The 56,049-nt window shown below is 65.3% G+C and carries 57 protein-coding genes and 1 pseudogene (1 of these 58 only partly in view); 34 read left to right on the top strand and 24 right to left on the bottom strand.

Features of this window, described 5'->3' with window-relative positions; genetic code table 11:
• Positions 1 to 520, bottom strand: the 5' portion of a protein-coding gene (locus VE759_RS00955) for an alpha/beta hydrolase family protein (protein ID WP_324927369.1). 449 nt of this gene lie to the left of the window's left edge; only the first 520 of its 969 coding nucleotides appear in the window; the start codon lies at positions 518 to 520; its stop codon lies off the left edge, out of view.
• 195 nt (positions 521 to 715) lie between these two features.
• Here VE759_RS00955 and VE759_RS00950 point away from each other — a divergent pair, with 195 nt between their 5' ends.
• Positions 716 to 2,173 (top strand): MFS transporter, encoded by a 1,458-nt coding sequence (locus VE759_RS00950; RefSeq protein ID WP_324927367.1) that lies wholly within the window; start codon positions 716 to 718, stop codon positions 2,171 to 2,173.
• Positions 2,163 to 2,582: a MarR family winged helix-turn-helix transcriptional regulator gene (locus tag VE759_RS00945; RefSeq protein ID WP_324927365.1), complete on the top strand. Its 420-nt coding sequence runs from the start codon at positions 2,163 to 2,165 to the stop codon at positions 2,580 to 2,582. The genes VE759_RS00950 and VE759_RS00945 overlap by 11 nt, the downstream gene beginning before the upstream one ends.
• Before the next feature lie 10 nt (positions 2,583 to 2,592).
• On the opposite strand, the gene VE759_RS00940 is transcribed toward VE759_RS00945, so the two are convergent.
• The 4 genes from VE759_RS00940 to prrA are packed head-to-tail and all read right to left on the bottom strand — an operon-like array spanning position 2,593 to position 6,511.
• A complete protein-coding gene (locus VE759_RS00940) occupies positions 2,593 to 4,137 on the bottom strand; it encodes an NAD(P)/FAD-dependent oxidoreductase (RefSeq protein WP_324927409.1) in 1,545 nt (514 codons plus the stop codon).
• A complete protein-coding gene (locus VE759_RS00935; RefSeq protein WP_324927363.1) occupies positions 4,134 to 4,385 on the bottom strand; it encodes a DUF2630 family protein in 252 nt (83 codons plus the stop codon). Before VE759_RS00935 ends, VE759_RS00940 begins: the two co-directional genes overlap by 4 nt.
• 54 nt (positions 4,386 to 4,439) lie before the next feature.
• Positions 4,440 to 5,801, bottom strand: a complete 1,362-nt coding sequence (locus VE759_RS00930) for a HAMP domain-containing sensor histidine kinase (RefSeq protein WP_324927361.1) — start codon at positions 5,799 to 5,801, stop codon at positions 4,440 to 4,442.
• The gene (gene prrA / locus VE759_RS00925) at positions 5,801 to 6,511 is read right to left on the bottom strand and encodes a two-component system response regulator PrrA (protein ID WP_324927407.1); all 711 of its coding nucleotides are present in this window, start codon (positions 6,509 to 6,511) and stop codon (positions 5,801 to 5,803) included. The genes VE759_RS00930 and prrA overlap by 1 nt, the downstream gene beginning before the upstream one ends.
• A 148-nt stretch (positions 6,512 to 6,659) precedes the next feature.
• Here prrA and VE759_RS00920 point away from each other — a divergent pair, with 148 nt between their 5' ends.
• From VE759_RS00920 to VE759_RS00900, 5 genes are all read left to right on the top strand, one after another.
• Complete coding sequence (locus VE759_RS00920) at positions 6,660 to 7,649, top strand: phospholipase D-like domain-containing protein (protein ID WP_324927359.1); 990 nt, start codon at positions 6,660 to 6,662, stop codon at positions 7,647 to 7,649.
• Positions 7,642 to 8,205 (top strand): chromate transporter, encoded by a 564-nt coding sequence (locus tag VE759_RS00915; protein ID WP_324927357.1) that lies wholly within the window; start codon positions 7,642 to 7,644, stop codon positions 8,203 to 8,205. Before VE759_RS00920 ends, VE759_RS00915 begins: the two co-directional genes overlap by 8 nt.
• On the top strand, positions 8,202 to 8,747 hold the full coding sequence (locus VE759_RS00910) for a chromate transporter (protein ID WP_324927355.1): 546 nt from the start codon (positions 8,202 to 8,204) through the stop codon (positions 8,745 to 8,747). The genes VE759_RS00915 and VE759_RS00910 overlap by 4 nt, the downstream gene beginning before the upstream one ends.
• Before the next feature lie 209 nt (positions 8,748 to 8,956).
• Entirely contained in the window at positions 8,957 to 10,891 is a 1,935-nt protein-coding gene (locus VE759_RS00905) for an ABC transporter ATP-binding protein (protein ID WP_324927354.1), read from the top strand.
• On the top strand, positions 10,888 to 12,777 hold the full coding sequence (locus VE759_RS00900; protein ID WP_324927352.1) for an ABC transporter ATP-binding protein: 1,890 nt from the start codon (positions 10,888 to 10,890) through the stop codon (positions 12,775 to 12,777). The genes VE759_RS00905 and VE759_RS00900 overlap by 4 nt, the downstream gene beginning before the upstream one ends.
• A 23-nt stretch (positions 12,778 to 12,800) precedes the next feature.
• Here VE759_RS00900 and VE759_RS00895 read toward each other — a convergent pair whose 3' ends face one another.
• Positions 12,801 to 12,938 carry a hypothetical protein gene (locus VE759_RS00895; RefSeq protein ID WP_324927350.1) on the bottom strand — a complete coding sequence of 46 codons (138 nt, stop codon included), beginning with the start codon at positions 12,936 to 12,938 and terminating at the stop codon, positions 12,801 to 12,803.
• 74 nt (positions 12,939 to 13,012) lie between these two features.
• Here VE759_RS00895 and VE759_RS00890 point away from each other — a divergent pair, with 74 nt between their 5' ends.
• Positions 13,013 to 13,264, top strand: a complete 252-nt coding sequence (locus tag VE759_RS00890; protein WP_324927348.1) for a hypothetical protein — start codon at positions 13,013 to 13,015, stop codon at positions 13,262 to 13,264.
• Here VE759_RS00890 and VE759_RS00885 read toward each other — a convergent pair.
• Together VE759_RS00885 and VE759_RS00880 are read right to left on the bottom strand one after the other, a co-directional pair.
• The gene (locus VE759_RS00885) at positions 13,261 to 13,953 is read right to left on the bottom strand and encodes a hypothetical protein (RefSeq protein ID WP_414687804.1); all 693 of its coding nucleotides are present in this window, start codon (positions 13,951 to 13,953) and stop codon (positions 13,261 to 13,263) included. The genes VE759_RS00890 and VE759_RS00885 overlap by 4 nt on opposite strands.
• Positions 13,954 to 13,979: 26 nt before the next feature.
• The gene (locus VE759_RS00880) at positions 13,980 to 15,455 is read right to left on the bottom strand and encodes a carboxyl transferase domain-containing protein (protein ID WP_324927346.1); all 1,476 of its coding nucleotides are present in this window, start codon (positions 15,453 to 15,455) and stop codon (positions 13,980 to 13,982) included.
• A 116-nt stretch (positions 15,456 to 15,571) separates the two neighbouring features.
• Between VE759_RS00880 and VE759_RS00875 the strand changes: the two genes are divergently transcribed.
• The 5 genes from VE759_RS00875 to VE759_RS00855 all read left to right on the top strand — a co-directional run bounded on the left by VE759_RS00875 (position 15,572) and on the right by VE759_RS00855 (position 19,780).
• Positions 15,572 to 16,303: an enoyl-CoA hydratase gene (locus VE759_RS00875; protein WP_324927344.1), complete on the top strand. Its 732-nt coding sequence runs from the start codon at positions 15,572 to 15,574 to the stop codon at positions 16,301 to 16,303.
• Positions 16,304 to 17,422 (top strand): MBL fold metallo-hydrolase, encoded by a 1,119-nt coding sequence (locus VE759_RS00870; RefSeq protein WP_324927343.1) that lies wholly within the window; start codon positions 16,304 to 16,306, stop codon positions 17,420 to 17,422. It abuts the gene before it with no gap.
• 18 nt (positions 17,423 to 17,440) lie between these two features.
• Positions 17,441 to 18,997 (top strand): serine hydrolase, encoded by a 1,557-nt coding sequence (locus tag VE759_RS00865; protein WP_414687803.1) that lies wholly within the window; start codon positions 17,441 to 17,443, stop codon positions 18,995 to 18,997.
• A 159-nt stretch (positions 18,998 to 19,156) separates the two neighbouring features.
• Positions 19,157 to 19,336 (top strand): antitoxin, encoded by a 180-nt coding sequence (locus VE759_RS00860; protein ID WP_324927340.1) that lies wholly within the window; start codon positions 19,157 to 19,159, stop codon positions 19,334 to 19,336.
• 3 nt (positions 19,337 to 19,339) lie between these two features.
• Complete coding sequence (locus VE759_RS00855; RefSeq protein WP_324927338.1) at positions 19,340 to 19,780, top strand: type II toxin-antitoxin system Rv0910 family toxin; 441 nt, start codon at positions 19,340 to 19,342, stop codon at positions 19,778 to 19,780.
• A gap of 28 nt (positions 19,781 to 19,808) precedes the next feature.
• Here VE759_RS00855 and VE759_RS00850 read toward each other — a convergent pair whose 3' ends face one another.
• Together VE759_RS00850 and VE759_RS00845 are read right to left on the bottom strand one after the other, a co-directional pair.
• Entirely contained in the window at positions 19,809 to 20,420 is a 612-nt protein-coding gene (locus VE759_RS00850) for a TetR/AcrR family transcriptional regulator (RefSeq protein WP_324927337.1), read from the bottom strand.
• 21 nt (positions 20,421 to 20,441) lie between these two features.
• Positions 20,442 to 20,597, bottom strand: coding sequence for a hypothetical protein (locus VE759_RS00845; protein ID WP_324927335.1), 156 nt, complete (start codon positions 20,595 to 20,597; stop codon positions 20,442 to 20,444).
• Positions 20,598 to 20,856: 259 nt separating this feature from the next.
• Here VE759_RS00845 and VE759_RS00840 point away from each other — a divergent pair, with 259 nt between their 5' ends.
• The 6 genes and pseudogenes from VE759_RS00840 to hadC all read left to right on the top strand — a co-directional run bounded on the left by VE759_RS00840 (position 20,857) and on the right by hadC (position 25,350).
• Positions 20,857 to 22,293 carry an aldehyde dehydrogenase family protein gene (locus VE759_RS00840; RefSeq protein WP_324927333.1) on the top strand — a complete coding sequence of 479 codons (1,437 nt, stop codon included), beginning with the start codon at positions 20,857 to 20,859 and terminating at the stop codon, positions 22,291 to 22,293.
• Between the two features lie 45 nt (positions 22,294 to 22,338).
• A complete protein-coding gene (locus VE759_RS00835) occupies positions 22,339 to 23,235 on the top strand; it encodes an amidohydrolase family protein (RefSeq protein WP_324927331.1) in 897 nt (298 codons plus the stop codon).
• A gap of 203 nt (positions 23,236 to 23,438) precedes the next feature.
• Complete coding sequence (locus VE759_RS00830) at positions 23,439 to 23,657, top strand: hypothetical protein (RefSeq protein WP_324927330.1); 219 nt, start codon at positions 23,439 to 23,441, stop codon at positions 23,655 to 23,657.
• Positions 23,658 to 23,795: 138 nt separating this feature from the next.
• Positions 23,796 to 24,479: a GAP family protein gene (locus VE759_RS00825; RefSeq protein ID WP_324927328.1), complete on the top strand. Its 684-nt coding sequence runs from the start codon at positions 23,796 to 23,798 to the stop codon at positions 24,477 to 24,479.
• A gap of 255 nt (positions 24,480 to 24,734) precedes the next feature.
• Positions 24,735 to 24,830 (top strand): annotated as a pseudogene (locus VE759_RS00820) (3-hydroxyacyl-ACP dehydratase); the annotation flags it as partial.
• Positions 24,831 to 24,843: 13 nt separating this feature from the next.
• The gene (gene hadC, locus VE759_RS00815) at positions 24,844 to 25,350 is read left to right on the top strand and encodes a (3R)-hydroxyacyl-ACP dehydratase subunit HadC (RefSeq protein ID WP_324927326.1); all 507 of its coding nucleotides are present in this window, start codon (positions 24,844 to 24,846) and stop codon (positions 25,348 to 25,350) included.
• A gap of 80 nt (positions 25,351 to 25,430) precedes the next feature.
• Here the strand turns inward: hadC and VE759_RS00810 are convergent, their stop codons facing one another.
• Positions 25,431 to 27,299: a fatty acyl-AMP ligase gene (locus tag VE759_RS00810; protein WP_324927324.1), complete on the bottom strand. Its 1,869-nt coding sequence runs from the start codon at positions 27,297 to 27,299 to the stop codon at positions 25,431 to 25,433.
• 279 nt (positions 27,300 to 27,578) lie between these two features.
• Here VE759_RS00810 and VE759_RS00805 point away from each other — a divergent pair, with 279 nt between their 5' ends.
• Positions 27,579 to 28,439, top strand: a complete 861-nt coding sequence (locus VE759_RS00805; protein WP_324927322.1) for a cyclopropane mycolic acid synthase family methyltransferase — start codon at positions 27,579 to 27,581, stop codon at positions 28,437 to 28,439.
• A gap of 194 nt (positions 28,440 to 28,633) precedes the next feature.
• The gene (locus VE759_RS00800) at positions 28,634 to 29,497 is read left to right on the top strand and encodes a cyclopropane mycolic acid synthase family methyltransferase (RefSeq protein ID WP_324927320.1); all 864 of its coding nucleotides are present in this window, start codon (positions 28,634 to 28,636) and stop codon (positions 29,495 to 29,497) included.
• A 170-nt stretch (positions 29,498 to 29,667) separates the two neighbouring features.
• Here the strand turns inward: VE759_RS00800 and VE759_RS00795 are convergent, their stop codons facing one another.
• The 3 genes from VE759_RS00795 to VE759_RS00785 all read right to left on the bottom strand — a co-directional run bounded on the left by VE759_RS00795 (position 29,668) and on the right by VE759_RS00785 (position 32,968).
• Positions 29,668 to 30,552, bottom strand: a complete 885-nt coding sequence (locus VE759_RS00795; protein WP_324927318.1) for a cyclopropane mycolic acid synthase family methyltransferase — start codon at positions 30,550 to 30,552, stop codon at positions 29,668 to 29,670.
• A gap of 124 nt (positions 30,553 to 30,676) precedes the next feature.
• Complete coding sequence (gene kasB / locus VE759_RS00790) at positions 30,677 to 31,930, bottom strand: 3-oxoacyl-ACP synthase KasB (protein WP_324927315.1); 1,254 nt, start codon at positions 31,928 to 31,930, stop codon at positions 30,677 to 30,679.
• 222 nt (positions 31,931 to 32,152) lie between these two features.
• Positions 32,153 to 32,968 (bottom strand): LLM class F420-dependent oxidoreductase, encoded by an 816-nt coding sequence (locus VE759_RS00785; protein WP_324927312.1) that lies wholly within the window; start codon positions 32,966 to 32,968, stop codon positions 32,153 to 32,155.
• Between the two features lie 173 nt (positions 32,969 to 33,141).
• Between VE759_RS00785 and VE759_RS00780 the strand changes: the two genes are divergently transcribed.
• Positions 33,142 to 33,918, top strand: coding sequence for a VOC family protein (locus VE759_RS00780; RefSeq protein ID WP_324927309.1), 777 nt, complete (start codon positions 33,142 to 33,144; stop codon positions 33,916 to 33,918).
• Here the strand turns inward: VE759_RS00780 and VE759_RS00775 are convergent.
• The 4 genes from VE759_RS00775 to VE759_RS00760 are packed head-to-tail and all read right to left on the bottom strand — an operon-like array spanning position 33,893 to position 38,828.
• Positions 33,893 to 35,617, bottom strand: coding sequence for an NAD-binding protein (locus tag VE759_RS00775; RefSeq protein WP_324927306.1), 1,725 nt, complete (start codon positions 35,615 to 35,617; stop codon positions 33,893 to 33,895). The genes VE759_RS00780 and VE759_RS00775 overlap by 26 nt on opposite strands.
• A 14-nt stretch (positions 35,618 to 35,631) precedes the next feature.
• Positions 35,632 to 35,949, bottom strand: a complete 318-nt coding sequence (locus VE759_RS00770) for a Rieske (2Fe-2S) protein (protein WP_324927304.1) — start codon at positions 35,947 to 35,949, stop codon at positions 35,632 to 35,634.
• A 28-nt stretch (positions 35,950 to 35,977) separates the two neighbouring features.
• Positions 35,978 to 38,476, bottom strand: a complete 2,499-nt coding sequence (nirB, locus tag VE759_RS00765) for a nitrite reductase large subunit NirB (protein WP_324927301.1) — start codon at positions 38,474 to 38,476, stop codon at positions 35,978 to 35,980.
• A 4-nt stretch (positions 38,477 to 38,480) separates the two neighbouring features.
• The gene (locus VE759_RS00760) at positions 38,481 to 38,828 is read right to left on the bottom strand and encodes a molybdopterin oxidoreductase (RefSeq protein ID WP_324927299.1); all 348 of its coding nucleotides are present in this window, start codon (positions 38,826 to 38,828) and stop codon (positions 38,481 to 38,483) included.
• Positions 38,829 to 38,936: 108 nt separating this feature from the next.
• Between VE759_RS00760 and VE759_RS00755 the strand changes: the two genes are divergently transcribed.
• Positions 38,937 to 39,662 carry a 3-keto-5-aminohexanoate cleavage protein gene (locus tag VE759_RS00755; RefSeq protein ID WP_324927296.1) on the top strand — a complete coding sequence of 242 codons (726 nt, stop codon included), beginning with the start codon at positions 38,937 to 38,939 and terminating at the stop codon, positions 39,660 to 39,662.
• A 56-nt stretch (positions 39,663 to 39,718) separates the two neighbouring features.
• Here the strand turns inward: VE759_RS00755 and VE759_RS00750 are convergent, their stop codons facing one another.
• Complete coding sequence (locus VE759_RS00750) at positions 39,719 to 40,159, bottom strand: cupin domain-containing protein (RefSeq protein ID WP_324927293.1); 441 nt, start codon at positions 40,157 to 40,159, stop codon at positions 39,719 to 39,721.
• Positions 40,160 to 40,259: 100 nt separating this feature from the next.
• Here VE759_RS00750 and VE759_RS00745 point away from each other — a divergent pair, with 100 nt between their 5' ends.
• Both VE759_RS00745 and VE759_RS00740 read left to right on the top strand, forming a co-directional pair.
• Positions 40,260 to 40,703, top strand: coding sequence for a hypothetical protein (locus VE759_RS00745; RefSeq protein ID WP_324927291.1), 444 nt, complete (start codon positions 40,260 to 40,262; stop codon positions 40,701 to 40,703).
• A gap of 64 nt (positions 40,704 to 40,767) precedes the next feature.
• Complete coding sequence (locus VE759_RS00740; RefSeq protein ID WP_324927288.1) at positions 40,768 to 41,955, top strand: glycosyltransferase 87 family protein; 1,188 nt, start codon at positions 40,768 to 40,770, stop codon at positions 41,953 to 41,955.
• Here VE759_RS00740 and VE759_RS00735 read toward each other — a convergent pair.
• On the bottom strand, positions 41,942 to 42,490 hold the full coding sequence (locus tag VE759_RS00735; protein ID WP_324927285.1) for a TetR/AcrR family transcriptional regulator: 549 nt from the start codon (positions 42,488 to 42,490) through the stop codon (positions 41,942 to 41,944). The genes VE759_RS00740 and VE759_RS00735 overlap by 14 nt on opposite strands.
• Before the next feature lie 84 nt (positions 42,491 to 42,574).
• Between VE759_RS00735 and VE759_RS00730 the strand changes: the two genes are divergently transcribed.
• From VE759_RS00730 to VE759_RS00705, 6 genes are all read left to right on the top strand, one after another.
• The gene (locus VE759_RS00730) at positions 42,575 to 43,396 is read left to right on the top strand and encodes an alpha/beta hydrolase (RefSeq protein ID WP_324927283.1); all 822 of its coding nucleotides are present in this window, start codon (positions 42,575 to 42,577) and stop codon (positions 43,394 to 43,396) included.
• A gap of 12 nt (positions 43,397 to 43,408) precedes the next feature.
• Positions 43,409 to 44,866: an MFS transporter gene (locus tag VE759_RS00725; RefSeq protein WP_324927281.1), complete on the top strand. Its 1,458-nt coding sequence runs from the start codon at positions 43,409 to 43,411 to the stop codon at positions 44,864 to 44,866.
• A gap of 10 nt (positions 44,867 to 44,876) precedes the next feature.
• Positions 44,877 to 45,569: a GAF and ANTAR domain-containing protein gene (locus VE759_RS00720; RefSeq protein ID WP_324927278.1), complete on the top strand. Its 693-nt coding sequence runs from the start codon at positions 44,877 to 44,879 to the stop codon at positions 45,567 to 45,569.
• 171 nt (positions 45,570 to 45,740) lie between these two features.
• Positions 45,741 to 46,142, top strand: a complete 402-nt coding sequence (locus tag VE759_RS00715) for a hypothetical protein (RefSeq protein WP_324927276.1) — start codon at positions 45,741 to 45,743, stop codon at positions 46,140 to 46,142.
• Positions 46,142 to 47,101: a PE-PPE domain-containing protein gene (locus VE759_RS00710; protein ID WP_324927274.1), complete on the top strand. Its 960-nt coding sequence runs from the start codon at positions 46,142 to 46,144 to the stop codon at positions 47,099 to 47,101. The genes VE759_RS00715 and VE759_RS00710 overlap by 1 nt, the downstream gene beginning before the upstream one ends.
• Before the next feature lie 286 nt (positions 47,102 to 47,387).
• Entirely contained in the window at positions 47,388 to 48,509 is a 1,122-nt protein-coding gene (locus VE759_RS00705; protein ID WP_324927272.1) for an endonuclease/exonuclease/phosphatase family protein, read from the top strand.
• 81 nt (positions 48,510 to 48,590) lie between these two features.
• Here the strand turns inward: VE759_RS00705 and VE759_RS00700 are convergent, their stop codons facing one another.
• Together VE759_RS00700 and VE759_RS00695 are read right to left on the bottom strand one after the other, a co-directional pair.
• On the bottom strand, positions 48,591 to 48,893 hold the full coding sequence (locus tag VE759_RS00700; RefSeq protein WP_324927270.1) for a hypothetical protein: 303 nt from the start codon (positions 48,891 to 48,893) through the stop codon (positions 48,591 to 48,593).
• Between the two features lie 221 nt (positions 48,894 to 49,114).
• The gene (locus tag VE759_RS00695) at positions 49,115 to 49,561 is read right to left on the bottom strand and encodes a winged helix-turn-helix transcriptional regulator (RefSeq protein WP_324927268.1); all 447 of its coding nucleotides are present in this window, start codon (positions 49,559 to 49,561) and stop codon (positions 49,115 to 49,117) included.
• Between the two features lie 343 nt (positions 49,562 to 49,904).
• Between VE759_RS00695 and VE759_RS00690 the strand changes: the two genes are divergently transcribed.
• From VE759_RS00690 to VE759_RS00680, 3 genes are read left to right on the top strand one after another with little or no spacing between them, the layout of a single operon-like run.
• The gene (locus tag VE759_RS00690) at positions 49,905 to 50,909 is read left to right on the top strand and encodes a LysR family transcriptional regulator (RefSeq protein ID WP_324927266.1); all 1,005 of its coding nucleotides are present in this window, start codon (positions 49,905 to 49,907) and stop codon (positions 50,907 to 50,909) included.
• A gap of 10 nt (positions 50,910 to 50,919) precedes the next feature.
• Positions 50,920 to 52,068, top strand: coding sequence for a zinc-binding alcohol dehydrogenase family protein (locus VE759_RS00685; RefSeq protein ID WP_324927264.1), 1,149 nt, complete (start codon positions 50,920 to 50,922; stop codon positions 52,066 to 52,068).
• Between the two features lie 33 nt (positions 52,069 to 52,101).
• Complete coding sequence (locus VE759_RS00680; RefSeq protein WP_324927262.1) at positions 52,102 to 53,490, top strand: mercuric reductase; 1,389 nt, start codon at positions 52,102 to 52,104, stop codon at positions 53,488 to 53,490.
• Positions 53,491 to 53,672: 182 nt separating this feature from the next.
• Here VE759_RS00680 and VE759_RS00675 read toward each other — a convergent pair whose 3' ends face one another.
• The gene (locus tag VE759_RS00675; RefSeq protein WP_324927259.1) at positions 53,673 to 54,533 is read right to left on the bottom strand and encodes a hypothetical protein; all 861 of its coding nucleotides are present in this window, start codon (positions 54,531 to 54,533) and stop codon (positions 53,673 to 53,675) included.
• Between the two features lie 50 nt (positions 54,534 to 54,583).
• Positions 54,584 to 56,023, bottom strand: coding sequence for an FAD-binding oxidoreductase (locus VE759_RS00670; RefSeq protein WP_324927257.1), 1,440 nt, complete (start codon positions 56,021 to 56,023; stop codon positions 54,584 to 54,586).
• Positions 56,024 to 56,049 lie beyond the last annotated feature (26 nt).

Raw genomic sequence — 56,049 nt, 5'->3', positions numbered from 1 at the left:
GGAGTAGCGCTGAGTTGCCGGACATCGATATGCCGACGGAGCCGTTGTGGTTGGAGTTGACGCCGCGGTTGGAGGCGAGCCACGGCGGTAACTCGCGCGTCAGGAACGTCTCCCACTTGTAGGTGAGGCAGCCGTTGTTGCCGCACGCAGGTTGGTACCAGTCGGAGTAGAAGCTCGACTGGCCGCCGACCGGCATCACAACCGACAAGGGCGTCTGGTAGAACCATTCGAACGCCGGGGTATTGATGTCCCAGCCGTTGTAGTCGTCCTGCGCGCGCAGGCCGTCGAGCAGGTACACCGCATGCGATCCGGTGCCCTTCTGGAACTGGACCTTGATGTCACGACCCATCGACGGCGACGGCACCATCAGGTATTCGACCGGCAGTCCCGCCCGGGAGAATGCTCCGGCAGTCGTCGTGCCGCCAACGAGGCCGATCAATCCCGGCAATGCTGCCGCCGCCACCGCGGCAACGGCCAGCCGCCGAGACCAGGTACGCAGGGTCTTTTGACCAAACTTCACCGCAACCATCCCATCTTTCGTATGCCGCCCCACATCCGATCGAGTGGCCGGACAGTGGTAGTGAAGCACATCTCCGTTGCTTGTCCCAACGCTTTGCCCAGGTGACAACAGTCGACAATGGCACGCAAGCTGCTGCGTCCCAGCTCACAGCGAGATTGGTTGCGGGGCTAACCATTGTAGTTTCACAATGGTTTTATGACCTCCCCCGCCGGCGCCATCGGCGGCCGGCGCAAGGCCGTCATATTGACGTCGTGCTGCCTGAGCCTGCTGATCGTCTCGATGGACGCGACGATCGTCAACGTTGCGATTCCGGCGATTCGCGTCGATTTGGGCGCATCGCCTTCGCAGCTGCAGTGGGTGATCGACATCTACACGCTGGTGCTCGCGTCGCTGTTGATGCTTTCCGGCGCCGCAGGCGATAGGTTCGGCCGGCGCCGCGTCTTCCAGACCGGCCTGTTGATCTTCGCGATGGGCTCGCTGTTGTGCAGCCTGGCGCCGAGCATCGACGTGCTGATCGGGGCGCGGTTCGTTCAGGCGATCGGCGGGTCGATGCTCAACCCGGTCGCGATGTCGATCATCACCCAGGTGTTCACCGGGCGCGTGGAACGGGCCCGTGCGGTGGGCGTGTGGGGGGCGGTGGTGGGCATATCGATGGCGCTGGGTCCGATGGTGGGTGGGCTGTTGATCGACGTGATCGACTGGCGGGCGGTGTTCTGGATCAACCTGCCCATCTGCGCGGCGGCGATCCTATTGACGGCGATCTTCGTCCCCGAATCGCGATCCTCGAGGATGCGCGATCTCGACCCGGTCGGCCAGGCGCTTGCGGTCACATTCATGTTCGCCGTGGTGTTCGGCCTGATCGAGGGCCGCGGGATGGGATGGACGAGTCCGGCTACGGTCACGGTGTTCATGGTTGCCGCGGTCGCGTTTGTTTCGTTCCTTGGGTATGAATCCAGGCGCCGCGATCCGTTCATCGACCTGCGGTTCTTCCGCAGCGTGCCGTTCGCGTCGGCGACGCTGATTGCGGTGTGCGCGTTTGCGACCTACGGCGCGTTCCTGTTCATGATGTCGTTGTACCTACAGGGAGAGCGGCATTACTCGGCCATCCACACCGGGCTGATCTACTTGCCGATTGCGCTTGGCGCACTGGTCTTTTCGCCGCTGTCTGGCCGGATGATCGGCCGGTTCGGCAGCCGACCGTCGCTGCTCGTCGCTGGCGTCATGCTGACCACGGCGACGGTCTTGCTGGCAACCATCACCGCGAGTACTCCGGTGTGGGCGCTGGTGGGCATGTTTGCGGTGTTCGGTGTCGGGTTCGGCTTGGTAAATGCGCCGATCACCACGGCGGCCGTCAGCGGCATGCCGCGGGACCGGGCGGGCGCCGCGTCCGCGGTCGCCTCCACGAGCCGTCAGATTGGCGTGAGTATCGGTGTGGCGCTGTGTGGTTCGGTCGCCGGCTCGGCGTTGGCGGCCAACGGCGGCGACTTCGTCGCGGGCGTGCGGCCACTGTGGCTGGTCTGCGCCGGGCTGGGTGTATGCATCACGGTACTTGCCATCGTGTCGACGTTGACGCGGGCAAAGCGCTCGGCCGAGCGACTCGCCCCACTGGTGGCCGGATCGGACACGCTAGTCGAGTACGCGAATGCAACGTAATCCATCGGTCGATCAGGTGTGGCGGCAGATGGCCGCTTTCGTCGTCGACAACAGGGACACCTGGCGGCGGCTGGTCGTGGAGCGAACGGGCTTGCCATTCAGCAGGATCCGCATTCTTCGGCGTCTGGCCCGCGGGCCGATGACGGTGAAGGAGGTCGCGGAGGCGGTGAGCATCGACGCGCCCGCGGCCACCGTGGCGGTCAACGACCTCGAATTCCGCGGACTGGTGAAGCGCGAAACGCGGGCCGACAATCGCCGGTGCAAGCTGGTGTCGCTGACCGAGTCCGGCCGCGATGTCGTCGCGCTGATCGAGGCGACCGACGATCCGGCGCCCACGTCGATGGCGGCGTTGAACGACCACGAGGTGGCGACGCTGCGGTCGTTGCTGGACAAGCTGGCCGCACACTGACGTAGCGCCGCTAACTCTCCAGCACCGCCATCGCGGCGTTGTGGCCGCCGATGCCCGACACACCACCGCCGCGTCGAGAGCCCGAGCCGCACAACAATATTCGGGAATGAGCCGTCGCGACGCCCCAGCGCCGAGCCGGCGTATCAAGCGGCTCGTCGTCCTCGGCGAACGGCCAAGTCAGACCACCGTGGAAGATGTTGCCAGCGGTCATCGCCAGGGTGCGCTCCAGATCCGGCGTCGTTTTTGTCTCGATGCAGTCGCGGCCGTCGGCGTCATGCATCACTGCGTCCTGAATGGGCTCGGCGAGAACCGAATTCAGTGACTTCAGCACCGCATCGGTGAGTCGCTCACGGTCGGGATCTACCAGGCCGTGCGGGGTGTGCAGGCCGAACACGGTCAGCGTATGGGCGCCCGACGCCCGCAGCGGCTGCGACAAAATGCCCGGATCGGTGAGCGAATGGCAGTAGATCTCGCAGGGCAGCGGGTCCGGAATCACGCCGCTGGCCGCCTGTGCGTAGGCGGTCTCGAGCTGGCCCCACGTCTCGTTGATATGAAAGGTGCCGCCGAAAGCCTGTTCGGCGGTGACAGTTTCATCACGGAGTCTGGGCAGTCGGCGCAACATCATGTTCACCTTTACCTGCGCGCCGGGAAGTGTGATCGGTTCCGGGTCGCCCAGCAATCTGGCCAGTACGGCCGGGGCGACGCCGGACAGCACAAACCGGCCATGTGCGCGACGTTCGCCGTCGCCGAATCGAAAGCGAACCTCGCCGTCCGCATCGATGCCGAAAACCTCCGCACCCGTGAGTAGTTCAACACCGTTTTGCGCCGCCACGCCGGCCAGCGCACCGGTCACCGCGCCCATGCCGCCGATCGGAACGTCCCAGTCACCGGTGCCGCCGCCGATCAGGTGATAGAGGAAGCACGCGTTCTGGCGCAGCGACTCGTCGCCGAGGCGGGCGAACGTGCCGATCAGCGCGTCGGTGCCGATCAGACCGCGCACCAGGTCGCTGGACACCGCGGCCGTGATCGCTTGCCCGATCGGCTCGTTGATCATGAATCGCCACGCCGGGTCGTCGCCCACCAACTCGCGTGCCTGGCCGCGAGTGAGCAGCGGCTCGATCAGCGTCGGCCATAACCGCCCGGTCACCGCCCGGCAGCGTCGATAGAACTCGGCGAAGCGATCGGCGTCGGTCGCGGCTCCGATTGACGCAAATGTGTCCCCCGCAAGCGGGTCGTGCCCCCCGTGCGGTCCAATCAGCAGCCCCGTACGGCCGCCGGTCGACGGGTCGGGTGTGTAGGACGAGTAGCGCCGCCGCGCCAGCCGCACCCGCGCACCGAGATCGTCAACGATCCGCGTCGGCAGCAGGCTGACCAAATACGAGTACCGCGACAGTCGCGCGTCCACGCCGTTGAACGCTCGCGCAGAGACCGCCGCCCCGCCCACCTGGTCCAGCCGTTCCAGCAGCAGGACCCGCCTGCCCGCCCGACCGAGGTAGGCCGCCGCCACCAGCCCGTTGTGCCCGCCGCCGACGACGATGGCGTCGTAGGTCGTCAGCCTAGGTAGCCCTCCACCTGGCCGGCCGGTCGCACGCTTGCTTCTCGCGGATCGCCGCCGGTCTCGCGCAGCGCCCGGCGTTGCCGCAGCAAGTCCCAGCACTGATCCAGCTCGACCTCCACAGCGCGGAGGCGCTGATGTTCCTCGTCCTGGTCGATCTCGCCGTGCTCGCGCTTGGCCCGCAGTTGCTTTTCCTCCGCGACCAGTGCCTGGATGCGTGCGAAGGTGTTCTTGTCCTGTTGTGCCACGAGTCCAGTCTGCCCGACCGGGGGGCTCGCGCCCCCGTAAAGCCGCCGACGCCGTTACATCAGCCAGTCGTCGCGGGGCGGCGGGCCGGGCAGTCGCAGCAGTAGCCGCGCGCCCCCGAGCGGGCTGTCCTCGAGCGACGCGGTGCCGCGGTGCAACTCGGCCTGCTGGGCCACCAGCGCCAGCCCCAGGCCCGAGCCGGAGTGCGACGCCGTGGACCCGCGCGAGAACCGATCGAAGACGAGCGTGCGCTCTTCCTCGGGCACCCCGGTGCCGTTGTCGTCGACGGCGATCTCCACGCCGGCGCGGGAGCTGACCGCCGACAGCTGCACCCGGGTGGCGCCGCCGTGCTTGACCGCGTTGGCGATCGCGTTGTCCACCGCCAGCCGCAGTCCCGCGGGCAGCCCGACGATGATCACCGTCGGCGACGGGATCAGCGACACCTCCAGGTCCGGGTACACGCGCATCGCGTCGTGGGCCGCGCGGTCGAGCAGCTCGGTGATGTCGACCGGCACATGGTCGTCGGACGTGGACAGCTCGCCCTGGGCGAGCCGCTCCAGCGCGCCAAGCGTGGACTCGATCCGAGATTGCGTGCGGATCACGTCGTTGACGACCTCCTTGCGTTGCTCGTCGGCGAGGTCGAGGGTGGCCAGCACCTCAAGGTTGGTGCGCATCGCCGTGAGCGGCGTGCGAAGTTCGTGCGCAGACACCGACGCGAAGTCACGCGCCGACGCCAGCGCGGCCTTGGTGCGATCTTGCTCCTTCCAGATGCGCTGCAGCATGCCCTTGACGGCGTCGGCGATTTCGACGGCCTCGGTGGCGCCGCGAATCTCGACGTCCGGCGCTTCGTCGTCGGCATCGATCGATCGCGCTTGTGCGGCAAGGCGTTTTAGTGGCCGCACCGCGAACGCGGCCAGGACCCAGCCGAGCACCGCTGCCGCGCCGATCGCGAACAGGCAGATGAGGATGACCCGGCGGTGGAGGTTGTTGGTGTCGGCGATGGTGGCGTCGTACGTGGCGCCAACGGCCACCGACATTGGCTCCGGCACCCGGATGTCGACGGTGCGCACCCGGTAGCGAACGCCATTGACATCGGTGTCGGCGTACCCGGCCGGCAGCTCGGGCAGTATGACGGTCGAGTTCGACGTGACCTGGCCGCCCTTGCGCACCGTGATCAGCGCGTCCTGATCATTCGGTGACCGGGGTATCTCGCCGAGGCCGCGCGGGATGAACGGGATCGCGAAGCCGGCGGCCTCGTCGAGCCGGCGGTCCAACCGCTCCCGACGGTCGTTGGTGATGCCGATCCAGACGATGGTGCCGACGATCAGCACGACGATCGCCGCGCCGATCGCGGTGGCGAACGCTACTCGGGTCCGCAGAGAGGGGGTGCGACGGAAGACGCGCGACAACCGGTCCATTACTGGGTCCGAAGGACGAATCCCACTCCGCGGACGGTGTGCAGCAGACGGGGCGCGCCGCCGGCCTCCAGCTTGCGGCGCAGGTAGCCGATGAACACGTCGACGACATTGGTGTCGGCGGCGAAGTCGTAGCCCCACACCAACTCGAGGAGCTGCGCGCGCGACAGCACCGCGGTCTTGTGCTCCGCCAGCACGGCGAGCAGGTCGAATTCGCGTTTGGTCAAGTCCACGTCGACGCCGTTGACGCGGGCCCGCCGACCTGGGATGTCGACCTCGAGCGGACCGACCGTGATCGTCTCCGACGAGAACGTCGCCGTAGAGCCGCGCCGGCGCAGCAGTGCCCGCACCCGTGCGACGAGCTCGGCCAGCACGAACGGCTTGACCAGGTAGTCGTCGGCGCCCGCTTCGAGCCCGGCGACGCGGTCGTCGACCGAGCTGCGGGCCGAGAGCACGCATACCGGGACGTCGTTGTCCATCGCCCGCAGTGCGGTGACGACACTGACACCGTCGAGCACCGGCATATTGATGTCGAGCACAATCGCATCGGGGCGCGTTTCGGTCGCGCTGCGCAGTGCCTCGGCGCCGTCGACGGCCGTCGACACGTCGAACCCGGACAGCCGCAGTCCTCGTTCCAACGAGGCCAGCACGTCGGCATCATCGTCGACCACCAGCACGCGCGGTGAGCTAGAACCACTGTCCATGCACGCAATCTTGCCTGAAGAACGGCCATCGGCGGGATAGGTGCGGGATGGCGCTCGCCGGCGTGCCTGGTCGGCGCCCCCCGTCCCGTCGACCGCATGCCGCGAATTCGCGAGATAGCAAAGCGACGCTATTGTCGCGGTGCTACATTCCAAACTTGTGCTTCCATTCACGCCTCGTTTGATTGTTGAGCCGGACGACGGCTCGGAACCGGTCCGCGAATTTATTGACTCGGCGGAAACTTCGCTGCGGATCAAACAATTCACATTCACCGACGAAAGCCTGATACGGGCCGTCGTCGACCGAAAGAACGCCGGCGTCGACGTGCGTGTGATGCTCAACCAGCAACGATCCGGCGGCGACCGCGCCAATGACGAGACATATGAGACCTTCAAGGCGGCTGGGATAGACGTCCAGTGGTCCAATCCGAAGTTCTACGTGACGCACGAAAAATCCATTGTGGCCGACGAAAAAGCTGCACTCGTCGCGACCTTCAATCTCTGCACCAAATACTTCACGCTTACTCGCGACTACGGCATCGTCACGCATGACCCATACCACGTGGCGCAGATAGTCGAAGTGTTCGATGCGGATTGGGAACATCGCGACTGGACCTGCACGGCTTATGAAGGGCTGCTATGGAGCAATACAAATTCGCGTTATCACATGGCTCAGTTCATCGATCTGGCCCAACATCGACTCGATATCCAGCACCCCAAGTACGTCGACGCCGTCATTCTCGATCGCGTTGTGGCCGCCGCCGATCGTGGCGTCAAGGTACACGTTTTGTGTGGCGGCCGACACGGCATCAGCGATTGGGATGTGCTTGACACATTCTCATCGCTACGAACGTTGCAACGTTTCGGCGTCAAGGTACATAAACAGAAGAACTTCAGGGTCCACGCAAAGCTCCTTATTGTCGACAACGAGCGGGCGTTGGTCGGATCGATGAATATCGACCGCAGCGCTTTCGATTTGCGTCGTGAATTGGGTATCACGATAACCGATCCAGCTGTCGTCGGGCGGTTGAAGCAAGTTTTCGAATACGATTGGGATCTGTCTCATCACTACGATGCTCCCGACCCGCTCGATCCGTCGCAGCACACGGAGGACGACTTTCCGCACGACAAAGACCTCATGCATGAGTGAGATCGAACCGGCGCGCGAGAAGGTATCGCTCTTCAATCTGGCGTGGACGTTCAACCACATAGCACTCGCTTCATTCGGTGGCGGTCTTTCGGCATGGTCCCGAGAGGTGCTGGTCGTCGAGAAACAATGGATGGGCGAGGAAGAGTTCCTCAGCGCGATGACGATGTGCCGAATCCTGCCCGGCGCCAATCAAGTGAACATGGCGGTGTTTGTCGGCGCTAAGCTGAACGGCATCCCGGGCGCGGCCGCGGCGTTGTTCGGTCTGTGCTTTATTCCCGTCGCCTTCATGTTGGTAACGGGCTACTTTTATTTCCGTTTCAAAGAAGTGCCCGCGGTGAAGGGCATTCTGCATGGCGCTTCCGCGGCCGCAGTGGCACTGACGTTGGCGATGGTCGTCAAGACCGGCCAGAAGTGCCTGACCGGGGTTTTTCCGGTGCTGTTCTTTACCGCGGCATTCATCTTGAACGGCCTCTTGCGGTTGCCGCTCATCGAGACTCTGGCGATCCTTGCCCCGCTCACCCTGATCTGGGCGTGGCCGAAAAAGCAAACGGCATGAGTACTTATCTGCAACTGGTGGCCATGTTCGCTTCGCTGTCGTTACTCTCGATCGGCGGCGGGAATGCCATTCTGCCCGAAATGCATTTGCAGGCGGTCAGAGGGCACCACTGGCTGACCGACTCGCAATTCGCGGACATATTTTCCATTTCACAGACCGCGCCCGGGCCGAGCATCCTCATCGTCACACTGGTTGGTTACGGCGCCGGGCTGTCGGCGGGAGGACTGCCAGGGGCGGTTATCGGGGCCGTCATCGCCACCATCGCGATGGTCACCCCGGCGGCGACATTGATGTACGTCGTCACGCTCTTCTGGCAGAAGGCGCAGAAGTCTCGGCTGCGCTACGCGGTCGAGAAGGGCTTCGCGCCGCTGACGGTCGGGCTCATACTGGCCACCTCGCTGGTCATGAGCCGGGCGGCCGACCACGACTGGCGGGCATACCTGGTCACCGCGGCGTGCACGGCGATCTTCCTGTTCACCAAGACGAATCCGCTGATAGTGGTCGCCGCTGCGGGATTGATCGGCTATTTCGGCGTGGTCTAAACGCCGGCCCGGTGCGGCGACGACCAGTCCGGGAAGCGGTTGACCTCATCCATTGTTGAGGTTTTACGGTGAAAGTTATGGGTATTGAAACGGTCGTCGAGCGCTATACGCACGAGATCCGGCGCGGCACCGCGGTGGATGTCGTAGGGGCATGAGAGTCTCGGTGCGCCGTTAAATGAGTTGTCGCCCTGGGGATAATTGGGAACGCCTTGAGTGAATTGAATGTTGACACGCTGCGCTCTGCGCCGGCGATCGCGGCGCGGCCCGCGCGCAGGAGAGCCGGTTCCGATCTGTGGCGGCTGCTGCCCTACCTGATGCCATACCGGGTGCGTTGGATCGCCATGATTGCGGTCGCGCTCGCCAGCCTGGTGGCCACCGTGGCGATCCCGCTGATGACCAAGGCGGTGATCGACGGGCCTGTCCGGCACCAGGACCAACGGGGACTGTGGTTGCTCGGGGCGGCGGCTACCGGTGTCGGTGTCTCTGAGGCGGTGCTCTGGTTCATCCGTCGATGGCTGGTTGCCCGCGCGACGATGGGCGTCGAGGCCGACATCCGCAAAGACCTGTACGCCCGCCTGCAGATGCTGCCGATGTCGTTTCATGGGCAGTGGGAGTCCGGGCAGCTGCTGTCGCGGGTGATGAACGACCTGTCGACCATTCGCCGCTTCACGTCGTTCGGCCTGGTTTTCCTGGTGCTCAACATCGTTCAGATCACGGTGGTGACGGCCATCCTGTTGGCGATGTACTGGCCGCTCGGTGTTGTCGTGCTGGTGTCGATCGTGCCCATCACCGCCACAGTGCTGCATTTCCAGCAGGAATACACCCAACTGTCGCGGCAGGCCCAAGACCAGTCCGGGCAGGTCGCGACCCACGTCGAGGAAGCTGCACTGGGCGTGCGCGTCGTGAAATCATTCGGCCGCGAGAGGTATTCGTACGACCGCTTCGATGAACAGCTCACCCGCCTGTACGACACCCAGGTCGGCAAGGTATCGGTGTCGGCGAAGTTCTGGACGCTGTTGGAGGTCATCCCGAACCTCACGCTCATCGTCGTTCTCGGATTCGGTGCATACGCCGCGGGCCACGGCTTCGTCACGATGGGTACGCTCGTCGCCTTCATCACAATGATGCTGTCGCTGGTCTGGCCCATCGCGTCGCTGGGCTTTCTGCTGTCGATGACTCAGGAGTCGATGACGGCGGCCAACCGGATCGCCGAGATCTTCGACGCACCACGGGAAATCACCGACGGCCCACAGGCCGAGGCGCCACGCGGCGGCCGACTGGAACTCCTCGATGTCGGCTTTCGCTTCCCCGACACACCGCCCGACGGCCCTTGGGCACTGCGCCACGTCACCGTCAGCGTCGAGCCCGGCCAGACCCTGGCCCTGGTCGGCTCGACGGGCTCCGGCAAATCGGTACTGGCCACCCTGCTTTCACGACTCTACGACGTCACCGAGGGTGAGATCCGCATCGACGGCCAAGACATTCGGGAGCTGTCGCTGCCCGCGCTGCGGCAGGCGGTAGCCACCGCGTTCGAGGACCCGACGTTGTTTTCGATGTCGGTGGCGGAAAACCTGCGGCTAGGCCGACCAGACGCCACCGATGCGCAGTTGGCCCAGGCCATCGAGATCGCAGCGGCGCAGTTCGTCTACGACCTTCCGTTCGGTCTGGACACCCGCATCGGCGAGCAGGGCATGAGCCTATCCGGCGGTCAGCGCCAGCGGCTGTCGCTGGCCCGGGCGATCCTCGCCGCGCCGAGGATCCTGGTCCTCGACGACACGCTTTCGGCGCTGGATGTGCACACCGAGGCGGTGGTCGAGGAGGCGCTGCGCCGCGTCCTGCATTCGGTCACCGGCATCGTCGTCGCGCACCGTGCCTCCACCGTGCTGCTCGCCGACAAGGTGGCGCTGTTGGAGAACGGGACCATCACCCACCTCGGCACGCACGCCGAGCTGCTCGCGCGGGTACCGCAATACCGCTATCTGCTTGCCGCCGATGACGAACTCGATGACAAGTCGGAGCGCAGTTGCGCCTGGCAGGACGACGAGAACCGGAATCGACTGGACCGGACCCACGACGAGCTGGAGGCCACCGACTCGGCGTGCCGCGACCGTTATTTAATCTCCTCGGAAGGTGAGCGCCGGTGACCGCAACCGACACGCCTCCGCAAGCGGAAGGTACCCGCCGGCCGGCCGAGCACCCCGAAGACGACTTCGACCGCTGGCGGGGCCGTCTCGAGGAGGACAGTGCGGGGGCCGAGCCGCCGACCGACGAGGCGCCGCCGCACGCGCCGCGGTCACGCGGTCTGCTCGGCTCGCTGCTGCGGCCGTACCGCCTCACCCTCGCCGTGTTGGCGATGGTAGTGGTGGTGGAAAACTTTGCGCGCCTTTCGGTTCCGTTATTGGTGCAGCGGGGCATTGACCGTGGCGTACCCCCGATACTGGACGGCGGCTCGGCGCATCAGTTGATGGTCATCGTCGTCACCCTTTGCGGCGTCGTGTTGATCCAGGCCGCCAGCCGGCTGTTATTCCTGCGGCGGTCCGGCCGGATCGGCCAGAAGGTGCTACTCGAGTTGCGGCGCCGGCTCTTTCGGCACTTTCAGCGGCTCGACATCGCGTTCCACGACCGATACACCTCTGGGCGGGTGGTGAGCCGGTCGACCAACGACGTCGATGCGATCCAGGACATGCTCGAGACCGGCTTCGACAGCCTCATCACCGCCGTGCTGACGCTGGCCGGAACGGCGATACTGCTTGTCGCGCTTGATTTCCGGTTGGGGCTGATGTGCCTGGCCGCCTTTCCGATCCTGGTGGTCCTGGTCTGGTGGTTCCGCAACGAATCGTCGAAGACCTATCGCAAGGTGCGCGAGAGCGCCGCCCTTGTCATCGTGCAGTTCGTTGAAACGATGACCGGCATCAAGGCGGTGCAGGCGTATCGGCGTGAGCCGCGCAACCAGGAAATCTTCGAAGACGTTGCGGATCGCTACCGGGAGATCAACGAGAAGACGTTCCGGCTGCTCGCGATCTTCATGCCCGGCGTGAAGCTGGTCGGCAACATCACCACCGGGGTTGTCCTGCTGTACGGCGGATACCGGGTGCTGCACGGCGAGATGACGATCGGCACACTGGCGGCGTTCCTGCTATATCTGCGGATGTTCTTTGAGCCGATGCAGGAGATCTCGCAGTTCTTCAACACTTTTCAGTCGGCGGCCTCGGCGCTGGAGAAGCTCGCCGGCGTGCTCGGCGAGCGGCCGGGCATCAAGGACCCGGCGGTGCCGGCGAAGCTGCCATCGGTGAAGGGCGACATCGCATTCGACGACGTGTGGTTCGGATATGTGCCTAGTCGGGTGGTGTTGCCCGCGCTGACGTTCGGCGTTCCGGCGGGTCAGACCGTCGCGCTCGTGGGCACCACCGGAGCGGGCAAGACCACCATCGCCAAACTCATTGCGCGGTTCTACGACCCGACCTCTGGCGTGATCACCCTCGACGGCGTCGACCTGCGTGACTTCGCCCAAAGCGACCTACGCCGGCACGTCGTGATGGTGACGCAGGAGAACTTCATGTTCAACGGCACGGTCGCCGACAACATCCGGTTCGGCCGCCCGGACGCCACCGATGCCGAGGTCCGCGCGGCCGCGATCGCCGTGGGGGCGGATCGGTTCATCGAGTCGCTGCCCGACGGCTACAACACCGATGTGGCCAAGCGGGGTGGCAGGCTGTCGGCCGGACAGCGGCAGCTGGTCGCGTTCGCCCGGGCGTTTCTTGCGGACCCGGCCGTGCTGATTCTCGACGAGGCCACATCATCGCTCGACATCCCCAGCGAGCGCATGGTTCAGCGGGCGCTGGAAACCGTGCTGGCCGACCGCACCGCGTTGGTGATCGCCCACCGACTATCCACCGTGCAAATCGCGGACCGCGTACTGGTTCTCGAGCATGGCCGGATCGTCGAGGACGGGCCGCCCGATGAACTGGTCCGGCGAAGCGGTGGCCGATACGCCGGGCTGCACCGGGCATGGGCGGAGTCGCTGGCCTGAGTTTGTCCCGGTCCTCGCGCGGGTTAGCGCGCCAACAGTGCCGACACGGCACCGGCCGACCGCCACTTTGTGTGCGCCGCTCCGAATTCGTCGGCGGTCGCCATGGCATTGCATGCCGCTTCTGCCAGTTGCAGCCAGTCGTCGGTCGTCGGCTTTGTCACACGTCCGATCGTCGTCCTGAATGCGCTATTTCGGTGTCTAGTCTGCGAGCCGCGGCAACGGGCATAGTTAGGTCATGATCATCACGGCTGATGATGTACGCAGGCTGCTGGCCGCCGACGAGCCCGACGCGGTGCTGGTGTTGGTCCAGGGCCGCACCGAGGTGGTGCCGTCCGGCCTGCTGGACTCCGATGAATTCCGGGGAGCGCTACAGGTCGCGACCCGCGACGAGCTCTTCGACCGGTTGGGCAGCGCCGAGCCCTCCGAGCGTGAACTGGAAGAGCAAGCCGCGGCGCTCGACACCGCGGTGTCGGAGCTCGGCGCTTAGGCCTCGATTTCGCCGGCGATCCTGCGCTCGATGCTGGCTCGTGTGCGTGCGGGCAGCACGATCAGACCGTCGAGTTCCTTCTGCGCCTTGCCGTATGCGTTCTCGCGCTCCTGCGGGGTGGCGCCGCTGTCCGTCGCAAGGCGCAGCAGATGCTGGGCCCGCGCGATGCGCTGCTGATCCTCGGACGAAAAGTCGCTGCGGCGCCGACGATGCGCCTCGGCCTCGGCGACCTCGAAGGCGCTGACGTAGTCGTGGACCGCGTCGCGGTATTCGAGCTGGGCATCACGGTCGCCGACGATGTCGTCGATCTTGTCCGGCCGCAGCAGGTCGGCGTGGTGCTTGGCGCGATGGAATCCGACCGTCAGCGGGTCACGCATGTCGGTCATCATCGGGAAATCGAGCAGCTTGGCGATGTCGAACTCGTAGTCAAGCCAGCGGGCGTCGGTTCGGTTGTGCTCCTCGAGGACTCGCGTCATCTCGCGCCGATATGCCGCTTCGTTGTTGCGCGCGCGCCCCGACGCCTCGGCGGCTGCGATCTTGGCCTGTTGCTTGAGGCGATAGCGCTCGAGCCGGCGCTCGGCGCGTCGTTCATTGGCGGCCGCGACCGCCCTAAGCCCGCCGCCGATCATGCCGCCGAGCGGGAAGATCAGCCACCAGAAATCTCCGGCGAAATGAAGCACAGACCCCACAAGGGCCAGCATGCCACCAAATCGCGTCAGCCCGGCAGTCCGATACGCCGGTACCGGTTCAACCGATCGGCGTACCGGCGCCGGCCCGGTATCTGCGTGAGCCGGTGCAACTCGCCGGCGATCGCGCGCGACAGCCGCTTGGCGAATTCGATCGGTTCGTCGGCGGCGTCGGGGTACTCGGCCACGATCACGTCGACGATACCCGCGCTCAGCAGCTCCGAGGATCGAATGCCCTGTGCCGCGGCCAGTTCCGGGGCGTGGGCGGTGTCGTGGTAGACGATCGCGCTGGCGCCTTCCGGCGGCAGCGGCGCCAGCCAGCCGTGCAGCGCGGCCAGCACCCGGTCGGCGGGCACCATCGCCAGCGCCGGGCCGCCGCTGCCCTGACCGAGCAGCACCGAGACGGTTGGCGTGTCCAGCGTGACGAGGTCGGCCAGGCAACGCGCGATCTCCCCGGCCAGGCCGCCCTGTTCCGCCTCGGCCGACAACGCGGGCCCGGCGGTGTCGATGATCAGCACAAGCGGTCGCTGCAGTCCGGCGGCCAGGGCCATGCCCCGGCGGGCCTCCCGCAGCGCCGCTGGGCCGACGAGGCCGCCGACCACGCGTTGCTGCCCAAGCACGATCGCCGGCTGGCGGCCGAACCGGGCCAACGTTAACAGCGTGGTCGCCGCCTCGCCCTCGCCGGTGCCGGACAGCAGCACCCGCTCGGTCGCGCCGTGCCGCAACAGGTGCCCGACGCCCGGCCGGTCGAGCCGTCGCGACGCCACGACCGAATCCCATGCGGGCACGTCGGGCAGCGGCTCGGGTTCCAGCGGCGGCGGGGCCGGCCCCGGCGGGTCGGCCAGCACCTTCAACGCCCGTTCCAGCGTGCGGCGCAGCCACTTGAGCGGGATGACGCCGTCGATGACGCCGTGGCGCTGCAGGTTCTCGGCGGTCTGAATGCCGCGCGGAAACGGCTCGCCGTAAAGCTGCTCGTACACCCGCGGACCGAGGAAGCCCACGAGCGCCCCCGGCTCGGCGATCGTGACGTGGCCGAGCGAACCCCACGATGCGAACACTCCGCCAGTGGTGGGATGCCGCAGGTACACCAGATAGGGCAGGTGGGCCCTCTTGTGCAGCTCGACCGCCGCGGCGATCTTGACCATTTGCAGGAACGCGATCGTGCCCTCCTGCATCCGGGTACCGCCCGAACACGGCGAGGCCAGCAGCGGTAGCCGTAGAGCGGTGGCCCGCTCGACGGCGGTGGTGATCCGTTCGGCGGCGGCCACGCCGATCGAGCCGGCAAGGAAGTCGAACTCGCACGCGATAACCGCGACCCGCCGCCCGTTGACCCGGCCCTCACCGGTCACCACCGACTCGTCCAAACCGGTGGCCGCCCGCGCCTCGGCCAGCTCACGGGCGTAGCCGGGATCGACGGCCACATCGACGGGCGTGGTGTCCCAGCCGACGAACGACCCGGCGTCGAGCACCGCGTCGCGCAATTCGGATGCCCGGATCCGGCTCACTGGACGAGAGTAGCCAGCATTTGCGGCGCCGAACGTGACACCAGCGCCACGTCCGGTCGCGGGTGTGACTCTGGCGTCACGTTCGCCGCGCGGCCGCCGCTCGATAGGGTGGCCCCATGATCGGTGTGACCCGCGTCGACCACGTGACGACGCTCGAGCTGCAACGGCCCGAACGCCGCAACGCGCTGAACTCCGAGCTCGTCGACGGGCTGCGGGCGGCGGTCGTGAAGGCCGCCGCTGAGGACATCCGTGCGATCGTGCTGACCGGGCAGGGCAGCGTGTTCTGTGCCGGCGCGGATCTAAGCGGCGACGCGTTCGCCGCCGACTACCCCGACCGCCTCATCGCGCTGCACAAGACCATCGACGACGCCCCGATGCCGGTGATCGGCGCGATCAACGGGCCGGCGATCGGCGCGGGTCTTCAGCTGGCGATGATCTGCGACCTGCGCGTCGTCGCACCCGACGCCTTCTTCCAATTCCCCACCTCGAAATACGGTCTTGCCCTTGACAATTGGAGTATCCGTCGGCTGTCGTCACTGGCCGGCTACGGCCGGGCGCGGGGCATGCTGCTGGCCGCCGAGAAGCTCACCGCCGAGGTGGCTCTGCAGACCGGCATGGCCAACCGGATCGGCACGCTGGTCGACGCGCAGGCCTGGGCGGCAGAGATCGCCGGCCTGGCGCCGCTCGCGCTGCTACACGCCAAGCGCGTGCTCAACGACGACGGCGCGTACGAGGAGCAACGTCCGGTCCACAAGGAGCTGTTCGACAGGGCGTGGTCGAGCCAGGACGTGATCGAGGCGCAGGTCGCGCGCGTCGAGAAGCGGCCGCCGCGGTTCAAGGGCGCCTGAATGTTGAGGGCAGCGCTGCGGCTCGGATTCGGGACGGCCACGCTGCTGGGCGGTGGGTGGGTGCTGCGGGCGCTGCACGGCGCACCCGCCGCGCTGGGCGCCAGCCCGCTGGCCATCCGGCAGGTCGCCGAACGCTCGCCGAACTACCGCGACGGCGTGTTCGTCAACATCGATCCGACCTCCACGCTGAACATGGACCGCGAGCAACAGCGGCTGCTGCTGCGCGAGTTCGCCGGTGGCCGCGCCGCCACCAAGCCGGCCGCGGCGATCCCGCTGGAGACCCCGCCCACCGGCGGGACCGGAGCGCTGCCCGGCACGCTGGCCGTCACCTGGTACGGCCACTCGACGGCGCTGCTCGATATCGACGGCTACCGGTTGCTGACCGATCCGGTGTGGAGTGAGCGCTGTTCACCGTCGGACGTGGTCGGGCCGCAGCGGATGCATCCGCCGCCGTCGCCGTTGGAAGCCCTGCCGGCGCTCGACGCCGTGGTGATCAGCCACGACCATTACGACCACCTCGACATCGACACCGTCAAGGCCCTCGCACGTACGCAACGGGCGCCGTTCATCGTCCCGCTCGGTGTCGGCGCGCACCTGCGCGAATGGGGCATCCCCGGCCAACGGATCGTCGAGCTCGATTGGGGCGACGACCACCGCATCGACGAGCTGACCCTGACCTGCACGCCCGCGCGGCATTTTTCCGGGCGCTTCCTGTCCCGCAACAACACGCTGTGGGCGTCGTGGGTGCTGACCGGACCCACGCACCGGGCCTACTTCGGCGGCGACACCGGCTACACCAAGAGCTTCGGTGAAATCGGTGCGGAGCATGGCCCGTTCGACCTGACGCTGATGCCGGTTGGCGCCTACAACACGGCGTGGCCGGACATTCACATGAACCCCGAGGAAGCGGTCAGGGCGCATCGGGACATGTCGGATTCCGGGCTGTTGGTGCCAATCCACTGGTGCACCTTCCGGCTCGCACCGCATCCATGGGCGGAGCCGATCGAGCGGCTGCTCGAGGCCGCCGAGCCGGCCGGCGTCAAAGTCGCGGTGCCCAAACCCGGTGAACGCGTCGATCCTGCCAATCTGCCCGATTTGCGACCGTGGTGGCGGCTCTGAGCGGCTACCGTGCACCTCGTGAAGGCTGCGCCGATCGCTATCGCGCTATCGCTCGTGGCGTTGGCCGGTTGCGGCTCGACGGCCCAGGAACACCCGCCTAGCCTCGCCGGCGTCGCCCCGCCATTGGTGCCGGCGATGCCGCTGCCGGAAAACGCGGTCGGCAACGCCGTCGCGAAGCTGGACGGCATCGCGGATGACCTGATGAACAAGTCCGGCATTCCGGGGATGGCCGTCGCGGTCGTGCATGGCGGAAAGACCGTCTACGCCAAGGGGTTCGGCGTCAAAGATGTCCGCACGCGGGAAAAGGTCGATGCCGACACGGTGTTCCAGCTGGCGTCGGTGTCCAAGCCGCTGGGCGCCACCGTGGTGGCGCATCAGGTCGGCCAGAACGCGATCGGCTGGGACACGACACTGGTGTCCAAGCTGCCGTGGTTCGCGCTCAAAGACCCGGCGGCGACCCAGATGGTGACCGTCGGTGACATGTATGCGCACCGTTCCGGACTTCCCGACCATGCCGGCGACCTGCTCGAGGATCTCGGATACGACCGACGTTATGTGCTCGAACGACTCAAGCAGTTGCCGCTGGAGCCGTTCCGAATCTCGTACGCGTACACCAATTTCGGGTTGACCGCCGGGGCCGAGGCGGTGGCGGTCGGCGCCGGCAAGCCGTGGGAGGACCTCAGCGAGCAGGTGCTGTACCAGCCGCTGGGAATGACCTCGACCAGTTCGCGGTTCGCCGACTACCAAGCCCGGACCAACCGGGCCATCGGGCACATTCACGCTGACGGGCGCTACCAGCCGCTGTACGTTCGCGATCCCGATCCGGAGACGCCGGCGGGCGGAGCCAGCTCGTCGATCAACGACATGACGCATTGGCTGGCGATGATGCTGGCCAACGGCAGTTATCAGGGTAGGCAGATCGTGGACACCAAGGCGCTGTTGCCGGCGGTCATCCCACAGATTGTGGCCAGCCCGGCCACCGAGCCCGCGATGCGCTCGGGCTTCTACGGCTACGGATTCAATGTGTCGTCGACGTCGGCGGCGCGGATGGAGCTCAGCCACTCCGGTGCGTTCGAACTCGGCGCCGCAACGAATTTCGTGATTCTGCCGTCGGCCGACGTGGCGATCATCGCGCTGACCAACGCGACACCGTCGGGTGTGCCGGAGGCGCTGACCGCACAGTTCGCCGATCTAGTGCAGTTCGGACAGGTCCGCGAGGACTGGTACGCGCTCTACCACGACATCTTCGCCAAGATGGAGAAGCCAACCGGATCGCTTGTGGGTCAACAACCGCCGCCCAACCCGGCCGCCGCGCAGCCGTTGAACGCCTACGTCGGCACCTACGCCAACGACTACTGGGGCCCGGCGCGGATCAGTGAACGCGACGGCGGGCTGCAGCTGTCACTCGGTCCGCGGGAGACGTTTCCGCTCACGCACTGGGACGGCGACGTCTTCAGCTTCACGCTGGTGAGCGAGAATGCCCCGCCGGGAACGATATCCAAGGCCACGTTTGCTGGCAATCGGCTGACCTTGGAGTATTTCGACGCGGACAAGCTGGGAACATTTACCCGCTAACTGGTTAGCCTCTTGCGCAGAAGGTTTCGCTGGCGGCGCCGCGGTGGGTAACGGGCAGGGTGGCCGGCACACCACGCCGCTTGTGGAGATAATCTGCAACGACAAAAATGACGAGCGCTACGACCGTAGCGGGGATCCAACCGACGAAGGGGTAAACCGATGGGCTTCCTTGACAAGGTCAAGGACCTGCTGTCGAAGAATGCAGACAAGGTGGACACCGCGATCGACCAGGCCGGTGACATCGTCGACTCCAAGACGGAGGGTAAGTACAAGGACACGGTCGACAAGGTGCAGGACGCCGCGAAGAAGGCCGTCGACAAGGGCAATCCCAAGACCTAACCCATGGCCAAACTTTCGGTCTCCGTCGATGTTCCACTGCCGCCGGAGGTGGCATGGGACCACGCCTCTGATCTGTCCCGCTACAAGGAGTGGCTGACGATCCATCGAGTGTGGCGCAGCAAGCTGCCCGAGACCATCGACAAGGGCACGGTCGTCGAGTCCATCGTCGAGGTCAAGGGCATGCCCAACCGCATCAAGTGGACGGTGGTGCATTACAAGCCGCCGGAAGCGATGACGCTCAACGGCGATGGAGTGGGCGGCGTCAAGGTCAAGCTGATCGGCAAGGTCAAACCGAGCGGCGGCGGCTCGACGGTCACCTTCGACGTGCACCTGGGCGGCCCTGCGTTGTTCGGGCCGATCGGAATGATTGTTGCCGCGGCCCTCAAGGGCGACATCCGGGAATCGCTACGCAAGTTCAGGTCGGTCTTCGCCCCGGCGGCATAGTCCGCCGCCCCGCTGGCCGCGCGGTGATTCAACTGCGACGGGTTACGAATTCCCTTGCTCGGACAAGGAATTCGATCTGTTCGGCAACCTCGCGGAGCGGCTCCGTCGTACGCGTCGCCCGGCAGAGAACGACCGCACCCTCGACCGCGGCGATAGAGGTGGTCGCCAAGGACGACGCCTCCCTCGCCGGAAAACCCTCGCTGACGAACGAGCGAGTCAACGCTTCGCGCCAGCCGCGGAAAATCTCGCCGGCGGTGGTGGTCAACTGCTGCTCGTCCGGCGCGGAACCGATGGCGGCGGCCACCACGGGACAACCGGCCGTGAAGTCGGTGTCACGCAGCAATTGTTCCCAGAACTCGACAAACTGGTGCAGCAGTTCCATGCCGCCCTTGTCGGCGGCCGCCTCGATCTTGGCGGTGATCGTGTCGCCGGCGTACCGGAGCGCTTCGGCGAGAATCTGGTTTCGTCCCGCAGGGAAGTGGTGATACACCGAACCCCGCGGGGCGCCGCTTCGGCTCAACACGTCGTCGATCGTCAGCCCGGCCGCACCCCGCTCGCGGAGCACCTCCGAGGCGCTGATCAGCATCTTGGTCTTCGTCGAAACCCGCGCGGTCCGGGCCGTGTCATGCACAGCCAGCATGGTGGACTCCTTCATCGGCCGTCAGGCGACCCGTAACCGGGGAGCCCGCCGCCGGAGAGGGAACCTTGGAATGTGGTGGATCCTGGTGATGTGCCAGGCCGGACTCTCGGTTCCCGGCGCGTCGGGCGTACAGCGGGTGAACTGAAACCCGGCCACGTTGACTTCGATGATCGACATCGTCGCCTCCTTCCGACCATTATGCAATTTATCATAGTGGCTACCTTGCATGGGAATGTCCTCGCCCATACAAGACAAAGATTCCCAGCTTAACGAGCATGTCACAATTTGGAATCAATCCAAAGTATTGGACTTGGCATAGTCAGGGCGGCCCGGGCAAGCCGGTCAGCTCGCTGCGGGCCCTCAATTGGGGTCTGGCCCGAAGGCGAGCAGTTAGAGGGTCTCGCCCGAAGGGGCGCAGTTAGAGAAGGATGACGTCATGCGCGACTATCTGAAGTTCTACATCGACGGCCGCTGGGTCGACCCGGTGCGGCCGAATCCGTTCGACGTCGAGAACCCCGCCACCGAACAAGTCACCGGCAAGATTTCGCTCGGTTCGGCGGCCGACGTCGACCTGGCCGTCACGGCGGCGCGCCGGGCCTTCGCGAGCTGGTCACAGAGCAGCCGGGAACAGCGCCTGGAGCTGCTGCAGGCCATCCTCGCCGAATACCAGAACCGCGCCGGCGACCTCGCCGAAGCGGTGACCGAGGAGATGGGAGCCCCGCCGGCACTGGCCGCGGGGCCGCAGGTGCATCTCGGACTCGGCCACTTGGTGACCGCGATCGACGTGCTGAAGAACTTCGCGTTCGAGGAGCCGCACGGAGCGACGCTGGTGGTCAAGGAGCCCGTCGGCGTCTGCGGCTTGATCACGCCGTGGAACTGGCCGCTCAATCAGATCGCGGTCAAGGTGTACCCGGCGCTGGCGACCGGCTGCACGATGATCTTGAAGCCCTCCGAGGTTGCGCCGTACTCGGCCCAGGTCTTCACCGAGATTTTGGATGCGGCGGGCGTACCGGCCGGGGTATACAACCTGGTCAACGGCGACGGCACCGGCGTCGGCGTGGCGCTGGCGAGCCACCCCGACATCGACATGGTGTCGTTCACTGGTTCGACACGCGCCGGCGTGGAGGTCGCGACGAACGCCGCGCCGACCGTAAAGCGCGTGACGCAGGAGCTCGGCGGCAAGAACCCAAACATCGTGCTCGACGACGCGGACTTCGCGAAGAGCGTCGCTGCCGGCGTGGTCAACATGATGTTGAACAGTGGGCAGAGCTGCAACGCGCCGTCTCGGATGATTGTGCCGAAATCCCGCATGGACGAAGCCATGACGGTGGCGCGCGATACCGCCGAGCAGCTGGCAGTAGGCGATCCCAACAACAAACGTGCGCTCGGTCCGGTGGCCTCGAGGGCACAGTTCGACAAGGTGCAGCGCTTCATCCAGAAGGGCATCGACGAGGGTGCAGCCCTGGTGACCGGCGGGCCGGGGCGGCCGGAAGGACTGGACACCGGGTACTACGTCAAGCCCACCGTCTTTGCCGACGTCGCCAACGACATGACGATCGCGCGCGAGGAAATCTTCGGACCGGTGCTGTGCATCATCGGGTATGACGACATCGATCAGGCCGTCGAGATTGCCAATGACACCGAGTACGGTCTGGCCGGCTATGTCTCGGCGGCCGACATCGACAAGGCGCGCACCGTGGCCCGCAAGATCCGCGCGGGCTGGGTGACGATCAACCATGCTTTCGACGTGAATGCGCCATTCGGCGGCTACAAGAAGAGTGGCAACGGGCGCGAATGGAGCGAGTTCGGCTTCGATGAGTACCTGGAGGTCAAGAGCACGCTGGGCTATGCACCCGACAAGGCCGCGCGGTAGGGCGGGTTGGGTGTCAGCGCGACGGGTGTGCGCGAGGTGCGACTGATGCAGGGCCAGAAGTACACGTGCGGCATCGATTTCGATGGCGTGGACGCGATCGACATCCACACCCACGTCGAAATCGACAGCCACGGACACAAGGCGGCCGACGACGAGCTGAACGCCGCTACCGAGCGGTACTTCAAACTGGGTCCGGACCGTTTCCCGACCGTCGACGCGCTGGCTGAGCAGTATCGGCAAGCCAACACGGCGGCCGTCGTTTTCACGATCGACGCCGAATCGGCCTTCGGGTACCCGCCCAACTCGGTGGAGGACCTCGTCGAGGGTGCGGCACGCAACAACGACATCCTGATCCCGTTCGGCACCGTTGACCCGTGGACCGGCAAGCGGGCGGTGCGCCGGGTGCGCTCGCTGGTCGACGACTACGGCGTCAGGGGCTTCAAGTTCCACCCGAGCATTCAGGCGTTCGAGCCCAACGACCGCGGGTTCTATCCGATCTACCAGGCGATCGCCGACGCCGGTGTGCCCGCGCTGTTTCACACCGGGCAGACCGGCATGGGCGCGGGCCTGCCGGGCGGTTACGGGATCAAGTTGCGCTACTCCGATCCGATGCTGCTCGACGACGTCGCGGCCGACTTCCCCGAGTTGACGGTCGTGATGGCGCACCCCGCGGTGCCATGGGTCGACTCGCAGATCTCGATCGCCACGCACAAGGCCAACGTCTTCATCGACCTGTCCGGCTGGTCGCCCAAGTACTTCCCGCCGCAACTGGTGCGGGCCGCCAACCGCCAGCTGCGCACCAAGGTGTTGTTCGGAACCGACTTTCCATACATCCAGCTCGACCGGTGGCGCCGCGACTTCGACACCCTCGACATGGATCCGGGCGTGCTGCCGCTGATCCTGAAGGAGAACGCGCTGCGTGTCCTGGGGATCAAGGCCTAGCGCGAGCGCCTCCTTTGCCCGAATGCTGGGCGTTCGCAAGAGAATCCAGTGGACCTGCAGTGGGGTACTCACGCCATTCAGCGTTTCCTCAGCGGAGCTGTGTCATCGTCGGGTTGGAGCGGATCGGATGCATTCGCGTCAGCTCAACCGATCAAAGGCGAAGACAGTATCGAAAGGAGATGCCTCCGATGCGAATTGGAGTAATGAACATCACACCGATTGTGGCGGCGGGCGCCGCCGCGGCGGCTATCGTTGGCGCATCGACCGTGGCTGCGGAGGTCAACCAAGCGCCCCAGTCCTGCGTTCTCTCGGCCAATTCGACGAATTGCCAGACGGCGGGCGACGTTAGAACCAAGGGCTCCATTCCCGCCGTGCCGGCGAATTTCAGCGGGTACGTGCTGGGGCTGCAATTAAGTTCCTGACCGCAGCCGCCCACCGGCCGGTGTGGACGCGGTGCCTCTTCACGGACATCGCGTCACACCGCCGCACTCGCGCCGTTTGGTCGGTCGCCTGTCGGTGCTGAGCGACCATGGGGTCTTCCCAGTACGTTCGTGAGAGTCATGGTTGCTCTCCTTCTGGCGTTCACGGGATTTGCCATCCTCGACTCGTTGAATGTCTTGAACGTGGGAGTAACGACCGCGGTCGTATATGACAGCCGGTTGAGTCGCCGGTCGCCGCTTCCGGGTGGGCTAAGTTTTGTCGCCGGCGTTTTCGCGGTCACCACCACCTTCGGCGTCTGCACGATACTCGGGATCAAGGTCCTGGCCAGACTGGCCCACTTTGAAGTCACACCGACTATCCGCTACTGGGCGGAACTCGCAGTTGGGTTGGTGCTGATTGCCCTCGCATGTTTGCCGATGGCCGCCCAATCGGCGTCGCCGGCCTGGGCGGCAACGATAATGCGACGACGGCCGTGGCTGCTTGGGTTCGTCGGGATGGCGATAGGCCTGGGCCAGGCGCCCACAGCAGTCCCATACCTGACGGCGCTGGCTATGCTCTCCGCTCACAACCCGCTGCCGCGAGCATGGCCGCTAATCGTCATCGCCTACTGTGCAATTGCGCTGCTGCCGCCCCTGTTGGTACTGGCGCTAGCTACCAGGCAAACCACCCGAGCGCGCCGACTGCAGCGCAGCATCGTGCGAGTTCTCGCCCGCTTCGGTCCAACTACGGTGCGAACTCTGTTCCTGGTCATCGGACTCGTCCTGGTTGCCGACGCCTTCCTGCATCAGCGCGATCTCTTGTGACGTAGGCCGCCGTCTTGCGTCCGCCGAGTCGCGGTAGGGCCGGGGATCAGTTGTTCAGGACGACTAGGTAAGTTCGAAAGCTGGGTCGGGAGGTCGTGCGGGTCGACTAGGTGTTGAAATTCATGCGGCCGGTCAAGGCTGGGCATCGGCCACCACCCTTGTGGGGCGTATCGCCACACCCTTGTGGGGCGTAGCGCCGAAAACTGAGAGGAGGCCTTTAGAGATATGCCATTGCGTGAGTTCAGTTCGGTCAAGGAGGGCGACGGCGACTCCGTGACGGTGGCGTTGTCGGCGACGACGAACGGCAAGAAGATCTTCGGCCGCGGCGTCGCGACGGCCCCGCTGGCGTAGGCAGGTATCAGCCATGGCGCTCAAGACCGACATCCGCGGGATGGTCTGGACGTACCCGGACTGCTATGTCGCGGGTCGGGAACAAATCCGCCAGTACGCCAGGGCCGTCAAGGCCGAGGACCCGGCCAGCTATGACGAGGAAGCCGCCGCCGAACTGGGTCACCCCGCCATCGTCGCGCCGCTGACGTTCGGCAGCATCTTCGCCAAGCTGGTCCAGGCGGACTTCTTCCGCAACGTCGACGTCGGCATCGAGACCATGCAGATCGTGCAGGTCGACCAGCGGTTCGTCTACTACAAGCCGATCCGGGCCGGAGACCGGCTGCATGCCCGGATGGACATCCACTCGGTGGACGAGCGGTTCGGCGCCGACATCGTCGTCACCAAGAACACGTGCACCAACGATGAGGGCGAGGTCATCCTCGAGGCCTACACCACACTGATGGGCCAGCAGGGCGAGAACTCCACCCAGATTAAATGGGATAAGGCGTCCGGGCAGGTCATCAGGGTCGGCGACGGCTGACCGCGGATTGGTCACACTCGCACCTGTCCATTCGGATTGACCGAGCGGGCCGGCACGCAGCTAAGTGACCGTACCGCGGACTAGTCGCGCCCGCCCAAATTGCCGCTCAGGTATTGAGCGCGGCACGCGCGACGGGCTAACTTTCCGCTTGTTGTGCGCGGGATCGTACCTGCGGCCAGCAGTCGTACATCTGACACCGGCAATCCATGTTGGCGCGATACTGCCGCCCGGATTGCGTTCACCACCGGTTGCGGGTCGGCGCGCCCGGCACCTGCCGCCCGCTCGGCAACGACGACCAGCTTCTCGCTGCGGTCTGGGCTATTGGCTTCCGGCATCTCATTAGCGGGCACGGAGAACGCGGCGATGTAACCGGTTCGCAGTGCCGACGACGCTGCGGCGGCGGTTGCCTCGATGTCCTGCGGATAGTGGTTACGGCCATCGATGATGATCAAATCCTTGATGCGCCCCGTAATGAACAGCTCACCGTCGAGGTATACACCGAGATCACCCGTTCGCAGCCAAGTGCCCTCGATCGGCGCACCGTCGGCCCGGCTACCGGCCGGTAGGCGCGACTGCAGCTTGTTGCCGAATACTTGCCGCGTTTCCTCAGGGCGCGCCCAATAGCCGCGACCGATGTTGTCGCCATGCAACCAGATCTCGCCCACCTCGCCATCGGGCAATTCCACCTCGGTCTCCGGGTCCACGATGACGGCCCACTGACAGCGTGCGACCTGACCGCAGGAAACATGTGCGACGGCATTGGGCGCACCCGGCGGGACGCGGACTGCGTGTCCGGCGCCCAACTGCTCTCGGTCGAGGTAGACAGCGGTTGCCTCCGCAGTGGGGTCGATGGTCGAAACAAAGAGAGTCGCCTCGGCCATGCCGTAGGAAGGCTTGATCGCCGTTTTCGGCAGCCCATACGGCTCGAATGTCTGAGTGAATTTCGTGATCGATTCGATGTTGACGGGCTCGGAGCCGTTGATCAGGATGACATCACTCAAATCGATGTCGTCGGCTTCCGTGGGAAGACCGCGTTGCGTTACCAGTTCGAACGCGAAGTTAGGCGCCGGTGAGACAACGCGGCCGTGTCGCGACTCAGCTGACAATGCATGAATCCACCGTTGCGGTCGACGGACAAACGCCATTGGCGACATGAAGGTGAGGTGTCCGCCGTACAACGCGGGAAAACCGATCATCAAGAGGCCCATGTCATGGTAGAGCGGCAACCAGCTCACACCGGAGATGTCCGCGTCATCTAGACGGATCGACAGGATCATCTGAAGAAGGTTCGTGCCCGCAGCACGGTGGGTGATCTCCACACCCGTCGGGGTTCGCGTTGAGCCCGATGTGTACTGAAGGTAGGCGATGTCATCACTGCCGAGTTGGGTAGGCACGAAGGTGGCGCCCACCGAGTCAGGGACGCTGTCGATGGCAATCACCCGCGGTCTGCGTGTACGCGGAAGCATTCGCACACACGTTTGGACAGCTTCGCTGGCTGCGGCGGTGGTTAGGAAGACCGCTGGCTCCGCATCGTGGAGGACCGCATTGAGACGTTCGGCATGGCCCGGCAGCTCAGGCGCGAACAACGGCAGCGCAACGTTGCCGGCCATGATCGCGGCGAAGAAGCCGACCACATAGTCCAAACCCGACGGCGCCAGGACTGCGACGCGGTCGCCACGGGAAGTCACTTGTTGTAGGCGAGCAGCGATCGCTCGCGTTCTGGTGCCCAACTCGCTCCAGGTCAACTCGGCTCCTTGGCCCTGAGCGTGTTGGGTGTAGTCCAGGTAGCGATAGGCGACAGCACCGCCAAAATGCGCAACGCTGCGATCCAGAAACGTGATCAGGTTGATGTCCTCGGGCAGGACGATGCGGCCATTCGCGTCCAGGTAGTCTTCCGCCCTCGGCGGAGTTCCCAAACCCCCAACGTCACACACGGAAACTCCTGTCATGTGTGAAGAGTCTAAGAGATGACATGTCGTGTCCGCTCCGTCGACCCTCCGGCGCTAATCCTGGTGACCGCGGTTGGGGTGCAGGGTAGGTGTAATGGTTGGGTGCACGGTAGGTGTAACACACCGCGGTGCCGGCGTGGACAGGATCTGCCGGTCTCCGCCCTTGCCCACCGTCAGGCGAGCGAGTCAGGGTCTCATTGGCTAGGGTCACAGCGTTGGAGGTCGGACCGTCTTGTACGGTACTTGGCGTTCGAAACACCGTAGTCGCGGAGCTGTCGCATGACTGAATTGAAACCGTTCTATGAAGAGTCTCAATCGACCTACGACATTTCGGAGGATTTCTTCTCGTTATTCTTAGATCCCTCGATGACATACACCTGCGCATACTTCGAGCGAGACGACATGACCCTGGAAGAGGCGCAGATGGCCAAATTGGATCTGGCGCTGGACAAGCTGAACCTCGAGCCAGGGATGACACTGCTCGACATCGGCTGTGGCTGGGGTTCGGCGCTGGAAAGGGCGGTCGAGAAGTACGACGTCAATGTCATCGGCATCACGCTGAGCCGTAGTCACTATGAGTGCAGCAAGGCCAAGCTGGCCAACGTTTCGACGAAGCGCAATGTCGAGGCGCGGCTGCAAGGTTGGGAAGAGTTTGACGAGAAGGTCGATCGGATCATCACGATCGAGGCGTTCGACGCGTTCAAGAAGGCCCGTTATGCCGCGTTCTTCCAGCGTGCCTACGACCTGCTTCCCGACGACGGCCGGATGCTCTTGCACAGCATATTTACGTATACCCAACGGTATATGCACCGGCATGGCATTCAGCTGACAATGGGTGATCTCCGGTTCTTTCGATTTCTCCGCAAAGAGATTTTCCCGGGCGGCGAAATGCCGGGCAAAGAGGATATCGTCGACCGTTCGCAGGACGCGGGCTTCTCGGTCGAGAACATCCAATTGCTCCAGCCGCATTATGTGCGGACTTTGGACATGTGGGCAGCAAATTTAGCGGCCAATCGCGAACGCGCAATCGCGATCCAGTCTGAAGAGGCTTACGCCCGCTACATGCACTATCTGACCGGCTGCGCGAACCTCTTCCGCAAAGGAATCTCAAATGTCGGCCAATTCACCCTGGTTAAGTAGCGCCACATCGGGGAACTGCTAGCAGCAGGCCGACGATGGACGCGATGGTGGACCGGAAGGTTTACACGAGGTGCCCGGCCGGCTGCGGGGGGCTGTCTGCCAGGCTACGTTAGGCAAACCAGACGTGTAGCCGTCATAATGCGATTCGGCGAAGCGTCGGGGATGGTCCAAGCAGGGGAAGGGCTCTTATCGCAATGTCCAACAAGCAGCTGACGCCGCACTTCGAAGACGTGCAGCAGCACTACGACCTGTCCGATGACTTCTACCGGCTGTTCCTCGACCGCTCGCAGACCTACAGCTGCGCGTACTTCGAGCGTGCCGAGATGACGCTGGAAGAGGCCCAGCTGGCAAAGATCGACCTGGCGCTGGGCAAGCTCGGCTTGAAGCCCGGCATGACGCTACTGGACGTCGGCTGTGGCTGGGGCTCAACAATGATGCGCGCCATCGAAAAGTATGACGTCAATGTGATCGGTCTCACGCTCTCGAAGAATCAGTTCGCCCACGTGCAGAACATGCTCGATATGGTAAATAGCCCGCGGTCGCAGGTGCGGCTGCAGGGCTGGGAGCAGTTCGACGAACCCGTCGACCGGATCGTGTCGATCGGCGCGTTCGAGCACTTCGGCCATGAACGCTACGAAGAGTTCTTCAAGATGTGCTACAACGTGCTTCCCGACGACGGCGTTATGTTGCTGCACAGCATCGTTCGGGCCACCTTCAAGGAGCGCAAGCAACGGGGCGCGTTGTTGACGGCCGAAATCGTGCACTTTATCCAGTTCATCATGACCGAGATCTTCCCGGGCGGCTGGCTGCCCCCGACCCCGAGCGTGGAAGAGCACGCCACCGAGGCGGGGTTCAACGTGACCCGAATCCAATCACTGCAGCCTCATTATGCGAGGACCCTGGACGCCTGGGCGGCGGCATTGGAGGCCAACAAGGACGCGGCGATCGCAATCCAATCGCAAGAGGTTTACGACCGCTACATGAAGTATCTGACCGGCTGCGCCGACCTGTTCCGCAAGGGCTACACCGACGTCTGCCAGTTCACGCTGGAAAAGTAGCTTGACGGCAGAACTAGTTGCCCCAAATGGGCGTGACTAGGCATGAATTATTTGTGCAACATGTATTGGTCGACACCGAGTATTGGTCGACACCGACACCGACACCGACATCGCGGAAGCGGGCCGTTCATGGCCGCCGGGGCCGGCGTCGGCCGTTGAAACTGACGTTCTTAGGAGGATGCCTTTTCGCAGGTGAACTGGCAGACGTCGGTGTAGCCCTTGCGGAACAGGTCGGCGCAGCCGGTCAGATACTTCATGTACCGCTGGTAGACCTCTTCGGACGTAATCGCAATGGCCTCGTCCTTTTTTGACTCAAGATTCGCCGCCCACATGTCCAGCGTGCGGGCATAGTGCGGGCGCAGCCGCTGTTTCCGGGTCACGTTGAAGCCGGCGTTCGTGGCGGCGTCCTCCACCTGCGCGATCAACGGTATCCGGCCGCCTGGAAAGATCTCGGTGACGATGAACTTGAAGAACCGCAGCAGGGACATCGTTGTCGGCAGGCCGAGTTCCTCGACCTCGTCCTTACTCGTCGAGACGATCGTGTGCAGCAGCATCGCGCCGCCGTCGGGCATCAGGTCATAGGTCTTCTTGAAATAGAAGTCGTACTTTTCGAAGCCGAAGTGCTCGAACGCGCCGATCGACACGATGCGGTCCACCGGCTCGTCGAATTCCTCCCAGGGCTTCAGCAGCACACGCTTGCTGCGTGGACTGTCCGACTCGGCGAACAGCCGCTCGATGTGTGCCTTCTGGTTGTGCGACAGCGTCAGGCCGATGACATTGACGTCGTATTTCTCGACCGCCCGCATCATCGTTGAGCCCCACCCGCAGCCGATGTCGAGCAGTGTCATCCCGGGCTGCAGGCCCAACTTCCCAAGCGCCAGGTCGATCTTTGCGGTCTGCGCCTCCTGCAGCGTCATGTCGTCGCGCTCAAAGTAGGCGCAGCTGTAGGTCTGCGTCGGGTCCTGCCACAGCCGGAAGAATTCGTTCGACAGATCGTAGTGCGAACGGACTTCTTCCGGAGACGACCCGTCGTGACTGCGCAAAGGAGGTGTCATGGTCGTCGTTTCAACATCTGATTCAGCCACTGTCGATCCTGTTCCATGCTTTCGAGCTGCCGCGCCCAATGACACCACATCCCCACGAGACCGCAACATGGCGGGGGGCTAAGCAGCATCTGCCTCAGTATCTGCCGAACGCAAGCGAGACGTTGTGTCCGCCGAATCCAAACGAATTGTTAAGTGCGTATTTGTAATTGCCCGTCCGCGGCTCATCGGCGACCACGTCCAGATCGATCTCCGGATCGAGGTTGACCAGATTCAGGGTCGGCGGGATGACCCCGTCGCGCAGCGCCAGCACGGTCAGGATCGATTCGACCGCACCGACCGCGCCCACCGAATGGCCGAGGGCCGCCTTGGGTGCGTAGACCGCGGGCTGATGGCCACCCATCGCGTTGTTGATCGCTTTTCCTTCGGCCAGGTCCCCGACGCTGGTGCCGGTGGCATGCGCGTTGATGTGGTCGATATCGGTCGGAGTCAGGCCGGCGAGCTCGATCGCCCGCGTCATCGCGTATCCGGCCTGTTCACCGTTCGGATCGGGCGCCACGATGTGGTAGCCGTCCGAGGTGATGCTCGCGCCCATCAGCCGGCCGAGGATGTTGGCGCCGCGCGCCTTTGCATGCTGCTCTCTCTCGATCACCATGAGCGCGCCGGCCTCGCCGAACACGAAACCATTGCGGTCCTTATCGAACGGTCGGCAAGCACCGGCAGGGTCGTCGTTGGTGGTCGACAACACGATGCGCATGGCCGCGAATGCGGCAATGGGCACCGCCTCGATCCTGGTCTCGACGCCGCCGCAGATCGCGATGTCGGCCTCGCCCAGCACGATCTGGCGCCATGCCTGGGCGATGCCCTCGGCTCCGGACGCACACGCCGACACCGGTGTGATGACGCCGGCCTTGGCGTGGCGTTCCAGCCCAACGGCGGCGGCCGCGCCGTTGGGCATGTACTTCTGCACGCCGAGCGGATGCACCGCCTTGATGCCGCGCGCCCGCATGTCGTCGTAACCGAAGACCAGCTCCTCGGTGGAGCCCATCCCGGTGCCGATCGACACCATCAACCGCTTGGAATCCACCTCCGGCGAACCAGTGCTCTCCCACACGCGACGGCCCAGGATCGTGGACATCTTCTGCAGATAAGACAGCCGGCGCAGCTCCACGCGCGTCAGCTCATGATCGAACTCCTCGATGAGATGCCCACCGATGCGGACGGGAAGGTCGAACTCTTCGACGAACGGGTCATCGAGTTTGCGGATCCCGGACCGGCCGTCAAGCAGCTTCTTCCAGGTGGTGTCCGCATCGGTGGCAAGGGCCGTCGTCATCGCCACACCGGTGACGACGACGTCGGGAAAACCGTTGCCGGTAGCCAAACCAGTCATTGCGTTGCTGCTTTCCTGTCCCGGCGGGTTGCCGCCACCGCCGAATACCCCATTGGCCAACATGCGAGCGCTAAGGCACCATACTCAACCCGCCCAGATGTTACCCATTGAACTATCGCATGTGGGGGTGACCCCCGCTGGTCGGCACCCGACGGGTGTCCCCATGTCGCGCGAGCGCCGCCGTACACCCCGGAGTTTAGGGAGCATCGCGCATGTCGAAACTCAGCGCGCGGCGTCGCGCCAGGCGATCATATCCTTCAGCTCGCTGAAGTCGTAGCCGTCATTGGTCGGGTGGATCTCGGTGGTGAAGAGCGTCACGCCCTCGCCGACGAATGCGTCGGCATTCTTCCGCGCGGTCCAATGCACGGCCCGCTCGATCTGTTTTTCATCGCGACCGGCCGCCGCCACGAGGTCCTTCAGGATCGCGTTCTTGCGTTGGTACTCCGGCACGCTGGCAAACGTATGCCAGATGTCGGCGTGCTTCGCGACGATGGGCAGCGTGCGCTTGACTCCCATGCCGCCGATGAGGAGCGGAATCTTGCGCACCGGCGGTGGAACCAACTTGGCGAGCCGGTTCTCGACCCGGAGCAGATTTTGTTCGAACAAATCCATTCGCGACTTCACCGTGCCGAAGTCGTATCCGTAGGTGGTGTAGTCCTTCTCATACCAGCCCGAGCCGAGACCCAGGATCAGTCGCCCGCCGCTGATGTGGTCGACAGTGCGGGCCATGTCGGCCAGCAGGTCGGGATTGCGGTAACCGATGCCGGTCACCAGCAACCCGATCTCGGCCCGACTGGTGATCTCTGCCCACGCCGCCAGTGCGGTCCAGCCTTCGAAGTTGTTGACGTCGGGTTGCTCGGGCTCCAGCAGCGGCAGGCCGTCCTCCGAGGTCACCGTGAACGGCTTGTGGAAGTGGTCGTAGCCAAAGATGGCGTCGGCGCCAAGCTCCTCGGCCGTGAGCACGGCTTGGCGCCAGGTCTGGTAGTTCGGGGTGCCGCCCGGCCAGAGCTGCACGCCGACGCGGATCTGCTTGGTCATTGGTCTCTCCTGTCTGCTAGAGCGGATCACCACCAACACAACGCGCCGGCGATCGCCAATACGCTACGGCCGCCATTCGGTGCAGCGATAGCGGCCATAATCGCCGGCGATGAGTTTCGGCGAGGTCGGCGGTCAACACCGATGACCGACCACCGACCGACAAGGAGACGATCATGCCTACCCGCCAAGGAGCACCGCTGGGCGCCCCGACCTGGATTGACCTGTCCTCATCCGACACCGCCCACGCCCAGGCGTTCTACGGCACCGTGTTCGGCTGGACCTTCGAAGCCGCCGGTCCGGACTACGGCGGCTACATCAACGCCGCCACCAAAGACGGCCACCGCGTCGCCGGGCTGATGTACAACGACCCGCAGTGGAACGCGCCCGATGCCTGGACCACGTACTTCCACACCGCCGACATCAAGGCAACCGTCAAAGCCGCGACGGCCGCCGGCGCGACCAGCTGCGTGGAACCGATGGAGGTGAAGGACAAGGGCTGGATGGCGATGCTGACCGATCCGGCCGGGGCGGTGCTCGGGCTGTGGCAGCCGACCGGCCACGCCGGATTTGATGTCATCGGCGAGGCCGGCACGCCGGTCTGGCACGAGCTGACCACCCGTGATTTCGCCAAGGCCGTCGACTTCTACCGCGACGTGCTGGGCTGGCAGACCGAGTACGAGTCCGACACCGACGAGTTCCGTTACCTGACCGGGAATTTCGACGGCGAGCAGCTGCTCGGGGTGATGGACGGCGCCAGCTTCCTGCCCGACGGTGTGCCGTCGCACTGGCTGTTCTATCTGGGCTGCGAAGACGTCGACAAGACCCTTGAGCTGGTCAGCCAGAACGGCGGAAGGGTGCTCAAGCCGGCCAACGACACGCCGTACGGGCGGCTGGCGCAGGTCGCCGATCCGACCGGCGCGGTGTTCAACCTGTCTTCGCTGCGCGGGTGATTCCGGCACCGGACTGCTGGGCAGGCTGGCCCTTGCGCAGCATGTCCAGCAGTTCGCGGTAGGGGCCGACAAGATACGCGGTGTCGCCGGCGGCCAACCTGGCGTCGCGGCGTGGATGCAGTTTGACGGGCGCGTCATCGCGGGTGATCGCGAACACCCGCGTTTTCGTGGACATTTCGAACATGCGGATGCCGTCGAGTTCGCTTCCAGGTTCTACCCTTACCGCGCCGACCATAAATGAGCGCTGCCCGACCGAGAACGTGGCCAACACCTGCAGCCCCATCGCCGCTCCAATGAACCACGGCGTGGCCAGGTCCACCGTGGAGCGAACGTGATCGAACCGGAACCTCTGCGCCACGGCGGCGCCAAGCACCCGGTCGTACACCCGCAACACGATCGGTACGTCGGGTCGGTTGACCTCCGGCATTACCCGCGGGCCGAACATCTCGGCCAGCACGATTCCGGTCTCGATGTTGACCATGTCGTCCTGGGTCAACACGGCCACGGCCCGGGCGGCCTCGACGCGGGCCGATTCCAGGGTCTGGCGCAGCGTCGCGTCGCCGAAGATGACGGGCACGTCGAGGTCGTCGGCCGTGGACAGGAAGCGGTTGTTGTCGTCGCGTTCGATGACCGCGACGTCGTGTCCCGCGGCGTATAAATCGCCGACCACGCGAATACCGAAGGAACCGAGCCCGACGACCACGATGTGATTCCGCAGATGCCGCACTTTCCGGCGCCCGGCGGAATGCCCGAACCGCCGTGACAACAGCAGGTCGGCAATGAAGGCGACCAAGATCGCGGTCGTCGTGACGCCGGCGAACATCAGCCCGATGCCCCAGAGTCGGAGCCAGGTCGGCTGGTGCATGAAGCTGAAGTCACCGTACCCGACGGTCGCGATCGTCTCGGTGCTGAAATACAGCGCGTCGATCCAACTCATCCCGGGCGGATGCCGATATGCGAAGCGCAGCAAGATCGTTGAGCCGATCAACAGCGTCATCGACACCGCTAATGCTCGGTAGAACATGGGGTTGATGTCGTCGCGGACGGTGCGCAAGGCGTCGAGCACACGCCGCAGCAGCGGCCGGTGCACCCGCTTTGCGTCCTTGGGTTTCGGTACCTTCATCCCGCGGGCGGCGAGCTCGTCGGCCGTGCCGATCATCGCGGTCCAGTCCCCGGTGCGCACCGGGAGATCACGGCCGGGGCATGCGACAACCTCGCCCGGTGAGGGCGAGTTCTCGCCGTGGATGACCGCGACCGGAGCCAGGTCGCCGTAGATCTCCCGCAGAGTGCCGTCACGCGGTGCGTCCGTACCGGAAACGACGAACCTGATGCCAGCCGCCTCGAAAGGGTGCGAGGTGTGCCCCAGGCACGCCTCGACCACCGACGGTGCCGCCAGGTCGGCGACGTCCAGGATCGCTCCCGGTCCGTTGTCCGCGGCGACCGCGCCGCGCAGCACGCCGTTGGCCAGCCGCGCCACCACCCGCACTTTCGGGTTGGCTTCCCTTGCCAGCAGCGCGATTTCGAGGTTGACCGCATCGTCGTCGCCGACGCAGATGACGGCGGCCGCATGCTCGATCGAGGCGTTGGACAGCTGCGCGGCCGCGGCGATCTTCACCACGCTGACACCTGCGCTGTTGAGCTCATCGACGATCGTCATCGCCAACGCATCGTCACCGCTCACGATGATGTGGCCGTGCATGCTGAGAACGCTACTCAGGAAACCCGAATTGCGATCGAATCCTGTACGACTTCGACAGGGTAGGTGCGGACTTTGCCGATGCCGCCGCTGGTGCAGGTGCCGTCGGCCAACCGGAACGCGTAGGCGTGCAGCGGGCAAATCACCACCGACGCGTCGACCTGGCCGTCGGCCAGCGGCCCGCCGCGATGCGGGCACACCGCGTCCAGCGCTCGCAGCGAACCGTCGGCCAGCAGAAACACCGCGATCTGCCGACCGTGGACGACGTATGTGCGGCCCTCGCCGGGGGTGAGGTCGCTGACCTGGCCGACGACATACACCGTGGGCGCGGTCACCGGGGTCCCGTGCTCTTCGCGCGAGCGCTCATCGCGCGGGAACCCTTGGCAACGGCAGCAGGGGTAGCGACGGCGCGAACTGGGCCCGCGACTTCGGCGCGGTCCGCTCTTGCCACGGGTCGCGGTAGCCGGCCACCGCGGCCTCGATGCGCTCCTCCAGTCCGGTGCAGATGCCGTGGGACTCGTCGACGAGGAGTCGGCGCAACTCCTCGATGCCGATCCGTGGCACAAAGGCGTAGGTGCGCTCGAGCCACTTGGCGTTCTCGCGGTAGTACTGGATGAACCGGCCGGCGAGCCGCAGTACCTCGTCGTGCGAGTCAACGGTGGCCAGCAGGTCGCCCTTGCGGATGTGCGCGCCCGCGGCGCCGCCGACGTAGATCTCCCAGCGGCCGTCGCCGATCGCGACCACGCCGAGGTCCTTGCACAGCGCCTCCGAGCAGTTGCGCGGGCAGCCGGCGACGGCGAGCTTCAGCTTGGCGGGTGACTCAAGGCCCTGGAAGCGGTCCTCCATCGCGATGCCCAACGCCGTGGAGTCGCCGAGCCCGAAGCGGCAGAACTCGCTGCCGACACAGGTTTTCACGGTCCGGAAGCTCTTGCCGTAGGCATAGCCCGACGGCATGTCAAGGTCCCCCCACACGTTGGGCAGGTCTTCCTTGCGCACGCCCAGCAGGTCGATGCGCTGGCCGCCGGTGACCTTGACCATCGGAATGTTGTATTTCTCTGCAACGTCGGCGATCCGGCGCAGCTGCGCGGGCGACGTGACTCCGCCTTTGATCTGCGGCACCACCGAGAACGTGCCGTCCTTCTGGATATTGGCGTGCACGCGGTCGTTTATGAACAGCGCGCCGGGTTCATCGACCCAGTCCGGACCCCACACCACCCGTAGCAGCGAGGCCAGCGGCATCTTGGCGGTGGCGTCCTCGCCGTTGGGTGCCAGCGCGGCGAAAACCTCCGACACCGAACGCAGTCCGCTCTTGCAGATCTCGGCGATCAGCTCGGGCTTGGTCATCGGGATGCACGGGACGTACCAGTTCGCCGCCGGGTCCTCGGTGAGCGCGCCGCCCGTGGCGCACCCGACGATGTCGGCCACCAAGCCCTTGCAGGAACCGCAACCCTTGCCGGCCCTTGTTGTCCCGACCACTTCCGAGACGGTGCCGGCGCCGCCTTTGACGCACGCGAGGATATCGCCCTTGGTCACGCCGTTGCAGTTACAGACCTGAGCGTCGTCGGCGAGCTCGGCGGCTCCCGTCGAGGTGCTGGGTGTTCCGAGGTCGAACAGCATGCTGATGCGCTCCTCGGGCAGCGGAACCCTGTCGTCAAACGCCTGCGACAGGAAACCGACCTTGCTGACGTCGCCGAGCAGCATCGCGCCGATCAGCTTGTTATCGCGGACCACGACCGATTTGTAGACACCGGACCGGGGTTCGTAAAACTGGACGAACTCGTCGTTGTCGCGTTCCGGGCCCTTGACACCCATCGCCGCGACGTCAATGCCGGCGACCTTGAGCTTGGTGGTCAGCCGTGAACCGTGGTACGCGGCACGGCGATTCGCGCCGGTGATCACGTCGGCCAGTACCGCCGACTGCTCCCAGAGCGGTGCCACCAGACCGTAGGTTTCCCCGCGGTGCTGGCAACATTCGCCGACGGCGTAGATGGAACTCTCGTCCTCACAACGCATTTGGTCGTCGACGACGATGCCGCGTTCGACGACCAGGCCCGCGCTGCGGGCCAGTTCGACATTGGGCCGGATGCCGGCGGTGACGACAATCATGTCGGCCGGCAGCGTTGACCCGTCGTCGAATCCGATCCCCGTCACATTGCCCTCGTCGCTGCCCTCTTTGCCGCGCAGCACAATGGTGGTGCGTTTCGACGTGTAGACGCGGACGCCGAGCGCCTCGATCTTGGCGCGCAGGATCCGGCCGCCGCGCTCGTCGAGCTGCTGGTTCATCAGGTGGCCGGGGGAGTGCACGACGTCGACGTCGACGCCTTGCGTCCGCAGTCCGTATGCCGCCTCCAGGCCGAGCAGCCCGCCTCCGACGACGACGGCCTTGACGCCGTCACGGGATCGCGCCATCTGCAGCATGCCGTTGGTGTCTTCGATCGTGCGGAAGCCGAACACGCCGCGGCCCAGCTTGCCGTCGGGGTCGCGAAGGCCATCCATGTTCGGGAAGAACGAGTTGCTGCCGGTGGCGATGATCACGATGTCGTAGCTCAGCCCGCGGCCGCCTTCGCAGGTGATCGTCTTCGCGAAGCGGTCCAGCTTGACCGCGCGGTCGCCGGCGTAGAGCGTCACACCGTTTTCGCTGTACCAGCTCATCGGGTTGAGCATCAGGTCGTCGTCATCGACGGCTGCCTGCCCGGCGAGCACATGCGACAGCATGATCCGGTTGTAGTTGCCGTACGGCTCGTCGCCAATCATCGTGATGTCGAACTGTTCTCGACCGCCGCGGGCCGTCAACCGCTGCAGGACTTCTTCCACCGTGCGCGCGCCGGCCATGCCGTTGCCGATTACGACAAGCTTCTGCACCGCGTCAGACCTCCATCAGGCCGAAGTCGATGACGACGTCGCCGGTGACGCCGGCCGGCGCGGCAATCGTCAGCTCCAGTCGGGTGTCCGGGTCGACGTCCTCGACCACGCGCAGTGGCACGTTGATCGACCCGCGGGCGCCTATCGGGAACAATCGCATCCGCTCGCCGTCGCGCAACAGCGTTACGAGGATCAGCTCGTCGCTCGAATTGCCGGCACGCAGGTACAGCGGTTGCGCGATCACGCCGGACGGCACGACGTAAACCAGCGACTCGTCGATCAGCTCGGGCTTCTCAAGACCGCTGCCGCTGAACGCATAAACGCCTTGCAAGAATTGTGGTGAGCTGGCCATGACTGCCAGCGTCGGCGGAACCGGTGACGCGACCACTACAGATGTGTTATCGGCGTATCAGCAAGACCTCTCAGTTCCGGCTGCAGCGCCGCGGGGAAGGATGGAGGAATGGTCGGCCCCCGGAGGTACGTGAAGGCCTGCATCAACGGTGTGCGCACGCCCGATCAGCACACCGGACTGCCGGTCACGCCCGAGCAGCTGGCCGCGGCGGCCGTGGCGGCGCACCAGGCCGGCGCCAAGGCGGTGCATCTGCACCCGAAGACCAAATACGGGGTCGACTCGCTGGAGCCGGACATCGTCGGCGCGGCCGTGTCGGCGGTGCGGCACGCCGCGCCGGGCCTGCCGCTGGGGTTGACGACGGGTTTCTGGGCGCTGCCCGACGAACGCGCGCGTTTGGCGACCGTGAAGTCGTGGGAGGTGCTGCCCGATTTCGCGTCGGTCAACTGGCACGAGCCGGGCGCCGAAGAGTTGGCGGATTTGTTGTTGAGCCGCGGCATCGGCGTGGAAGTCGGCATATTTCATGCCGAGGCGGCCGCCTCGTGGGCGGGCTCGGAGCTGGCGCGGCATTGCATGCGCGTGATGATCGAGCTGCCGGCCGACGGCGACACCGACACCGCCGACGCGCTGCTTGACAAGGTCAAGGCGGCCGGTTCGACCGCACCGGTGCTGCTGCACGGCGTGGACGACAGTTGCTGGCCGCTGCTCGAACACGCCGGCCGGCGAGGCTTGCAGGCCCGCATCGGCCTGGAGGACACGCTGCGGCTGCCCGACGGGTCGACGGCGCCCGACAACGCGGCGCTGGTCTCGGCGGCCATGCGGCTGCTGAGCAAGTAAGCCGAGACACATAAACGGCAGCAACGACGGTGCAGCCCTTTACGTCTGGCGCGGAGCTAGTGCGTAGTGAGTGCAAAATCGGCGTAGTCGAAACCGGGCACCACGACGCAGCTGACCAGGCCCGGCTCGTCGTCGCGCGGACGTGCGCGCTGCCAGTAACGGGGCGGCACCACCACCTCGGGTTCCTGGCCGGCGAGAATATCGGCGCCCAGCACACGCGTTGTGGCCGTGGACTGTTCGCGGCCGATCTCCACCAGCATCGGGCTGCCGCGATGGTAGAACCACAGCTCTGCGCTGCGCACGGTGTGCCAAGCGGACTGCTGGCCCGGCATCAACAGGAACAGGATCGCGGTGCCGGCGCTGCGCGGCCCGGAATAGTCCGGCGGCAGCGCCGACTGGCTGATCGTCAGCTCGCTGCGCCACATCTCCCGGAACCAGCCGCCCTCGGGGTGAGGGGATAGATCCAGCCGCTGAGCCCAGTCCGGGAGCTCCGTCATCGCAACACCACCCTCGCTCTTTCGTGGAAGTCCAGCGTAGAGCCGATCGGGTCGGAAACCCTCGGAAAACCCGTAGCCCTCGCACGCTAATGTGCCAGACATGATCCGCCCGCGACCCGGCTGGCTGGTCACGCTGTTCGCCGCGGTGATCGTGCTCAGCGGCTGGCTGCCCTGGCTGGCGACGACGGCGAACGGCGGCGGCCACGCCAGCGCGATCGGCGGCACGTTCGGCAGCATCGTGATCCCGGCACGGTTTGGGGCGGGGCAGCTGATCGTGCTGCTGGCCTCGACACTGGCGGTGGCCGGCGCCATGACCGCGCGCGGATTGTCGCCGCGGTTGTCAGCCCTTGCGGCGCTGGTGGTTTCGCTCTTGATCGGCCTGCTGACCGTGTCCTACTACCGCTTGAACGTCCATCCCCCGGTGGCAGCGGCGTACGGCCTCTACATCGGCGCCGCTGGGGCGGTCGGCGCGGTGGTGTGCTCGGTGTGGGCGGTGGCCTCCGCCTACACGGCGCCGCGGGTCGTCGCGCGGGCGGCGCGGTGAGCCGATTCGTCGAGCCGGTGGTGCTGACCGGCCCGCGGTGGGTGCGGCTCGAGGACTGCCGCTGATGCCTCGGCTTCGCAACCTGCTATCGGAACCCGCCGCGCTGTGTGCGGGCTTCGCCGTGTTCGCCGCGGTGACCTGCGTGACAGGCATGCCCGCCCAACGCACCTGGGCATACTGGGCGGTCGGCGCGTACATCGTCGGCGGCCTCGGCCTGGCGTTACTGCCGCGGGCGAGATGGCTGTGGGTGTCCGCGGTGACGCTCGTTGCGCTATTCGCCCCGTTGTTTCAGCTTGCGTTGCAATGGCAAGGCCAGAACGAAATTTGGATGGTGCAGCACGCCGCCGAACGCCTGGTGGGACCGGAATCGTTGTATCCCACCGACGACGGCGCGCTGGGCGACATGAACCACTACTTCCCTTATCTTCCGGCGATGGCGCTACTGGGCATGCCGGCCCGGCTGGCCCGGGGTCTGGAGTCGGCGCAGGTGATGACCGACGTGCGCTGGACGTTCGCCGCGGCATATCTCGTGTTTGCGTCGCTCACGATCAGCGGTCTGCGCGGTGACAGCGTTCGGGCGTGGCTGTGGTTTGTGGCCTCACCGGTCGCCGCGCTGCCGTTGGCGACCGGCGGCGACGATCTGCCGGTGATCGGGTTGTTATTGGCGGCACTCACGCTGTCGCGCGGGGACCGGACCGGGCTCGCCGGGGGGGTAACGGGCTTGGCCTGTGCGGCGAAGCTGACGGCGTGGCCGGTGGCGCTGGCTCTCGGCGTGATGACGCTCATTCGGCACGGCCATGCCGAGGCGCGGCGGTTCGGGTTGGCCTGCGTGGCGGCGACGGCGGCGTTCGTCGTGCCGGTCCTGATCACCCAGCCCCGCGGGCTGTATGTGCACGAGTTCGCGTTCCCGGCGGGTCTTGCCCGAGTGCGCAGCCCGGCGGCCAGCCCGCTGCCGGGTCACGTGCTCGCCGACTCGTTGGCAGACGGGCGGTGGATCGCGCTGGGCCTGCTGGGTCTGTGCGGGTCGGGTCTGTTGTGGTGGCTGGTGTGGCGTCCGCCCCGCGACGAGGCCGCGGTGGCGTGGTATTCGGCGGCCGCCGTGATCGCCGCGACGCTGTTCCTGCCTGCCAGCCGCATCGGCTACGTCGTATATCCAGTCATGCTGGTGCTGTTTGCGATTCACGTCCGAACCAGGGCCGGCGACGAAGCGCCGAGCGTCGAAGCGTCAGCAGCCGAGGTCACGACTCGGTGAACCTGGCCAACGCGGCGCGCACCGCGGCATTGCGCTTGCCCGCCTTCAGCTCGAGAAGGGCCGCTTCGGCCGTCATCGCCACCCACAATTGAGCGCATTCATACGGCCGAGGCCACTTCATCGCCTTGAAATCGGCTTGAACGATCGCGGCGCTGCCGGCGTTTCGGGTGCCGATCTCTTCGGCGATGAGCGGATCCGCGCGCGCCTCTAGCAGCAGCGCGCGCACGCCACGGTCGCGCAGGCAACCGTCCAAGTAAGTATTGGCGGCGACGACCAGTCGCCGGCGGCCCGGTTCAAGCTCCGCTGTCGCCTTGCGGATCTCGGTCAGCAGCCGATCGTGGAACTCACGATGGAGGGCCAACACATAGCTGGCCCGGTCGCCGAAGTGGTGAAAAAACGTGCCCTTGGAAACCTGGGCTTCCTCGACGAGGAGATTGATAGACAGACCGCTCAATCCCGTGCGCTCGGCCAATCGCAGGCCCGCGTCGATCAGCGACGTCCGGGTCCGCGCGGCGGCGGCTTGACGGGTGGTCATGTGCTAGCAGCCTAGGCGGCATTGCCCTCGGCGGGCCGCAAACGCTAAAGTTGACCGACCGGCCGGTCAACAAGAGGAGCCGAGATGCCTACACTGCAGGCGCGTACCGGCAAGGTGGCATACAGCGACACCGGTAGCGGACGCCCCATCGTGTTGTTGCATGCGACGTTGCACGACCGCCATGATTTCGACGCGATCAGCGACGCGTTGTCCCGCCACCATCGGGTCATCGCAGTGGATTGGCCCGGACATGGCGAATCGGACCGCGCCGACGGCATCACCGGCCCGCTGCTGGCCGACGTCTTGGAAGACATCGTCGACGCACTGAGATTGGAAAGCATTGTCCTGATCGGAAATTCCGTCGGAGGATCGGCGGCGGCGCGGCTGGCGATCAGCCGACCACAGACCGTGGCCGGACTGGTGCTTGTGAACACCGGCGGCTTCGTCCCGAATAACGCATTCACAATGCTCTTCTGCCGGCTGATGGGCACACCAGCGATCGCCCGCCGGTTGCTGCCCCGGCTGGTACCGCTCTATATGAGGGCGCAGACGGCGGCGGATGAGCGAATCGTCGAAAAGGCGGTGGCCCGCGCCCGCACAGCCGACGGGGCGGCGACGGCCGCGTCGCTGTGGCGCAGCTTCGCCAGCCCGGAATACGACCTGCGCGCCCGCGCACCTGCACTTCGCGCGCCCACACTCGTCGTCTGGGGCGTGCGCGACCCCACGTTGTCCGTGCGAATCGGACGGGCCACGCACGCCGGGATCGAACATTCCGAATTCGTCGCGTTGCAAACGGGTCACGTTGTGTTCTCATCGGACCCCGAGGGCTTCCTCCGGGTGGTCGAGCCGTTCCTGCGGCAAATCGACGCCGATGGGCACGTGGAAACGGCGTCCGAACCCGGGTGAATACTGCTCGGTGTGGACGCGGCAGCCAATCGTCCCGCCAGCATCCAGCGCCGGGTGATGGCGGTCGCGATCCTGGCGTCCTTCGTGGCATTCCTCGACGGCTCCGTGGTCAACTTGGCGTTGCCCGCAATGGCCAGGGACCTCGGTGGCGGCCTCCCGTTCCAGCAATGGGTCGTCGACTCCTACCTACTCACCCTGGGCGCGCTGATTCTTCTCGCCGGCTCGATCTCCGACGTTTTCGGCAGGGTGCCGGTTCTGCGGTTCGGGTTGATCGCGTTCGGGGCGGGTTCGGTGCTCGCCGCCGTCGCCCCGTCCAGCATTGTGCTCGTCGCTGCCCGGGCCATCCAGGGCCTTGGCGCCGCGTTCCTGGTGCCAAGCTCGCTGGCGCTGATCAACTCGACATTCGACAGCGAGGACCAGCCGAAGGCCATCGGAACGTGGACGGCCTGGACCGGCACCGCGTTCGTGCTCGGGCCGTTGCTCGGCGGCTTGGCGGTCGACCTGCTCCATTGGCGATGGATCTTCGTCCTGTCCGCGGTTCCCGTGCTCATTACGTATCCGCTGACAGTCGGGCTCAGTCGCGGTGGCGAACCCGCCGGGCGCCGAGACCCGATCGACGTGCTGGGCGCGGTGTTGGCGGCGGTCGGGTTGGCCGCCACCGTGTTCGCGCTGATCGAAGTTCAGCGGCTGGGGTTGAGGCATCCCGCGGTCGCGGGCGGGCTGGTGATCGGTCTGGTCAGCCTCGCGGCGTTCGTGTGGTGGCAGTTGCACGCGCCTCATCCGATGGTGCAGATGAGCCTATTCGGTGTGCGCAACTTCGGAATCGGGAATCTTGCAACAGTTTTCATCTATGCGGGTGTGTCGATTGGGACGCTGATCATTTCGCTGTTCACTCAGGAGGTGGCAGGGTTTTCGGCCACCGAGGCGGGTCTGGCCACGCTGCCATTGCCGGTGTTGTCGTTCCTGCTGGCCCGCCGCTTCGGTGCTTTGTCGGCACGTTTCGGTCCGCGCGCGTTCATGGCGGCTGGACCCGTACTCGCAGGCATCGGATTCCTCTTGATGCATCCTGTCGAGGGCAAGTTCAACTTCTGGCTGCAACTGTTTCCTGGGCTGATCGTGTTCGGGCTGGGCCTGGCGGTGACTGTGACGCCGCTGACGTCGGCCGTGCTGTCCGCCGTCGACGCGACGCACAGCGGCATCGCATCCGCGATCAATAACGCGGTGTCAAGACTCGCCGGGCTGATCGCGGTCGCCTTCGCCGGCGTGATCGCCGGCGGCGCGCTCGACTACGGCAGCTTTCTGCGATTGGCCGCCGTCACCGCGGCGGCGTTCCTGCTTGGCGGCATCGTCTCGGCGTTGGGTATCCGAAACCCCGCGCAGGCGCCCGAGCCGGTGCGGCCCGAGGACATGGCATGCTGCAACGATCGTGTTACCGCGCCGCCGCAGCTTCCGAGCCGGGCGCGCGCGTAAAGGAGGGTAGATGTCCCAGCCGCCGGATCGTGACCTGGCGATCAGAATGGCCGAGCTTGCGCGTGAGGTCGCGGTGCCGAGCACTGTCGAAGAGGTGTTGCAGCAAGTGACGGCGACGGCGCTGGAGCTGGTTCCCGGCGCCGACGCCGCCGGGGTGCTGCTGATCAGAAACGGCGGAAAGTTCGAGTCTCACGCCGTCACATCGGATCTACCGCACCAGCTCGATGTGCTACAGGAGAAGTTTCAGGAAGGACCATGTTTCGAGGCGGCCGTCGACGAGTTGATAGTTCGCACAGATGATTTCCGCACGGAGTCGCGGTGGCCGCGATACTCCCGAACCGTCGCAGAGATGGGTGTGCTGAGCGGACTGTCGTTCAAGTTGTACACCAGCGGCAGCACGGCAGGCGCGCTGAATCTCTTCGCCTTCGAGCCCAACGCCTTCAATGCGGAAGCCGAGGCCATGGGCTCCATTCTCGCAGCGCACGCCGCCGCCGCCATCCTGGCCAGCCGCCGGGGCGAACAACTGGAATCCGCTCTCACCACAAGGGATTTGATCGGTCAGGCCAAGGGAATCATTATGGAGCGGTTCCACGTCGACGCGGTGCGCGCGTTCGAACTTCTTCGCGAGCTGTCGCAGACCAGCAATGTCAAGCTGGTGGACATCGCCAAACGGATCGTGGATACCAGTCAAGAGGCGACCTGAACGCTCGTTACCGGTTTACCGGCGCCACAGCAGGTATGCGGCGCCACCGCCGTCGCCCGGCGTTCATCATTAGCGGGGGGTGAGTGACGGGTCGACGTTTCGGTTAATTCGAATGGGTGGGAGCCGTGATCCGATCAACGTGTAAAGAAACAGAAAGCGAAGGAGCAAGCGATGCCTGGACCCGATGTTGCGGCGAACAACGCCCTCGATGGTGTATTCGAGAACGGGCAACCTCGCCCCTGGGCATGGGTCGACGTTCGCAACGATTACACGCTCGGCCACAATCAGCTCCACCGCAATGAGCGCGGCGAGCAGGACCGCGGCCCATGGCGTCACACGATGCCCGATGGAACGCAACATCCCGGCACACCATCGCACCTGGATCACGGCGTCGGCGCGGCCGAGGCCGTCGCGTTTCGCTACGTCGGCAGCGACGGAGTGCGCGTCGACCTGCCCGACATTCTGATCCTGCTCTATGAGGACTTGCTCGAACGCCGCGGCCCCAACGGGATGGCGAATCTGCGCCAGCTTGCTTCGGAACTGCGTGAGCTTCCTTGGAATAGGCAGCAGTAGTGGCGACCTGGGCCGACTTCAATGCTGCGCAGGATGGCGTGTTCCATGTTCGGCACGCAATCCTGACATTCAGTGGCACATGGGCCGCGCCTGGCACGGGCTACTGCTCATGGGTGGCGCAGGCCGCAAACCAGGATCTGGTCTTCGAAGTGCCGGTCATTGCCCCGTGGACATTCGGTTTCGTCCAAGGGGCCGTTGACGCTCCCAGCTACCGGCAGTCGGTGCGTATCGGGGTCGAGTGGGCGGTCAATTGGATCGAAGACCATCCGGGGCAGACGTTCATGCTCGGCGGCTACAGCCAGGGCGCAGAGGCGGCGTCGCGAGTGTTCCAAGAGCTCCAGCCCGGCGGCCGACTGGCTGATCGCCGTGGCGACTTCGTGGCCGGCTACGCGTTCGGGAACCCGATGCGCCAGGCGGCCCACACGTTTCCCGGTGGTGTCGATCCCGGCGGTGCCGGCATCGCCACGGTGCAGCTGCAAGACACCCCAGTCGAGTGGCATGACCATGCGAACCCGGGCGACATGTACACCACCACACCGTTCGGCCAGACCGGCACGATCATGCGCGACGTCTACGAGGGGCTGATCGACATTCAGCTCAATGACCCAGTGGGGTTCTCGGCGGCTGAGGTCCGCGCGCTGTTGTCGTTGATGAGGGACGCGGGCGGGTCGCTGCCGCCGAGCATGCTCAGTCAGCTCGGCGGCGCCGGACCGTTAATCGGCGCTTTCGGCGGTCTCGGCGGCTTCTTCGGAGGCGAGGGCGGAGCACAGACGCCGGGCGCGGTCGCGGCAATCCAAGCGGCGATCATCGGTCTGCGGTTCATCAGCACGAATCCGCCGACCGCTCCGCACATCACCTACGAGTTCACCGAGGCCGCGCCGGGGATTACGCACATCGGGCACGCCGTGAACCACGTCAATCAACGAGCGGCGCTGGTGGCTGCCCGCGCAGCCGCATAGGCGGCCGTCACAATGCCCGCACGTCCGGATATTTTGCGATTGCAGCGTCAATGGTGCGGTATTGGCGCACGCAGCGAAGGCATATATGGGCATATATCCCTCAGCACCGAATTGCTTGAGATAACGAACTTCCTTCCTGCCGTCTGCCAACGGGACACTTCTCGGTTGTACGGCATTAACCCGACAGATGTGCCGAATCATCGCAGGCGAATTGGAACAAGGAACTCACAGTTTTCTCACAGTATTTCGGTTTTGTCGCCTCAACGCCCGTGCTGGACTGGTAGCCATGATCATCGCAACATTCAACGTGGAGAATTTGTTTGCGCGCGCAAAGGCCCTCAAACCATCCATGGACGCCGACACCACATCGAAGACGTTGGCTGCCCATGCCGAGATCAACGATCTATTCAACAAGCCAACCTACGACGAGACGACCAAGCAACGGATCCTCGAGTTGCTCGATCAATTGGGTCTGCTAGAGAGCGACGAGTCGGACTTGGTCAGGCTGCGGATAATCCGCGGCAAGCTGCTGACCCGGCACAAGGATAAGACCGTCGACATTGTCGCCTCGGGCCGTGCGGACTGGATCGGGTTTGTCGAACTGCGCACCGAGGCTGTTGACGACCTTGCGATGGACCACACTGCCATGGTGATGCGCGATTTAAAGGCCGACGTGCTGGGTGTGGTGGAAGCGGAAAGTCGTCCAACATTGGAAATGTTCTCGACCGCGGTGTTGGATGCTGTCCCCGGCGGGAAGCCCTACGAGCGCTGCATGTTGGTCGAAGGCAACGACGATCGTGGTATAGATGTCGGGCTCTTGTGGCGAGAATCCTTTGAGCTCAAAGATATCCGGACACACGTCTTCGATCGTGACAGCAACGGTGAGATCTTTTCGCGCGACTGCTGCGAATACCACTTGCAAGCGCCGAGTGGGTCAACGTTGCTCGTCCTGATGAACCACTTCAAGTCCAAGGGCTATTCAACACCGGCCGATCCAGGGGGCGGGAAGAAACGCACCCGGCAAGCCAAACGGGTTGCCGACATCTACCACTCACTCATCGACGAGGGCTTCGACCAGATCGCCGTCCTGGGCGACCTAAACGACACGCCCGACAGCAAGCCACTCAACTCACTGGTAGCGAAAACCGATCTGCAAGACATCAGCACCCATCAGGACTTCGACTGGCAGGGACGCCACGGTACCTACGGCGGCTCAAACACTGACAAAATTGACTACGTCCTACTGTCGCCGGCCCTGTTCCGCCGGGCCGTCAAAGGCGGCGTTTTCCGTAAGGGCGTTTGGCGAGGGCCGAGAACCAAGAACCCTTGGCCGATATACGACACATTGACCGCCAAAGTGCACGAAGCATCCGACCACGCCGCAGTGTGGGCCGAATTAGATCTCTGACCACCGAAAAACCCGCGCATCCAAGCGCGGGTTTCGGAGAAATACTTTTTGCGCGTCGGCGCTGTCGCGGGTGTGAACCGGTCAGCGGTTTGGCGTCCGCGGGCTATTTCGTGCCGCCAAGATGCCGGCGTACCCGAAGAGGATGCCGGTGCCCATCGCTGTGGCCAGGCTGACCCACGAATACCACGTCACACCGGTGTGCGGCAGCGAAACGAAGCTGTCCTGTAGACCGGGCAACAACGTCGGCAGCAAATGCCCGTACGTGGACGCCAGAGCGGTGCCGAACCCTACCACGATCGCCGCCTGCGCCGCCCAGGTACGCCGTGTCAACACCATGATCACCGCGATCGCGATTGACAGCGCCTCGGCTCCTCCGCCAATCATGACGAGCATCGTCGCCGCCGACATCCCGCGGCGTACATGAGCTACGGCGTGCTCCCCGAATCCAACCGCCAACGCCGCAGCACACCAGCGCAAAAGGCGTTGCGCCCGAACCGGGTTTCGCTAACCGATCCAGCGCGATTTGCGGTCCGGCGAAACCCCACTGCTCGCGCAACCGCTTTCGTTATGGAGCTTCACGTCAGTTGTCGCCGAGACGGGAAGCCCTACCAGGCGTCCGGTTCGAACTCGGCGGTCATCTCCCGCCAGGACACGGGTTCGGCGCAGTGGGCGCATGTCATGCGTGGCTCGGCCGGGTGCCCGCAGCCGCGATGGATCAGCCGCACCGGTGGAATGTCGTTCTTGTACTTGTCACCCCAGGCAGTGAGGGACACCAGCACCGGATAGAGATCGGCGCCCTTGGTGGTGAGCCGGTACTCGTACCGCGCGGGGTGGTCCTGGTACCGAACCCGGTCCAGAATTCCCTCGGCCACCAGGACCCGGAGTCGGTCGTTGAGCACGTTGCTGCCCAGGCCGAGCTTCGAGCGGAAGTGGTCGTAGCGGCACTCGCCGCGGAAGCACTCGCGCAGGATCATCATCGTCCACCGCTCGCCGATCACCGACCAGGTGCGGGCGACGGAGCAGTAGAGGTCCTTCAACTCGTCGTGCTTCATACCGCCAGCATAGGACAGACATTTTTCGAGTCCCATGAGCTTGACCGACGCGGCGGCACCCTGCTATGGTCAGACTCAATTCGAGTCTAACTCAGCGTGGAGGTTCGTCAGGTGCCCTACTACCAGTTACCGTTCGCACCCGTGGCGCGACGCCGCAGCATAAGGCCGAGATGGGCCGCGGCGATCAGGAAGGATGCAGCTGTCGCGACTGGACAGTCGTCGCAAGGTGGGTAACTCCGACGAGGCGTCTGCGCTCAAGCCGGTTCCACAGAACGGATCTACGCCGGCCGGCGCGGTGCATAGGCCAAGCCAAATGGGACTGGCTGAAGCGGCGGCCGCCGCGGTGGAGCCGGCGGCGCTGCAGGGCCGCAGCTATCACCACTTCACGCCGGCAAAACTGGAGGCGTTTGTGGTGGTCGCGGAGGAAGGCGGATTCTCGGCAGCCAGCCGTCGGCTGCACATAAGCCAGCCGGCTTTGTCGCAGACGATCAACGCTCTCGAGCGTCAGGTCGGCGTCGATCTGTTCGTGCGTAGTAGTACCGGAGTGCAAACCACCCAGGCGGGACGGGTACTGCTGGATGAGGCCCGAGCGGTCCTGGCCTGCCACGACCAGCTAATCGGCGCCATTGCGGCGTATATGGCCGAGGGCGGTGGTGTCATCCGGCTCGGGATTCCCCTCGAACTTGCGCCTGATGTGTTGCGGGCGCTCGCCAAGTTCAGCGCGGATCATCCTCAAACGCGAGTGGAGCCCCGCCACCTCTCAATGGCCGAGCAGTTGGCCGCGCTGCGCAGCGGTCAACTCGAGGTGAGCTTCATGCGTGAAAAACCCCCTGGCCCAGAGTTCGACACCATGCTGGTTGCCCGGGAGAACCTGGGCGTGCTTCTCGCCGAGGAGCTGGCCGCGCGGCTCGCCGAACCCGAAGGCATCCGGCTCGACGCCCTCGCCGGGCTGGACTGGGTCGGCTTCCCGCGCTCAAACAGCCCCGCTTGGTACGACGAGCTGGCCGCCATCATGCGCACCCACGGTATTGACGCGGGAACTACAGGCGGCGACCATTTTCGGATCCCGTCGGTCATGTTCACTGCTGTGGCCTCGGGCCGCGCCTTCGCGCTCGCCCCACCGCTGTGGGCCCATCCCATCCCGCGCACCGTGGTATGGACACCGCTCGCCGACGATCCGGTCGTGCGGCGCACCTGGGCGGTTTGGCCAGCAGGTTCGCGCCGCCGCGACGTCGCCCAGCTGATCACGGCATTCGAGCTCAGCGAGCATCCTGCATCGAACCTCGCTGAGGCAGAAGACCCCGGTCGCGCTCTGATTTCCAGACGCAATCGGCAACGCAGCGCCTAAGGAACTGGCGATGAAGACACCGCATATCCCAGAGACTTTCCTCGGAGTCGGCTACACCAGGCATCGGGCAGGTCTCCCGCTTGAAGGTCTTCGCGTCCGTGTGCCTAAGCCGGCGGACGACCAGGTACTCGTCCGCATCGCCGCCTCGTCGCTCAACCCACTGGAGCATAAGCTCGCCGACCTCAACTTCATGGGACGGACGCCCCCAGTCGTTCTCGGTCTTGACCTCGCCGGCGTGGTGGTCGCCGTGGGCGATGGTGTAAATGGCGTAGCCGTCGGCGACGCGGTGGCCGCCATGGCCGATTTGAACGGCGATGGCGGCTGGGTCGCGAGCGGCGGAAGCGGAGGCGAAGGCGGCTATGCCCTCGCACACGAATTCCTCACCGTTCACAAGCCACCGTCCCTGAGCTTCCGCGATGCGGCGGCGCTTCCGATGGCCTTCCTGTCCGCTTTCGCGGGTCTTTACCGGGCGGTCCAGGCCGATGACACGGTCTATATCCCGGGCGGTGGGGGCGGCGTCGGGCATCTCGCCGTGCAGATGGCGGCGCGTGCCCTGGGGGCCGGACTGGTCATCAGCAGCGGCAGCACGCCGCAATCGATCGCATTGGCCCGGCAGTCCGGCGCGCAGGCCGTTTTCGATTACAAGCGCGACGACATCGGCGCCGAAATCGCCAAGCTGACCGGTGGCCGGGGCGTTGACCTCGTCTTCGACGCCACCTACAGCGAGCAGGGCTTTGTCGAGACCGCGAAGACCGTCCGGCGCGGCGGCACCTGGATTGTGCTCGGCGTCGGTCCCGGCAAGACGACGCGCTTGGTCGAAACGCACAGCCCGGTGGATGCCATCCTGGCCGAGCGCGGCGCCACGGCCGTCAACGTCAATCTGCTGCGCTACTTCTCCGACCCCGCCACGCTCGACAGCGAGGCGCGCGTCTTTCTCCGGCGCGGGATGGATCTGGCGATGCAGTGGGCGGCGCAGGGACTTGTGGTCCCGCACATCGGCCAGACCATCGATAGCACTGTGGAGGCGATTAATGCGGGACTGCAGTCGCTGAAGGCGGGCCGTGGTGTAGTGGGCAAGGTGGCGGTGATCGTGGATCGCGACCTGGCCGGGGACCAGCCGACGATGTGGATGCGTCGCCCGGCTGAGTACAGCCAGTGACGCATGCGGAAGACAGCGCGGGGAGAAGACGCAATGGCCGATGAACATTACGACGCGATCGTGATAGGGACCAGCCAAGGCGGCCGGTTCCTCCCCGTCGACCTGGCGAAGGCGGGCCAGAAGGTGGCGCTCGTTGAGCGTGACCACCTCGGCGGTGTCTGCGTCAACACGGGGTGCACCCCGACGAAGACGCTGGTCGCCAGCGCGCGTCTCGCATACCAGGCGCGCCGCGGCGCGGAGTATGGCGTGCGTATCGGTCCGGTATCGGTGGACCTGGCCGCGGTGCGCGAGCGCAAACGGGCCATGGTCGCCGGCGCGCGGGAGAACTATGCGAGCCGCCTGGCGCAGGACGGGCTTGACCTGATCGAAGGCGAGGCCCATTTCACGGGGCCGACGACGGTCGAAGTCGCGTTGACAGACGGCGGGACACGGCAAATCAGCGCGCCGGTGGTGGTCATCGACGCGGGCACCCGGCCCAAGCCGCCGGGGATCACCGGCGCGGGCGACGTCGCCGTGCTCGATTCAACGTCGATCATGGAGTTGGACAAGCTGCCGGAGCACCTGATCATCCTCGGCGGTGGCTACATCGGGCTGGAGTTCGGGCAGATGTTCCGCCGGTTCGGCAGCGAAGTGACCATCATCCAAAGCGGCGCGCGCCTGCTGAAGATGGAGGACGAGGACGTCTCCGACGAGGTTGCGGCTATCTTGCGCGACGACGGGATCACGGTCCTGACCTCGTCGACGCCGGTCCGGGTTGAGCCGACCGACGGCGACCGCCTGCGGCTGACCGTTCGCACCCAGGACGGTGAGCGACAGCTCGACGGCTCGCACCTGCTGTCGGCCATCGGCCGCATTCCAAATACGGACGCGCTCACCGTCGAGAAGGCCGGCATCCGTCTCAATGACCGCGGCTTCATCGAAGTCGACGAGTACCTGCAAACCAGTGCCCCCGGCGTCTATGCAATGGGCGACGTCACGGGGCCGCCGGCCTTCACACACTCGTCCTACGACGACTACCGCATCCTGCACGCCAACCTCATCGCCGGCGAGAAGGCGAGCACGCGCGACCGGATCGTCCCTTACACGGTGTTCATCGACCCGCAGCTTGGCCGCGCCGGCATCACCGAGCGCGAGGCCAGGACGCAAGGACGCGCGATTCGCGTGGCGAAGCTCCCGATGAACGCCGTGGTCCGGGCCCTCGAAACCGGGGAGACGCGCGGCTTCATGAAGGCCGTCATCGACGCGGACAGCGGGCAGATCCTGGGCTGCGCGGTCCTCGGCAGTGAAGGCGGCGAGATCATGACCATGATCCAGGTCGCCATGCTGGGCAAGCTCACTTACACCGCCATGGCGGACGCGATCTTCACGCACCCGCTCCTGGCGGAAGGCCTAAACAGCCTCTTCGCGATGTTCGACGCCTAAGGCGGCGCGTTGTCCCGCAGCCAGCTCACCGACTTGTCGGCCACACGACCGCGACGGTTGCCTGCAGCACCTCCACGATTGCGGGAGATGCCTACGGCTATGGCTTGAAGACGGATCAAGCCCGGCACGGAACGCTTCAGGACCGTCGCATATTGCTGACGAAGCCGCTACGGCATTGACGCCTACTTCCCGACGTTTCCACAGATGATCGGCTGGAAGTAGAGGGTCGGCTGGCCGTTCTGCAGGACCTGAGCCGACGATCCGAGGTGGACGTTGAGATACCACCCCGACGGAGGCGGGGCCTGGTCGACATTCTGGATGACCGTGGTCTGGTAGGCGGCGCCGCTAGCCAAGGCGACCAGATCATTCAATGGGTACTTGACCGCTCCCTGAGCCTCACATGTGCCGAGGTAGATGTTTTGGGCGTGGGCGCTGCCCGGCGCAAGAGCGGTGGCCGACGTGGCGACGGTCAAGGTTTTGTTTCCCGGGTCGTATGTCAAATTGGCCGAACCCTGGGGACGTTGGCCCACGGGTGCCATGGTGAGGGTGGTCGTAGCGACGGCGGCGGTGATGTCCGCACAGGCGATCGGCGCGTTGCCGAGTTGATCGGGACCGCCGGGCTGGGCGCCCGCAGCCACGTGCATATTGAGGGCGGTGCCCGGGAGGAGACCTCCTGGGGCGAGCTGCTCACTGGTGACGCTGGTGTTGATCGCCCCTGCGCCGTCCGCGGTCACGACCGGGAACGGGACGGCAACGTTTCCCAACGTGGCGCAGCCGCCCCGGCGAATGTCTAACGCATAGGTGCCGCCCGGGGTAAACCCGGCCATCTGCAGCTTGGCGGTGATGTTCTTGCTTTGCGGATCCCAGCTCAGCGCCGCCATGCCGCTCGGCCGGTAGGAGAGGGCGACCTTGATGACGGCCGCTGCACCCGACGCGGTCGGGCTCGATGACTGCGGATGAGAGTTGCATCCGGCGACCGCCGCGGCGGCCAGGACCGCCGCCATGATCCGTGTGAAGCTCGTTTTGTTGGTGCCGGCCTTCATGATTCTGCTCCCAGCTCTGGCAAACTGCCCTCAAACTCGCCATGCACCGTCTAGAAATTGAGCCCGGAGAACATGACCCGGCCGGGATCATACTTCTGCCGTACGGCGCTCAGCCGGGATAAATTCGGGCCAAAGTAGCGCGATGGCGGCTGGTTTGCCTCGAGATAGTTGACGTAGCCGCCGACCGAATACGGTTGCACCGCTTGGTGTGCCGTGTTGAGCCAGTTGGTCGCTGCCGAGGGGGAACCGGCTGTTTCGACGTACCACTGCACCAGCGCGGACTGCCGACGCCACGGAAAGGCTGTGGCCTCCGGCGCCACCGTGGCGAGGACACCGTCGAGGGCATGCATGATCGCCAACATACGACCGGCCCCACGCGGGAAGGCGTCGACCGCCGAGGCGATCCCCTGGGCGGCGGCCGGAGTGATCGTCGTGAAAACATCGGAACCGCCGACATATCCGAGCGGCGATGGGTTGAGGTTCCCGACGGCCAGATACCTCACAAGGTCCAAATAGTTGAACGTGTGGTTCTCGGTCCCGGTCGGTTGCATTCCAACGGCTGAAATGATGGCGCTCGCCGCGCCGCTACCCGACCCGGCCGGGCAGGTCGCAAGAATACGACACTGCGTACCGAGCGCGTCGGTGGTGCTGTCCGCCAGTGCCCAGCTGTTTCGGTCGGCGGTACGCAGCCAATTCTGCCAACCGAGGAGCACCTGCGCGAACGACTGCGGCGGGAAATTGAGGTTCACGACGTCGACGTCGCCGGTGGGGAACGTGGCGAAGGTCAGCGATGTTGTCACCCCGAAGTGGCCGCCACCGCCGCCGCGCAACGCCCAGAACAGGTCCGGTTGGTTGGCGGTAGACGCGGTGACCGCCTGGCCGCCGGGCAACACCACCGACGCCGACGTCAACGCGTCACACATGAGGCCCGCGTGCCGGGAATGCGCGCCCACCCCGCCGCCCAGGGAATGACCCGCGGTACCGACACTCGGGCAGGTACCGGTCGGGATGCCCCGGCCGGCCGCGGCCAGCGCTTGGTGCAGCGCATACAAACTGGTCGCGGGCGTCACCGTGACGTACCCGGTGGCGGCGTCGTAATTGATTCCCCCGGGCAGCTGACGCAGGTCGAGCACCATGACTCCGTTCGCCGTGGACGCCCCCACATAGGAGTGCCCACCACTGCGCGGAGCGACCTTTAGATTGTGGGCGGCAGCGAATACCATCGCCTTTTGCACGTCCGCCGGCGATGTCGCGTTGACGACCGCCGCCGGCGTCGAGTCGTTGTAGTTGGTGTTGAAAACTTGTTTGGCCGTCGCGAATTGCGCACCGCTGTCCGGCGTTAGCACCTGCCCGCCGATGGCGGTGGAAAGACCGGTCCAGCCCGAAGTATTTGGATCGGCACTGACTCGGACCGAGCTGAAAACCGCGCCGGCGGCTAACGCTCCGGCGGCACCACGCAGAAACGTCTGGCGTGAGATCTCACGCGCCATCGGGCTCCCGCAATTGCATCATGTCC

The organism is Mycobacterium sp. (assembly GCF_035640695.1).
Taxonomy (GTDB): Bacteria; Actinomycetota; Actinomycetes; order Mycobacteriales; family Mycobacteriaceae; genus Mycobacterium.
This window is presented reverse-complemented; position numbering and strand designations above follow the sequence as displayed.

Bases quoted from the DNA above. Each gene is read 5' to 3' on its own strand.
- VE759_RS00700 (WP_324927270.1), bottom strand. From the start codon at position 48,893: ATGATTGGCGGAGGAGCCGAGGCGCTGTCAATCGCGATCGCGGTGATC.
- VE759_RS00870 (WP_324927343.1), top strand. From the start codon at position 16,304: ATGTTGAGGGCAGCGCTGCGGCTCGGATTCGGGACGGCCACGCTGCTG.
- VE759_RS00695 (WP_324927268.1), bottom strand. From the start codon at position 49,561: ATGAAGCACGACGAGTTGAAGGACCTCTACTGCTCCGTCGCCCGCACC.
- VE759_RS00675 (WP_324927259.1), bottom strand. From the start codon at position 54,533: ATGAAGGCCGGCACCAACAAAACGAGCTTCACACGGATCATGGCGGCG.
- VE759_RS00890 (WP_324927348.1), top strand. From the start codon at position 13,013: ATGATCATCACGGCTGATGATGTACGCAGGCTGCTGGCCGCCGACGAG.
- VE759_RS00910 (WP_324927355.1), top strand. From the start codon at position 8,202: ATGAGTACTTATCTGCAACTGGTGGCCATGTTCGCTTCGCTGTCGTTA.
- VE759_RS00780 (WP_324927309.1), top strand. From the start codon at position 33,142: ATGCCTACCCGCCAAGGAGCACCGCTGGGCGCCCCGACCTGGATTGAC.
- VE759_RS00830 (WP_324927330.1), top strand. From the start codon at position 23,439: ATGAACATCACACCGATTGTGGCGGCGGGCGCCGCCGCGGCGGCTATC.
- VE759_RS00795 (WP_324927318.1), bottom strand. From the start codon at position 30,552: ATGACACCTCCTTTGCGCAGTCACGACGGGTCGTCTCCGGAAGAAGTC.
- VE759_RS00945 (WP_324927365.1), top strand. From the start codon at position 2,163: ATGCAACGTAATCCATCGGTCGATCAGGTGTGGCGGCAGATGGCCGCT.
- VE759_RS00735 (WP_324927285.1), bottom strand. From the start codon at position 42,490: ATGACCACCCGTCAAGCCGCCGCCGCGCGGACCCGGACGTCGCTGATC.
- VE759_RS00685 (WP_324927264.1), top strand. From the start codon at position 50,920: ATGAAGACACCGCATATCCCAGAGACTTTCCTCGGAGTCGGCTACACC.
- VE759_RS00715 (WP_324927276.1), top strand. From the start codon at position 45,741: ATGCCTGGACCCGATGTTGCGGCGAACAACGCCCTCGATGGTGTATTC.
- VE759_RS00855 (WP_324927338.1), top strand. From the start codon at position 19,340: ATGGCCAAACTTTCGGTCTCCGTCGATGTTCCACTGCCGCCGGAGGTG.
- VE759_RS00730 (WP_324927283.1), top strand. From the start codon at position 42,575: ATGCCTACACTGCAGGCGCGTACCGGCAAGGTGGCATACAGCGACACC.
- VE759_RS00680 (WP_324927262.1), top strand. From the start codon at position 52,102: ATGGCCGATGAACATTACGACGCGATCGTGATAGGGACCAGCCAAGGC.
- VE759_RS00950 (WP_324927367.1), top strand. From the start codon at position 716: ATGACCTCCCCCGCCGGCGCCATCGGCGGCCGGCGCAAGGCCGTCATA.
- VE759_RS00740 (WP_324927288.1), top strand. From the start codon at position 40,768: ATGCCTCGGCTTCGCAACCTGCTATCGGAACCCGCCGCGCTGTGTGCG.
- VE759_RS00670 (WP_324927257.1), bottom strand. From the start codon at position 56,023: ATGGCGCGTGAGATCTCACGCCAGACGTTTCTGCGTGGTGCCGCCGGA.
- VE759_RS00785 (WP_324927312.1), bottom strand. From the start codon at position 32,968: ATGACCAAGCAGATCCGCGTCGGCGTGCAGCTCTGGCCGGGCGGCACC.
- VE759_RS00760 (WP_324927299.1), bottom strand. From the start codon at position 38,828: ATGGCCAGCTCACCACAATTCTTGCAAGGCGTTTATGCGTTCAGCGGC.
- hadC (WP_324927326.1), top strand. From the start codon at position 24,844: ATGGCGCTCAAGACCGACATCCGCGGGATGGTCTGGACGTACCCGGAC.
- kasB (WP_324927315.1), bottom strand. From the start codon at position 31,930: ATGACTGGTTTGGCTACCGGCAACGGTTTTCCCGACGTCGTCGTCACC.
- VE759_RS00755 (WP_324927296.1), top strand. From the start codon at position 38,937: ATGGTCGGCCCCCGGAGGTACGTGAAGGCCTGCATCAACGGTGTGCGC.
- VE759_RS00930 (WP_324927361.1), bottom strand. From the start codon at position 5,801: ATGGACCGGTTGTCGCGCGTCTTCCGTCGCACCCCCTCTCTGCGGACC.
- VE759_RS00845 (WP_324927335.1), bottom strand. From the start codon at position 20,597: ATGTCGATCATCGAAGTCAACGTGGCCGGGTTTCAGTTCACCCGCTGT.
- VE759_RS00805 (WP_324927322.1), top strand. From the start codon at position 27,579: ATGACTGAATTGAAACCGTTCTATGAAGAGTCTCAATCGACCTACGAC.
- VE759_RS00705 (WP_324927272.1), top strand. From the start codon at position 47,388: ATGATCATCGCAACATTCAACGTGGAGAATTTGTTTGCGCGCGCAAAG.
- VE759_RS00800 (WP_324927320.1), top strand. From the start codon at position 28,634: ATGTCCAACAAGCAGCTGACGCCGCACTTCGAAGACGTGCAGCAGCAC.
- VE759_RS00840 (WP_324927333.1), top strand. From the start codon at position 20,857: ATGCGCGACTATCTGAAGTTCTACATCGACGGCCGCTGGGTCGACCCG.
- VE759_RS00860 (WP_324927340.1), top strand. From the start codon at position 19,157: ATGGGCTTCCTTGACAAGGTCAAGGACCTGCTGTCGAAGAATGCAGAC.
- VE759_RS00810 (WP_324927324.1), bottom strand. From the start codon at position 27,299: ATGACAGGAGTTTCCGTGTGTGACGTTGGGGGTTTGGGAACTCCGCCG.
- VE759_RS00745 (WP_324927291.1), top strand. From the start codon at position 40,260: ATGATCCGCCCGCGACCCGGCTGGCTGGTCACGCTGTTCGCCGCGGTG.
- VE759_RS00850 (WP_324927337.1), bottom strand. From the start codon at position 20,420: ATGCTGGCTGTGCATGACACGGCCCGGACCGCGCGGGTTTCGACGAAG.
- VE759_RS00825 (WP_324927328.1), top strand. From the start codon at position 23,796: ATGGTTGCTCTCCTTCTGGCGTTCACGGGATTTGCCATCCTCGACTCG.
- VE759_RS00915 (WP_324927357.1), top strand. From the start codon at position 7,642: ATGAGTGAGATCGAACCGGCGCGCGAGAAGGTATCGCTCTTCAATCTG.
- VE759_RS00720 (WP_324927278.1), top strand. From the start codon at position 44,877: ATGTCCCAGCCGCCGGATCGTGACCTGGCGATCAGAATGGCCGAGCTT.
- VE759_RS00750 (WP_324927293.1), bottom strand. From the start codon at position 40,159: ATGACGGAGCTCCCGGACTGGGCTCAGCGGCTGGATCTATCCCCTCAC.
- VE759_RS00775 (WP_324927306.1), bottom strand. From the start codon at position 35,617: ATGCACGGCCACATCATCGTGAGCGGTGACGATGCGTTGGCGATGACG.
- VE759_RS00835 (WP_324927331.1), top strand. From the start codon at position 22,339: ATGCAGGGCCAGAAGTACACGTGCGGCATCGATTTCGATGGCGTGGAC.
- VE759_RS00875 (WP_324927344.1), top strand. From the start codon at position 15,572: ATGATCGGTGTGACCCGCGTCGACCACGTGACGACGCTCGAGCTGCAA.